At 50.8% G+C, this 56900-nt stretch carries 58 protein-coding genes and 8 pseudogenes (1 of these 66 running past the window's edge); 16 read left to right on the forward strand and 50 right to left on the reverse strand.

All coding sequences use genetic code 11. The features are described from left to right. Positions 1–772, reverse strand: a pseudogene (locus tag FFT88_RS21515) (IS66-like element ISCro1 family transposase); the annotation flags it as partial. A 181-nt stretch (positions 773–953) separates the two neighbouring features. Here FFT88_RS21515 and istA (FFT88_RS21520) point away from each other — a divergent pair. Next, positions 954–2126 carry an IS21-like element IS21 family transposase gene (gene istA, locus FFT88_RS21520; RefSeq protein WP_135403535.1) on the forward strand — a complete coding sequence of 391 codons (1173 nt, stop codon included), beginning with the start codon at positions 954–956 and terminating at the stop codon, positions 2124–2126. After that, the gene (gene istB, locus FFT88_RS21525) at positions 2126–2923 is read left to right on the forward strand and encodes an IS21-like element IS21 family helper ATPase IstB (protein ID WP_000544830.1); all 798 of its coding nucleotides are present in this window, start codon (positions 2126–2128) and stop codon (positions 2921–2923) included. The genes istA (FFT88_RS21520) and istB (FFT88_RS21525) overlap by 1 nt, the downstream gene beginning before the upstream one ends. A gap of 44 nt (positions 2924–2967) precedes the next feature. On the opposite strand, the pseudogene istB (FFT88_RS21530) reads toward istB (FFT88_RS21525), so the two are convergent. Next, positions 2968–3555: pseudogene (gene istB, locus FFT88_RS21530) on the reverse strand (IS21-like element helper ATPase IstB); the annotation flags it as partial. Next, positions 3552–4553: an IS21-like element IS100 family transposase gene (istA, locus tag FFT88_RS21535; protein ID WP_021570412.1), complete on the reverse strand. Its 1002-nt coding sequence runs from the start codon at positions 4551–4553 to the stop codon at positions 3552–3554. The gene istA (FFT88_RS21535) and the pseudogene istB (FFT88_RS21530), both read right to left, overlap by 4 nt. 69 nt (positions 4554–4622) lie before the next feature. Between istA (FFT88_RS21535) and tnpA the strand changes: the two genes are divergently transcribed. The 3 genes and pseudogenes from tnpA to FFT88_RS21550 all read left to right on the forward strand — a co-directional run. Next, positions 4623–5300: an IS66-like element accessory protein TnpA gene (gene tnpA / locus FFT88_RS21540; RefSeq protein WP_135403536.1), complete on the forward strand. Its 678-nt coding sequence runs from the start codon at positions 4623–4625 to the stop codon at positions 5298–5300. Beyond that, on the forward strand, positions 5300–5647 hold the full coding sequence (gene tnpB / locus FFT88_RS21545) for an IS66 family insertion sequence element accessory protein TnpB (protein WP_000624622.1): 348 nt from the start codon (positions 5300–5302) through the stop codon (positions 5645–5647). Before tnpA ends, tnpB begins: the two co-directional genes overlap by 1 nt. A 19-nt stretch (positions 5648–5666) precedes the next feature. Then, positions 5667–7055 (forward strand): annotated as a pseudogene (locus FFT88_RS21550) (IS66-like element ISCro1 family transposase); the annotation flags it as partial. Positions 7056–7413: 358 nt separating this feature from the next. Here the strand turns inward: FFT88_RS21550 and FFT88_RS25685 are convergent. Next, a pseudogene (locus FFT88_RS25685) lies at positions 7414–7751 on the reverse strand (hypothetical protein). On the opposite strand from FFT88_RS25685, the pseudogene ltrA reads away from it, so the two are divergent. From ltrA to FFT88_RS21570, 3 pseudogenes are all read left to right on the forward strand, one after another. After that, positions 7658–8800, forward strand: a pseudogene (gene ltrA / locus FFT88_RS21560) (group II intron reverse transcriptase/maturase); the annotation flags it as partial. The pseudogenes FFT88_RS25685 and ltrA sit on opposite strands and share 94 nt — an antisense overlap. 82 nt (positions 8801–8882) lie before the next feature. Further along, positions 8883–9062, forward strand: a pseudogene (locus FFT88_RS21565) (IS66 family transposase); the annotation flags it as partial. A gap of 129 nt (positions 9063–9191) precedes the next feature. Beyond that, positions 9192–9584 (forward strand): annotated as a pseudogene (locus tag FFT88_RS21570) (recombinase family protein); the annotation flags it as partial. A gap of 1341 nt (positions 9585–10925) precedes the next feature. Here the strand turns inward: FFT88_RS21570 and FFT88_RS21575 are convergent. Further along, on the reverse strand, positions 10926–11936 hold the full coding sequence (locus FFT88_RS21575; protein ID WP_135403539.1) for a reverse transcriptase domain-containing protein: 1011 nt from the start codon (positions 11934–11936) through the stop codon (positions 10926–10928). A gap of 702 nt (positions 11937–12638) precedes the next feature. On the opposite strand from FFT88_RS21575, the gene FFT88_RS21585 reads away from it, so the two are divergent. Together FFT88_RS21585 and FFT88_RS21590 are read left to right on the forward strand one after the other, a co-directional pair. Next, positions 12639–12881 carry a hypothetical protein gene (locus FFT88_RS21585; RefSeq protein ID WP_138352547.1) on the forward strand — a complete coding sequence of 81 codons (243 nt, stop codon included), beginning with the start codon at positions 12639–12641 and terminating at the stop codon, positions 12879–12881. After that, a pseudogene (locus FFT88_RS21590) lies at positions 12881–12994 on the forward strand (IS91 family transposase); the annotation flags it as partial. The gene FFT88_RS21585 and the pseudogene FFT88_RS21590, both read left to right, overlap by 1 nt. Here the strand turns inward: FFT88_RS21590 and FFT88_RS21595 are convergent. The 8 genes from FFT88_RS21595 to FFT88_RS21650 all read right to left on the reverse strand — a co-directional run bounded on the left by FFT88_RS21595 (position 12993) and on the right by FFT88_RS21650 (position 17507). Beyond that, complete coding sequence (locus tag FFT88_RS21595) at positions 12993–13280, reverse strand: helix-turn-helix transcriptional regulator (protein WP_024195838.1); 288 nt, start codon at positions 13278–13280, stop codon at positions 12993–12995. The pseudogene FFT88_RS21590 and the gene FFT88_RS21595 sit on opposite strands and share 2 nt — an antisense overlap. Then, entirely contained in the window at positions 13280–13591 is a 312-nt protein-coding gene (locus FFT88_RS21600; protein ID WP_135403540.1) for a type II toxin-antitoxin system RelE/ParE family toxin, read from the reverse strand. The genes FFT88_RS21595 and FFT88_RS21600 overlap by 1 nt, the downstream gene beginning before the upstream one ends. A 973-nt stretch (positions 13592–14564) precedes the next feature. Further along, positions 14565–15422, reverse strand: a complete 858-nt coding sequence (repA, locus tag FFT88_RS21620; RefSeq protein WP_135403543.1) for an incFII family plasmid replication initiator RepA — start codon at positions 15420–15422, stop codon at positions 14565–14567. Then, positions 15415–15489: a RepA leader peptide Tap gene (gene tap / locus FFT88_RS21625; protein ID WP_001365705.1), complete on the reverse strand. Its 75-nt coding sequence runs from the start codon at positions 15487–15489 to the stop codon at positions 15415–15417. Before tap ends, repA begins: the two co-directional genes overlap by 8 nt. A 231-nt stretch (positions 15490–15720) precedes the next feature. Then, positions 15721–15978: a replication regulatory protein RepA gene (locus tag FFT88_RS21635; RefSeq protein ID WP_135403544.1), complete on the reverse strand. Its 258-nt coding sequence runs from the start codon at positions 15976–15978 to the stop codon at positions 15721–15723. 284 nt (positions 15979–16262) lie between these two features. Further along, complete coding sequence (locus FFT88_RS21640; protein ID WP_001558270.1) at positions 16263–16745, reverse strand: GNAT family N-acetyltransferase; 483 nt, start codon at positions 16743–16745, stop codon at positions 16263–16265. Beyond that, complete coding sequence (locus tag FFT88_RS21645) at positions 16736–17026, reverse strand: DUF1778 domain-containing protein (RefSeq protein ID WP_135403545.1); 291 nt, start codon at positions 17024–17026, stop codon at positions 16736–16738. Before FFT88_RS21645 ends, FFT88_RS21640 begins: the two co-directional genes overlap by 10 nt. Before the next feature lie 331 nt (positions 17027–17357). Further along, on the reverse strand, positions 17358–17507 hold the full coding sequence (locus tag FFT88_RS21650) for a Hok/Gef family protein (RefSeq protein WP_001312851.1): 150 nt from the start codon (positions 17505–17507) through the stop codon (positions 17358–17360). A gap of 337 nt (positions 17508–17844) precedes the next feature. On the opposite strand from FFT88_RS21650, the gene FFT88_RS21655 reads away from it, so the two are divergent. Continuing rightward, positions 17845–18051, forward strand: a complete 207-nt coding sequence (locus FFT88_RS21655) for a hypothetical protein (protein ID WP_033549320.1) — start codon at positions 17845–17847, stop codon at positions 18049–18051. A gap of 490 nt (positions 18052–18541) precedes the next feature. Here the strand turns inward: FFT88_RS21655 and FFT88_RS21665 are convergent, their stop codons facing one another. From FFT88_RS21665 to traD, 6 genes are all read right to left on the reverse strand, one after another. Next, a complete protein-coding gene (locus tag FFT88_RS21665; RefSeq protein WP_135403546.1) occupies positions 18542–19141 on the reverse strand; it encodes a PIN domain-containing protein in 600 nt (199 codons plus the stop codon). A 369-nt stretch (positions 19142–19510) separates the two neighbouring features. Continuing rightward, positions 19511–19735 carry an ANR family transcriptional regulator gene (locus FFT88_RS21670; RefSeq protein ID WP_135403547.1) on the reverse strand — a complete coding sequence of 75 codons (225 nt, stop codon included), beginning with the start codon at positions 19733–19735 and terminating at the stop codon, positions 19511–19513. A 131-nt stretch (positions 19736–19866) separates the two neighbouring features. Continuing rightward, positions 19867–20427: a fertility inhibition protein FinO gene (locus tag FFT88_RS21675; protein ID WP_135403548.1), complete on the reverse strand. Its 561-nt coding sequence runs from the start codon at positions 20425–20427 to the stop codon at positions 19867–19869. Positions 20428–20503: 76 nt separating this feature from the next. Further along, positions 20504–21262 carry a type-F conjugative transfer system pilin acetylase TraX gene (gene traX, locus FFT88_RS21680; RefSeq protein ID WP_135403549.1) on the reverse strand — a complete coding sequence of 253 codons (759 nt, stop codon included), beginning with the start codon at positions 21260–21262 and terminating at the stop codon, positions 20504–20506. Next, the gene (traI, locus tag FFT88_RS21685) at positions 21262–26478 is read right to left on the reverse strand and encodes a conjugative transfer relaxase/helicase TraI (RefSeq protein ID WP_135403550.1); all 5217 of its coding nucleotides are present in this window, start codon (positions 26476–26478) and stop codon (positions 21262–21264) included. Before traI ends, traX begins: the two co-directional genes overlap by 1 nt. Beyond that, positions 26478–28664, reverse strand: coding sequence for a type IV conjugative transfer system coupling protein TraD (gene traD / locus FFT88_RS21690; protein WP_135403551.1), 2187 nt, complete (start codon positions 28662–28664; stop codon positions 26478–26480). Before traD ends, traI begins: the two co-directional genes overlap by 1 nt. A gap of 132 nt (positions 28665–28796) precedes the next feature. Between traD and vapB the strand changes: the two genes are divergently transcribed. Further along, a complete protein-coding gene (gene vapB / locus FFT88_RS21695) occupies positions 28797–29024 on the forward strand; it encodes a toxin-antitoxin system antitoxin VapB (protein WP_135403552.1) in 228 nt (75 codons plus the stop codon). Continuing rightward, positions 29024–29422: a type II toxin-antitoxin system VapC family toxin gene (locus tag FFT88_RS21700; RefSeq protein ID WP_000911308.1), complete on the forward strand. Its 399-nt coding sequence runs from the start codon at positions 29024–29026 to the stop codon at positions 29420–29422. Before vapB ends, FFT88_RS21700 begins: the two co-directional genes overlap by 1 nt. A gap of 14 nt (positions 29423–29436) precedes the next feature. Here FFT88_RS21700 and FFT88_RS21705 read toward each other — a convergent pair whose 3' ends face one another. The 7 genes from FFT88_RS21705 to traH all read right to left on the reverse strand — a co-directional run bounded on the left by FFT88_RS21705 (position 29437) and on the right by traH (position 36588). Continuing rightward, positions 29437–29805: a DUF2726 domain-containing protein gene (locus tag FFT88_RS21705; protein WP_240731079.1), complete on the reverse strand. Its 369-nt coding sequence runs from the start codon at positions 29803–29805 to the stop codon at positions 29437–29439. Positions 29806–29946: 141 nt separating this feature from the next. Continuing rightward, positions 29947–30471: a hypothetical protein gene (locus FFT88_RS21710; protein ID WP_240731080.1), complete on the reverse strand. Its 525-nt coding sequence runs from the start codon at positions 30469–30471 to the stop codon at positions 29947–29949. Beyond that, the gene (locus FFT88_RS21715) at positions 30437–30640 is read right to left on the reverse strand and encodes a hypothetical protein (protein WP_135403554.1); all 204 of its coding nucleotides are present in this window, start codon (positions 30638–30640) and stop codon (positions 30437–30439) included. Before FFT88_RS21715 ends, FFT88_RS21710 begins: the two co-directional genes overlap by 35 nt. 128 nt (positions 30641–30768) lie before the next feature. Beyond that, positions 30769–31506 (reverse strand): conjugal transfer complement resistance protein TraT, encoded by a 738-nt coding sequence (gene traT, locus FFT88_RS21720; protein ID WP_135403555.1) that lies wholly within the window; start codon positions 31504–31506, stop codon positions 30769–30771. Positions 31507–31577: 71 nt separating this feature from the next. Continuing rightward, positions 31578–32228 (reverse strand): hypothetical protein, encoded by a 651-nt coding sequence (locus FFT88_RS21725; protein ID WP_135403587.1) that lies wholly within the window; start codon positions 32226–32228, stop codon positions 31578–31580. A gap of 14 nt (positions 32229–32242) precedes the next feature. Beyond that, positions 32243–35152 carry a conjugal transfer mating-pair stabilization protein TraG gene (gene traG, locus FFT88_RS21730; RefSeq protein WP_135403556.1) on the reverse strand — a complete coding sequence of 970 codons (2910 nt, stop codon included), beginning with the start codon at positions 35150–35152 and terminating at the stop codon, positions 32243–32245. Further along, complete coding sequence (gene traH / locus FFT88_RS21735; protein ID WP_240731081.1) at positions 35152–36588, reverse strand: conjugal transfer pilus assembly protein TraH; 1437 nt, start codon at positions 36586–36588, stop codon at positions 35152–35154. Before traH ends, traG begins: the two co-directional genes overlap by 1 nt. Before the next feature lie 49 nt (positions 36589–36637). Between traH and FFT88_RS21740 the strand changes: the two genes are divergently transcribed. Further along, the gene (locus FFT88_RS21740; protein WP_135403557.1) at positions 36638–36988 is read left to right on the forward strand and encodes a hypothetical protein; all 351 of its coding nucleotides are present in this window, start codon (positions 36638–36640) and stop codon (positions 36986–36988) included. On the opposite strand, the gene FFT88_RS21745 is transcribed toward FFT88_RS21740, so the two are convergent. From FFT88_RS21745 to trbC, 7 genes are all read right to left on the reverse strand, one after another. Next, the gene (locus FFT88_RS21745) at positions 36982–37479 is read right to left on the reverse strand and encodes a hypothetical protein (RefSeq protein WP_171026934.1); all 498 of its coding nucleotides are present in this window, start codon (positions 37477–37479) and stop codon (positions 36982–36984) included. The two genes, FFT88_RS21740 and FFT88_RS21745, sit on opposite strands and share 7 nt — an antisense overlap. A 227-nt stretch (positions 37480–37706) precedes the next feature. Further along, entirely contained in the window at positions 37707–38087 is a 381-nt protein-coding gene (locus FFT88_RS21755) for a hypothetical protein (protein ID WP_240731082.1), read from the reverse strand. Between the two features lie 5 nt (positions 38088–38092). Further along, on the reverse strand, positions 38093–38668 hold the full coding sequence (trbB, locus tag FFT88_RS21760; RefSeq protein WP_135403560.1) for a type-F conjugative transfer system pilin assembly thiol-disulfide isomerase TrbB: 576 nt from the start codon (positions 38666–38668) through the stop codon (positions 38093–38095). 1 nt (position 38669) lies between these two features. Beyond that, positions 38670–38942 carry a hypothetical protein gene (locus tag FFT88_RS21765; RefSeq protein WP_135403561.1) on the reverse strand — a complete coding sequence of 91 codons (273 nt, stop codon included), beginning with the start codon at positions 38940–38942 and terminating at the stop codon, positions 38670–38672. A 17-nt stretch (positions 38943–38959) separates the two neighbouring features. Beyond that, complete coding sequence (gene traF, locus FFT88_RS21770) at positions 38960–39745, reverse strand: type-F conjugative transfer system pilin assembly protein TraF (RefSeq protein WP_135403562.1); 786 nt, start codon at positions 39743–39745, stop codon at positions 38960–38962. Position 39746: 1 nt separating this feature from the next. Then, positions 39747–41579: a type-F conjugative transfer system mating-pair stabilization protein TraN gene (gene traN / locus FFT88_RS21775; RefSeq protein WP_135403589.1), complete on the reverse strand. Its 1833-nt coding sequence runs from the start codon at positions 41577–41579 to the stop codon at positions 39747–39749. Beyond that, entirely contained in the window at positions 41579–42181 is a 603-nt protein-coding gene (trbC, locus tag FFT88_RS21780; RefSeq protein ID WP_240731083.1) for a type-F conjugative transfer system pilin assembly protein TrbC, read from the reverse strand. The genes traN and trbC overlap by 1 nt, the downstream gene beginning before the upstream one ends. 81 nt (positions 42182–42262) lie before the next feature. On the opposite strand from trbC, the gene FFT88_RS25325 reads away from it, so the two are divergent. Further along, on the forward strand, positions 42263–43378 hold the full coding sequence (locus FFT88_RS25325) for a hypothetical protein (RefSeq protein WP_167851585.1): 1116 nt from the start codon (positions 42263–42265) through the stop codon (positions 43376–43378). Between the two features lie 365 nt (positions 43379–43743). Here FFT88_RS25325 and traU read toward each other — a convergent pair whose 3' ends face one another. The 14 genes from traU to traM all read right to left on the reverse strand — a co-directional run bounded on the left by traU (position 43744) and on the right by traM (position 54383). After that, entirely contained in the window at positions 43744–44739 is a 996-nt protein-coding gene (traU, locus tag FFT88_RS21790) for a conjugal transfer pilus assembly protein TraU (RefSeq protein ID WP_205714163.1), read from the reverse strand. Beyond that, complete coding sequence (traW, locus tag FFT88_RS21795; protein ID WP_135403565.1) at positions 44739–45356, reverse strand: type-F conjugative transfer system protein TraW; 618 nt, start codon at positions 45354–45356, stop codon at positions 44739–44741. Before traW ends, traU begins: the two co-directional genes overlap by 1 nt. Further along, complete coding sequence (locus tag FFT88_RS21800; protein ID WP_000752802.1) at positions 45353–45577, reverse strand: TraR/DksA C4-type zinc finger protein; 225 nt, start codon at positions 45575–45577, stop codon at positions 45353–45355. The genes traW and FFT88_RS21800 overlap by 4 nt, the downstream gene beginning before the upstream one ends. A 2-nt stretch (positions 45578–45579) precedes the next feature. Beyond that, positions 45580–45996: a type-F conjugative transfer system protein TrbI gene (gene trbI / locus FFT88_RS21805; RefSeq protein WP_135403566.1), complete on the reverse strand. Its 417-nt coding sequence runs from the start codon at positions 45994–45996 to the stop codon at positions 45580–45582. Continuing rightward, complete coding sequence (gene traC / locus FFT88_RS21810; protein WP_135403567.1) at positions 45975–48614, reverse strand: type IV secretion system protein TraC; 2640 nt, start codon at positions 48612–48614, stop codon at positions 45975–45977. The genes trbI and traC overlap by 22 nt, the downstream gene beginning before the upstream one ends. Beyond that, positions 48611–49123, reverse strand: coding sequence for a type IV conjugative transfer system lipoprotein TraV (traV, locus tag FFT88_RS21815; protein ID WP_135403568.1), 513 nt, complete (start codon positions 49121–49123; stop codon positions 48611–48613). The genes traC and traV overlap by 4 nt, the downstream gene beginning before the upstream one ends. Before the next feature lie 11 nt (positions 49124–49134). Next, the gene (gene traB / locus FFT88_RS21820; protein WP_135403569.1) at positions 49135–50469 is read right to left on the reverse strand and encodes an F-type conjugal transfer pilus assembly protein TraB; all 1335 of its coding nucleotides are present in this window, start codon (positions 50467–50469) and stop codon (positions 49135–49137) included. Then, positions 50462–51241, reverse strand: a complete 780-nt coding sequence (gene traK, locus FFT88_RS21825) for a type-F conjugative transfer system secretin TraK (RefSeq protein ID WP_135403570.1) — start codon at positions 51239–51241, stop codon at positions 50462–50464. Before traK ends, traB begins: the two co-directional genes overlap by 8 nt. Continuing rightward, the gene (gene traE / locus FFT88_RS21830; RefSeq protein ID WP_135403571.1) at positions 51216–51794 is read right to left on the reverse strand and encodes a type IV conjugative transfer system protein TraE; all 579 of its coding nucleotides are present in this window, start codon (positions 51792–51794) and stop codon (positions 51216–51218) included. Before traE ends, traK begins: the two co-directional genes overlap by 26 nt. Before the next feature lie 10 nt (positions 51795–51804). Beyond that, positions 51805–52104, reverse strand: coding sequence for a type IV conjugative transfer system protein TraL (gene traL, locus FFT88_RS21835; RefSeq protein ID WP_001204091.1), 300 nt, complete (start codon positions 52102–52104; stop codon positions 51805–51807). Positions 52105–52133: 29 nt separating this feature from the next. Then, the gene (locus FFT88_RS21840; RefSeq protein WP_000829553.1) at positions 52134–52505 is read right to left on the reverse strand and encodes a type IV conjugative transfer system pilin TraA; all 372 of its coding nucleotides are present in this window, start codon (positions 52503–52505) and stop codon (positions 52134–52136) included. A 301-nt stretch (positions 52506–52806) separates the two neighbouring features. After that, positions 52807–53013, reverse strand: coding sequence for a TraY domain-containing protein (locus FFT88_RS21845; RefSeq protein WP_135403572.1), 207 nt, complete (start codon positions 53011–53013; stop codon positions 52807–52809). 84 nt (positions 53014–53097) lie between these two features. Then, positions 53098–53826, reverse strand: a complete 729-nt coding sequence (locus tag FFT88_RS21850) for a hypothetical protein (RefSeq protein ID WP_135403573.1) — start codon at positions 53824–53826, stop codon at positions 53098–53100. A gap of 161 nt (positions 53827–53987) precedes the next feature. Then, positions 53988–54383 (reverse strand): conjugal transfer relaxosome DNA-binding protein TraM, encoded by a 396-nt coding sequence (gene traM, locus FFT88_RS21855; protein WP_001137965.1) that lies wholly within the window; start codon positions 54381–54383, stop codon positions 53988–53990. A 513-nt stretch (positions 54384–54896) separates the two neighbouring features. Between traM and FFT88_RS21865 the strand changes: the two genes are divergently transcribed. Further along, positions 54897–55349 carry a transglycosylase SLT domain-containing protein gene (locus FFT88_RS21865; RefSeq protein WP_001469955.1) on the forward strand — a complete coding sequence of 151 codons (453 nt, stop codon included), beginning with the start codon at positions 54897–54899 and terminating at the stop codon, positions 55347–55349. A gap of 278 nt (positions 55350–55627) precedes the next feature. Here the strand turns inward: FFT88_RS21865 and FFT88_RS21870 are convergent, their stop codons facing one another. From FFT88_RS21870 to FFT88_RS21880, 3 genes are all read right to left on the reverse strand, one after another. Further along, positions 55628–56449, reverse strand: a complete 822-nt coding sequence (locus FFT88_RS21870) for a DUF932 domain-containing protein (protein ID WP_138352549.1) — start codon at positions 56447–56449, stop codon at positions 55628–55630. Positions 56450–56553: 104 nt separating this feature from the next. Beyond that, complete coding sequence (locus tag FFT88_RS21875) at positions 56554–56850, reverse strand: hypothetical protein (protein ID WP_001272240.1); 297 nt, start codon at positions 56848–56850, stop codon at positions 56554–56556. 23 nt (positions 56851–56873) lie between these two features. Then, positions 56874–56900: the 3' end of a single-stranded DNA-binding protein gene (locus FFT88_RS21880; protein ID WP_089644635.1), read on the reverse strand. It continues 180 nt past the right edge of the window; 27 of the gene's 207 nt are visible here — the last part of the coding sequence; the start codon falls outside the window, past its right edge; its stop codon occupies positions 56874–56876.

The following is a 56900-nucleotide window of genomic DNA, read 5'->3' on the forward strand; positions in this document are numbered from 1 at the left end:
CGGCATGGACTTTACCGGGCATCAGCACATACTGGCGCAGGACGTCATACAGCGGCTCCAGCAGTTCAGCAACGGCACCGGTCCAGCGACCCAGAGTGGCGCGGCTCAGCTCCACACCCTGACGACGGTATATCTCTGACTGGCGGTATAACGGCAGATGGTCTGCATACTTCCCGGTGACAACATGGGCCAGAAGCCCAGGTCCGGCATAACTGCGTGCAATGGGTTTTGAAGGCACCGGCGCCTGCACGATATGGTCACAACGGCAACAGGCCAGTTTCGGACGTTGTGTTTCGATAACCTTAAAGGCGCTGCTGATAAGCTCCAGTTGCTCTGACACATCACATCCCAGAGAACTGAGTTCACCACCACAGGCAGGACAGCATTCCTCTTCCGGCCGGATAACCCGGGTTTCACGGGGAAGTGAGGCCGGTAACGGTTTACGGGCTGAAGACTGGCGCAGGGCGGATGGCAGTACCGGGTCATATTGCTCACCCAGCGTTTCCGCCATTTCTTCCTGAAGTGCGCTGATTCGCTCCTGTGCTTCCTGTATCTGCCGTTCGGTTTTTGCACGAAGTTTTTCTGAGCTTTTACCGAACTGCATACGTTGCAGTTTCGCAACCAGCGCCTTCAGCCGGTTGATTTCGGAAGCATAAGCCGCCACCCGCTGTGAGAGCAGGCGGTTGTATTCAGCCATCTGGCGGATGGTGTCCTGTTGCGTCTGCAACAGTGCCCGCAGGCGGGCGTTCTCATGAGCAAGTGAGGTGTCCATATCCTCACTTTACAACGGGTTATATGCGGATTCCAGCGCGTTCCGTTCGTTTCGGGTGCTTCCAGTTGATACCTTCAAGATGTCAGCGCCAGTGATATAAGACGGTAATTCACCATTTGGATTGTCCGCTCCACCCAACATGTTGTTTCCTTAAGGTTCTCACACCAGAAAGGACATCAACATGCTGAGCAGAGAGGACTTTTACATGATAAAGCAAATGCGCCAGCAGGGCGCGTACATTGTCGATATTGCGACTCAGATTGGTTGCTCTGAACGGACGGTCAGACGCTACCTCAAATACCCTGAACCGCCAGCCAGAAAGACCCGCCACAAAATGGTTAAGCTGAAACCGTTTATGGATTACATCGACATGCGCCTGGCAGAGAATGTCTGGAATAGCGAGGTTATCTTCGCGGAGATTAAGGCAATGGGCTATACGGGCGGACGTTCCATGCTGCATTACTACATCCAGCCCAAACGTAAAATGCGTCCGTCAAAAAGAACAGTTCGCTTCGAAACTCAGCCTGGATACCAGCTCCAGCACGACTGGGGCGAAGTTGAGGTGGAGGTTGCCGGGCAACGGTGCAAAGTTAACTTTGCGGTTAATACGCTGGGGTTCTCCCGCCGCTTCCATGTCTTCGCCGCACCAAAACAGGATGCTGAGCATACCTACGAATCACTGGTTCGCGCCTTCCGCTACTTCGGTGGTTGTGTGAAAACGGTGCTGGTTGATAACCAGAAGGCTGCGGTGCTGAAGAATAACAACGGGAAAGTCGTGTTCAACTCCGGATTCCTGTTGCTGGCCGACCACTATAACTTCCTGCCACGGGCATGCCGTCCACGCAGGGCCAGAACAAAAGGTAAGGTTGAGCGGATGGTGAAATACCTCAAGGAGAACTTCTTCGTCCGGTACCGCAGGTTCGACAGCTTCACTCATGTTAATCAACAACTGGAGCAATGGATAGCCGATGTGGCTGACAAACGGGAACTTCGCCAATTCAAAGAAACGCCGGAACAGCGCTTCGCGCTGGAGCAGGAACATCTGCAGCCGTTACCGGATACGGACTTCGATACCAGTTACTTCGACATCCGCCATGTATCCTGGGACAGCTATATCGAGGTTGGTGGTAATCGTTACAGCGTTCCCGAAGCGCTGTGTGGTCAGCCGGTATCGATACGAATATCACTGGATGACGAGTTGCGGATCTACAGTAATGAGAAACTGGTGGCCTCACATCGCCTCTGTTCGGCATCGTCTGGCTGGCAGACTGTGCCGGAGCATCACGCCCCGCTCTGGCAGCAGGTCAGTCAGGTGGAACATCGACCACTGAGTGCCTATGAGGAGCTGTTGTGATGCATGAGCTGGAAGTCCTGCTGAGTCGCCTGAAAATGGAGCATCTGAGTTATCACGTTGAAAGCCTGCTGGAACAGGCAGCTAAAAAAGAGCTGAACTACCGGGAGTTCCTGTGCATGGCGCTACAGCAGGAATGGAACGGCAGGCATCAGCGCGGTATGGAGTCCAGGCTGAAGCAGGCTCGTCTGCCGTGGGTCAAAACGCTGGAGCAGTTCGACTTTACCTTCCAGCCGGGCATCGACCGTAAGGTTGTTCGGGAACTGGCTGGTCTGGCGTTCGTGGAGCGCAGCGAAAACGTGATCCTGCTGGGACCTCCTGGTGTCGGAAAAACTCATCTGGCCATAGCTCTTGGCGTGAAAGCGGTGGATGCGGGACATCGGGTACTGTTTATGCCACTGGACAGACTGATCGCGACACTGATGAAAGCGAAACAGGAAAACCGGCTGGAGCGTCAGCTACAGCAACTGAGTTATGCCCGGGTGTTGATCCTGGATGAAATAGGCTATCTGCCGATGAACAGAGAGGAAGCCAGCCTGTTCTTCCGGCTACTGAACCGTCGATATGAAAAAGCGAGCATCATACTGACGTCAAACAAAGGGTTCGCAGACTGGGGAGAAATGTTCGGAGATCACGTGCTGGCAACAGCGATACTGGATCGGTTGCTACATCACTCAACCACGCTGAATATCAAAGGAGAGAGTTACCGGTTAAAAGAGAAACGTAAAGCTGGAGTGCTGACCAAAAACACAACGCCAATCAGTGATGATGAAATGGTGAAAAGCGGACAGCATCAGTAACGAAAGTATTTAGCGGGCATGAAAATGGCAAATAACGGTCAAACATCGTGGCGTTGACAGATGACCTGGAAGAACAGTTTTGCTTCTTCCTGACTGAACGGCAGATAGCCTATTTCATCAATGATGAGCAGGCGGGGGGCCATTACTCCACGCTGAAGCGTCGTTTTATAACGGCCCTGACGTTGTGCCGTAGATAACTGAAGTAACAGATCTGCTGCTGTTGTGAAGCGAACCTTGATACCTGCACGGACTGCTTCATAGCCCATCGCTATTGCCAGATGGGTTTTCCCCACACCTGATGGCCCCAGTAATACGATATTTTCATTACGTTCTATGAAGCTGAGTGAGCGTAACGACTGGAGTTGCTTCTGCGGTGCTCCGGTGGCGAATGTGAAGTCATACTCTTCGAACGTTTTCACCGCCGGGAAGGCTGCCATTCGGGTATACATCGCCTGTTTACGTTGATGACGTGCCAGTTTTTCTTCATGAAGCAGATGCTCCAGGAAGTCCATATAACTCCATTCCTGGTCTACTGCCTGTTGTGACAGCGCAGGCGCTGCGCTTATAAGGCTTTCCAGTTGCAACTGCCCGGCGAGCGCCATCAGTCGTTGATGTTGCAGTTCCATCATCACGCCACTCCTCTGCAGAATGAGTCGTAGATGGAGAGTGGATGATGCAGGGGGTGTTTATCGAAGTTCACCAGATTTTCACCAGGATGCACGTCATACTCTTTTTTCTCCGGAGGCAGTGCCAGCATGGACTGCTGCTCTTCGAGCCAGCGATCGCAGGGACGGGCCTGGATTGTTTCATGCTTTCGTTGGTTAGCGACATCGTGCAGCCAGCGCAGACCGTGGCGGTTGGCTGTTTCAACATCGACAGTGATCCCCATCGGGCGCAGGCGAGTCATTAGTGGGATGTAAAAACTGTTACGGGTGTACTGCACCATCCGTTCCACCTTACCTTTAGTCTGTGCCCTGAAGGGGCGACACAGTCGGGGAGAGAAGCCCATCTCCTTGCCGAACTGCCACAGCGAAGGATGGAACCGGTGCTGACCGGTCTGATATGCGTCACGTTGCAGAACCACAGTTTTCATATTGTCATACAACACTTCGCGCGGCACACCACCAAAGAAGCGGAACGCATTACGATGGCAGGTCTCCAGCGTGTCATAACGCATATTGTCAGTGAATTCGATGTACAACATTCGGCTGTATCCGAGAACAGCAACGAACACGTGAAGCGGTGAGCGACCATTACGCATAGTGCCCCAGTCAACCTGCATCTGTCGTCCGGGTTCAGTTTCGAACCGAACGGCAGGCTCCTGCTCCTGAGGAACCGAGAGAGAACGAATGAACGCCCTGAGAATGGTCATTCCGCCACGATATCCCTGGTCTCTGATCTCGCGAGCGATTACCGTTGCCGGGATTTTGTAAGGATGAGCATCGGCGATGCGTTGACGAATATAATCCCGGTATTCATCCAGGAGTGAAGCAACAGCAGGTCGCGGTGTATATTTTGGCGGCTCAGATTTTGCCTGCAAATAACGTTTAACGGTATTGCGGGAGATCCCCAGTTCTCTGGCAATCGCCCGGCTACTCATTCCCTGCTTGTGCAGGATTTTAATTTCCATAACTGTCTCAAAAGTGGTAAGCGCCTCATCTGAACCGTCTGGTCTGTTTCCTCCGGCTCCACAAAAATAATGTCCATCATTTTTAATGGACACTATCGTATGGAATACCGGACCTGGATCACTGAAGCTTTACGTCTTCACTTTGAAGAACATTTACCACGGATTGTGGCCGGACGTCGCCTGGGCGTACCAAAATCAACTGTTTGTGGTATGTTCGTGCGCTTCCGCAAAGCTGGCCTTTCATGGCCTCTGCCCGCAGGTATGTCGGAGCGGGAACTTGATGCCCGTCTTTACGGGAATGCCTCCACAGTACCTGTCGTACTTACTGAAAGCACCGTTATGTCCGAAGTCCCGGTGGTAAAAAAACGTCCCCGGCGGCCTAATTTTCCTTATGAGTTTAAAATCGCCTTAGTGGAGCAGTCACTGCAGCCCGGAGCCTGTGTGGCGCAGATCGCCCGTGAAAACGGAATCAACGATAACCTGCTCTTCAACTGGCGCCATCAATACCGGAAAGGTGGCCTGCAGCCTTCCGGAAAAAATATGCCGGCACTGATTCCCGTGACGTTAACGCCGGAGCCGGATAATAAAATCCCGGCCCCCGCACAGGAACCAGAGCAGATAAATACACCGTCCGACAGTCTGTGCTGTGAGCTGGTTCTGCCGGCAGGAACCCTCAGGCTGAAAGGTAAACTGACGCCGGCGTTATTACAGACACTTATCCGCGAAATGAAAGGGAGCAGCCACTGATGATATCTCTCCCTGCAGGTTCGCGTATCTGGCTGGTTGCCGGTATCACCGATATGCGAAATGGCTTTAACGGCCTGGCCTCAAAAGTTCAGAACGTCCTGAAGGATGACCCGTTCTCCGGGCATCTGTTCATCTTCCGCGGACGCCGGGGTGACCAGATAAAAGTGTTGTGGGCTGACAGCGACGGACTGTGCCTCTTCACCAAACGCCTGGAGCGGGGCCGCTTCGTCTGGCCGGTCACCCGCGATGGAAAGGTTCACCTTACTCCGGCTCAGTTGTCCATGCTTCTTGAGGGCATCAACTGGAAGCACCCGAAACGAACGGAACGCGCTGGAATCCGTATATAACCCGTTGTAAAGTGAGGATATGGAGACCTCACTTGCTCATGAGAACGCCCGCCTGCGGGCACTGTTGCAGACGCAACAGGACACCATCCGCCAGATGGCCGAATACAACCGCCTGCTCTCACAGCGGGTGGCGGCTTATGCTTCTGAAATCAACCGGCTGAAGGCGCTGGTTGCGAAACTGCAACGTATGCAGTTCGGTAAAAGCTCAGAAAAACTTCGAGCAAAAACCGAACGACAGATACAGGAAGCACAGGAGAGAATCAGCGCACTTCAGGAAGAAATGGCGGAAACGCTGGGTGAGCAATATGACCCGACACTGCCATCCGCTCTGCGCCAGTCTTCAGCCCGTAAACCGTTACCGGCCTCACTTCCCCGTGAACCCCGGGTCATCCGGCCGGAAGAGGAATGCTGCCCGGCCTGTGGTGGCGAACTCAGTTCTCTGGGATGTGATGTGTCAGAGCAACTGGAGCTTATCAGCAGCGCCTTTAAGGTTATCGAAACACAACGTCCGAAACTGGCCTGTTGCCGTTGTGACCATATCGTGCAGGCGCCGGTGCCTTCAAAACCCATTGCACGCAGTTATGCCGGACCTGGGCTTCTGGCCCATGTTGTCACCGGGAAGTATGCAGACCATCTGCCGTTATACCGCCAGTCAGAGATATACCGTCGTCAGGGTGTGGAGCTGAGCCGCGCCACTCTGGGTCGCTGGACCGGTGCCGTTGCTGAACTGCTGGAGCCGCTGTATGACGTCCTGCGCCAGTATGTGCTGATGCCCGGTAAAGTCCATGCCGATGATATCCCTGTCCCGGTCCAGGAGCCGGGCAGTGGTAAAACCCGAACCGCCCGGCTGTGGGTCTACGTCCGTGATGACCGTAACGCCGGTTCACAGATGCCCCCGGCGGTCTGGTTCGCGTACAGTCCGGACCGGAAAGGTATCCATCCACAGAATCACCTGGCCGGTTACAGCGGTGTGCTTCAGGCCGATGCTTACGGTGGCTACCGGGCGTTATACGAATCCGGCAGAATAACGGAAGCCGCATGTATGGCTCATGCCCGGAGAAAAATCCACGATGTGCATGCAAGAGTGCCAACCGACATCACCACGGAAGCCCTGCAGCGTATCGGTGAACTGTATGCCATCGAGGCAGAAGTCCGGGGATGTACAGCAGAACAGCGTCTGGCGGCAAGAAAAGCCAGAGCTGCGCCACTGATGCAGTCACTATATGACTGGATACAGACCCAGATGAAAACACTGTCGCGTCACTCGGATACGGCAAAAGCGTTCGCATACCTGCTGAAACAGTGGGATAGCCTGAACGTGTACTGCAGTAATGGCTGGGTGGAAATCGACAACAACATCGCAGAGAACGCCTTACGGGGAGTGGCCGTAGGCCGGAAAAACTGGCTGTGTGTGTCACGAAGGAGTACTTATGGCAACAATGTGAAAATTGCAGCATAAGTTATCCATGCTCTGAGATGGGTGGAGGTGGGCCCTCCGGTCAGGGTTTACAGGAGCACTGACCAAACGACCCGGTGCTGCTTCATTCTAAGGAATGAGGTGGTGAGCGACTCGGGAAAAGGCAGAGATCTACTGTCACGTGGGGTTCGGGAAGCTGAACGAAAGTAAACTGTCCGATGAAGCATCGAAATCTTAGATGATGTCAAAATGGGGCCGTACAGCCGTCCCCTGATAAGCGCAGAAGACACCTGCTTACTGACTGCGCGGCATCCGGTGTGAAGGCAGCAGGATCCCGGGCCAGACCATCTCAGGGAACGTGAGAACCTGTTTCCGGCACGTATCGGGAAACAGGGGCGGACCCATTCGTAGTAGTGATGAAAGATCTGTAATGGGTCTGGAGCGAAGGGATGGGGATCACATTCATTGCAGAAGACACAACCCAAAAGGGGATGACGTAACTGATGCAACGAAAATCATTTGAAATACCAAAAGCACTGGTCTGGGCATCATATCTGGATGTGCGTCGCAACAAGGGAGCCCCCGGATGCGACGGGCAGACTTTGAAAATGTTCGACCAGCAACGTGATGGCAATCTATACAAGATCTGGAACCGGCTATGTTCGGGAACATGGTTTCCGCCACCAGTGCTGGAAAAACGGATCCCGAAGTCGAATGGCAAGGAACGCATTCTGGGGATCCCAACAGTATCCGATCGAATTGCTCAGGGAGCGATAAAACTTTTCATGGAAGAAAAGCTTGACCAGATTTTCCATGCTGATTCATATGGTTACCGACCAGGCAAATCAGCTCATGACGCTCTGAAACAATGTGCCATCCGGTGCTGGCGTTATAGCTGGATACTGGAAGTGGACATCAGTGCGTTTTTCGACCATGTGAAACATGATCTGGTGCTCAAAGCACTGGAACACCACGGGATGCCTAAATGGGTCATCCTGTACTGTCGACGCTGGATGGAAGCGCCAATGCAGAGTTGTGAAAATGGAGAATTAATAACCCGAACACGAGGCACTCCGCAGGGCGGGGTCATTAGTCCGCTACTTGCTAACTTGTTCCTTCACTATGCATTTGATTTGTGGATGGAAAGAGAATATCGGGGGGTACCGTTTGAGAGGTACGCTGATGATATTGTAGTACATTGTTCACGAATGAGTGATGCAACAAGGCTGAAGAACAGGTTATCGGAGCGCTTCTCGGAAGTCGGGCTGGTCCTGAATGCAGGGAAAACGAATATCGCCTACATTGACACGTTTAAAAGGAGAAACGTCGCAACGAGTTTCACCTTTCTCGGATATGACTTCAAAGTGCGTACGCTGAAGAATTTCAAAGGCGAACTGTACCGAAAATGCATGCCGGGTGCGTCAAATGCAGCAATGCGCAAAATAACAGAAACAATCAAGAAGTGGCGTATACATCGCTCAACAGCTGAGAGTTTGCTGGATTTTGCGAGGCGCTACAATGCGATAGTGAGAGGCTGGATCGAGTACTACGGAAAGTTCTGGTCCAGAAATTTCAACTATCGACTGTGGAGTGCAATGCAGTCACGTCTGCTCAAGTGGATGCAGTCTAAATACAGACTTTCGAACCGGAAGGCTCAGCGAAAGCTGACGCTGGTAAGGAAGGAGTATCCGAAGCTATTTGTCCACTGGTATTTACTACGTGCATCAAATGAGTGATCAAGAGCCGTATGACGCGAGAGTGTCACGTACGGTTCCGTGAGCAGCCGGGGAGTGAAATTCTCTCCGGCTGACTCGACTCGCGGGTTCTGACAGCGGTGGCGAACATGCGGCGGTGTTGTACTCGCTGATCGGCACATGCCGTCTGAACAATGTGGAACCAGAAAAATGGCTGCGTTACGTCATTGAGCATATCCAGGACTGGCCGGCAAACCGGGTACGCGATCTGTTGCCCTGGAAAGTTGATCTGAGCTCTCAGTAAATATCAATACGGTTCTGACGAGCCGCTTACCAAAAGTGACCATAAGCTCTCCTGAATCAGGAGAGCAGATTACCCCCTGGATCTGATTTCAGGCGTTGGGTGTGGATCACTATTGCACCGTTCGTGACAATAGTCACAAAACTGGATCGCCTCGGTCGTAATACAATGGATATCAGGAAAACAGTGGAGCAACTGACTGAATCTGGTATCAGGGTGCATTGCCTAGCATTAGGTGGTGTTGATCTGACCAGTCCGGCAGGAAAAATGACAATGCAGGTGATTTCAGCGGTCGCTGAATTTGAACGAGACCTTTTACTTGAACGAACTTATTCAGGGATAGCAAGAGCACGGGATGCAGGAAAACGTTTTGGTCGCCCACCGGTATTAAATGAAGAACAAACACAGAAGGTACTCGAACGCATTAAGTCTGGGGCAAGTATAAGTGCTATTGCCAGGGAATTCCGAACCACACGGCAAACAATTCTGAGAGTTAGAGCGAAACAGCAAACTGTTACTGTATAAAAAATAGTCTTAGCGTGGGATATTTTCCGTTTTCCAAGCGGACCCCATGTACCACAGGTACGATACAACCAGCAGCTAATAGCAAAGAGCATGTGCACCCATGCATGGTGATTGACTAATCATCATCGTGCACAAAAAGCTAAAAAAAATCCAAGGCGTCATTAAGTAGCGTGACATAGGACAGCTTGTATTTGTATCTGGACATATATTACGGAGAGCCAGGGAAACATTAAAACACACATCTTTGATTATGTACAAGTTCATCTGATGTAACTGAACACGGAAGCTATATTGTACTCGTGCAACGGGTTGTCAAGACGACAGTGTGGCAGTCGACAATGCCGGGGGCCCACAGGCCGCCCCCCTGCGGCTCGTGTTAAATTTGTTGTTATCCTGATTATACAATGAACACTCTAGCCCAGGTGACATCGAGTATCTGGATAAGTCAATAGGCCCGACAACACCTTATCTGGAGCTCGGGCCCATTTAAAGAAATGACCGGTTCGACGATCACGGGGTTTTGCGATCAGGTTAATTCGGCAGTGATAGGTACAGATACGATCCTCGTGCCAGCGGTAGTACTACGAACGATTGCAGAGACAACGATCGGATGGGCACTAACAGGTGAAGTAGTCTCATACGTTCCGAGATACTCGTCAGATATTATACCAGTCGATAGTAGGTATCGTACATTGTCATGCGCTCCGAACCTGATGCTGATGTGACCGGGTGTAGAGCTAACAAGAACAGTTAGGTTTGTTTTACAATCTGTATTCACAGGACACACAAGTGTAGTTGGGAGCGGGTTGATCGTGATCTCACCTTTTGGCGCGGTGATAGCCGTAAAGCGAAATGTTGTCGTGTTGATCGGGGAGACACCATAGGCTCGACCGAATCTTAACGAACACTCATAGGTGAATGGCGGATTACCGGTGACAGTTGCCCCCTTGCGTAACCAGACGGACCACATAAATGCCTGCAGGTCGGTATACTCTTGATGTATGTAATCTAATTTGGACCCGTTTAGTGGAAGCCAATAATAGTCAGTTGTCTCCGCAGTAACCATTAACCGGGCCTCGAGACTAGAGGAGGACCACCCATTTGTTGCGCAGTTAGGATCAGTGCTGAAGTAGTCGAAATACCGATCAGCCACAGGGAAGTGAGTTTTGGAAATTAGGTGTCCGTCACGATATCCATCTTCAGAGAGAGTATAAGTCCTTGTTCGTTGGTCCGAGTACGGCCCGGTAGAGGTCTCTGACATCTCGATCCCGGTTACTACATACGTTTGATCGTTCGCCCAGCTGTGCGGCACCGTTATCATTAGTAGCAGGTATGCCCATTTCATATATGATTACCAAGTAGATCATGATTTATCGAGGCTGAAGCCACCTGACGTCCAGCCCATAATGTCCATCGTGCCTCATACTGTTGCACCCGCTGACGGACAGCCTCTTCAGACAATCCTTTTCTGCGGGCCTGCTCCTCAAGCCGCAACCGACGTGCACGATGGTTCTCTTTTGCACGGGGAGCTATTCCGGTGGGCCCCGTTGCATCAAACCAGACACCCAGCCAGTCAAAACCGCGTTCAGTCCGACCGACCTGTGTTTTGTCCGGATGGCATTCAAAGCCGGTGTCCTCAAAGTAATCATGCAGCCGTCTGACAGCGCGCCGTAACGGCCAGCGCCGCGTGGACAGAAAAAGAAAATCGTCCATATACCGGACATAATAAATATCCTCCTGACGGCTGAAGGCCGAATCTACATACCACAGGAATGATGCCCCCAGGAGAGGGCTCAGGGCGCTGCCGCGACACATACCGCCCTGTGGTGTAAAAAACTCACCGCCGTGTTCGACGGTGTACCAGATGTACTGTTTAATAATGTTCTGCAGCACCGGCGAACGGACAAAACGGCATACGTGGTGCCAGAGCTGCTCTTTCCGGATATGCCGGTAATACCCCCGGATATCTGTCCGCCAGACAAAGCGTGCCCCCTGTGCCAGCGTTTGCGTTATTTCTGCCAGCGAGTCCCGACCGCCCCGGTGTCCTGCGGTATGGACACACCGGCTCTGCAGGGGCAACAGGTCCTTTATTTCCAGGGCCACCCACTTCATCACCATGGCATCAGCGGCCGACCACAGAACGATATCGTCCTGTTTTCCGGTCCGGATAAGCTGTGGTGGTAACAGACGATATTCACCATTATCCACCTGTTGCCATATACGCTCCGGATACATGCCCCGGTGAAAACGCAGGTGCCATATATCGGCGTTATGCGATGCCCGACGTCGCTGGCGATATATCCAGTCAATGGCGGCCACTCTCCGCTCAGCTGTGGTATGGGAAATGACCATTGCGTATTCCGGTGTTGTTCAGTTGCGATGTGTTAACTGAGTGAACAGAAAAAAAAAACGGGTATGACGGAGACCGGATACACCCCAGAGAAGAAACCGGAATACCGGTTGCCCGAACAGACGGGGATAAAGGGAGTATTTTTCTTATTGCAGGACGGAGCGGCGGAAAAGCAGAGTGCCGGGCACAGATTATCGGCCCTGGCTTGGCTTGGCTTGGCTTGGCTTGGCTTGGCAACATTGTAATGTTGGGGTTAATTAAAAGAAATAATATCCACAAAAAAATTTAGTTAATAATAAATAACTTTATAAGTTACAGGCAACAAAAATCAATAAGGTAAATGAAGATTTACATATTTTATATATTTTATATATTTTATATATTTTATATCATATTCCGAAGATTATCTGCGCCAGAGGAGTTTTCTGAATTCGTATAGTATGTATGGCCTCTGCCCATCGATATTTTGGCACAGAAACTTACAGGATATATCGAGTAGGCAGCCTGGCGGCTGCGGCTTGTCATGGCCTGAAATTACCGTTATAAAAACAGACAATGTCACTGTCTTTCAGGTGGTTATACGACCCGTTCAGCTAAACCCCGTAAACGAAAACCCGTACCACAAAGAAGCAAACTTCCCCGCTATGTTGTGAAACTTCATCCAGATGATTTTTTTGACGAAGAAGACGCAGAAGTTCTGCGCTTTGATAGTTTTGACGATGCTGTTGAGTGCTGCGCAGACCTTAATATTCCCTTCTTTGTGGATGCCGGAAACAAAAAGCTGGTCTTCTGGTTTGGTTCGTGTTGATGACGAAGGGTATCCGGAAATTGCCCGCTGCACGGAGCGGGAGTTTGCGACCATTCTTGCCAGTATCAGCGCCGGCGGCCTGTACTGCCCGGAGTGCGGCACGGTTCACTGGCCGGACGGAGTCACCCCACCCTTCTGATGCTTCCTCGTTTTGCCGATATCTTTCAGCAGGGAAACCGCTGGCTTAACTGGCTGGAGAAACAGCCGGAAGGTTCAGTGCGTCCGGTGGTGATTGAATCAGTGACAAAACTCAATAGACAGCGTGAATATCGATGGTTGCGCCACAGGCCTGAGCATATTTTGTCAAAGTTTTCATACTGGCCCCTAAAGGATTACTTTCCAGGCGACTGATGGCTGACGGGCGTAACCCCATTCGTTCGGCCAGCGCTGACTTTGTTAATCCCGCTTTTTCTCTCATTTCGTATAACATTTCTACCATCTCCAGTTCTTTATCGGCATCTTCATACCCTTTGACAGCTTCTGGAGTATTAAGCAGTTTTTGCTTTACCAGGCTGAACGGAACACCTTTTACTTTCATCATTTCATCTCCTTCAGGCGCATCCTGGCGATTTCAATAGCTTTCGCTGGTGTCTTTTGCGTCTTTTTCACAAATGCATGCAACAGATAGATTTCATTACCCGTTGCATAAGCGTACAGTGTTCTTGCGATATTTTTATCCCCGACTCTCAGTTCAAAAAGCCCTCCGCCAATTACACGGCTGTGAGGCATTTTCATTTTGTTACCTTCCTGTTCCAGCCGTTCAATCAGTCTGGTCATACGACCACGCAGATTGTCTGGTAATTCCAGCAGTTCATCCAGTGCGGCTGGGTGAGTAATCACATTAAACATATTATAGCCTCCAGAATGACAAAATACACCAAAACAGGAAAATTGCGCAAACAGCAAATTTCATCAATAAATGAAAATACACTCTGGGTTCGGAGGGGGCACTGGAGAAGAGGGATTTTTTGATGCCGCGCCAGCGGCATGTAAGGCGGCACGCTGTGGTTACATGTGATACCGGAGTAAAACCGCCGAAGCCCGGCGTAAGCCGGTACTGATTGATAGATTTCACCTTACCCACCCCCGGCCCTGCCAGACCATACCCGCTTTCAGCCATGAGAGAGCTTTTGTGCGCGGTCGGAGTGGTCCCGACGAGGGTTTACCCGAAGTCGGGGCGTATCTCCGCGTTAGCGGGCCGTCAGGGCCGCTTACGAGCGTGTACTGAGGACTTTCAGCCAGAATACTAACAGTCATGATGGAGTATAGTTACAACATTCATAATTAAAAGCGACTCTGTTCCGGCCCTTTGGGCCGGGGCGGGGCCGCTTTTCAGTTATGAGGGAGGGGCTTTGTGGTTTCAGTTCTGCGCTGGACCGGGGTTTTTCCGGGGTCTGTTTTTGCATGTTGTAACTAAATTGGCTCCGGTCGGGGCCCGCCGCTTGCGGTGGGAGGTGCATATCTGTCTGTCCACAGGACAGACACTGAATAGGTTTTCTTTTTAAATGAATGTAATTAGGTAGTTTAAAGGAGATATAAACTGGTGTTTAAAAGATACATTGCACCCTGTAAGGCTGTCGGCTGGCGCTTTATGACATGAACGGTTGTAACCTTATGGGGAAGTCCCTTGCAGTTAAATGTGGATAAGCAAAATTCCCCGTCTGTGGGAGGTGTTTTGCATCAAAAACAGGGGGAACCGGATGCACCTGAAGGTGGATGATGAGATTGTTTTTTGTATGCAGTGCTGCTTTTTTGTTCGCTGACAGGCTTCAGGCGTGCGAATGCCTCCGGCGCGGGCCGGATTATTCAGAAGAAGTCACTTTCAGGGGGAGGCTGTGGCCAGCCGGCTGTAATTACGGTTACGTGACAGAATCATGCGCTCCTTCACACGACGTTCCACTTCGCGTTTTACCGCCTCACGATTAGCTGTAAAGCGCCCTTCCGAGATTTCACGCGTCAGCTGTCGTTTCACCAGGGTGACGATATCCTGACGTTCCCTGTTCGCATCACGACGCGCCCGGGCACGTTTTATTCCCCGGGACTTAAGCTCTGTCTGGTAACTGCGGAAACGCTCACGGACAAAACGCCAGGCTTTCGCTATCAGTTCATCCATACCCAGGGTATCCAGTCCCTGCTTTTTACGCTGTCTGTTTTCCCATTCCACACGGCTTCGGCGTGCGGAAGCCACCGCATCCTCAGACACATCGAGGGCGGCAAACAGCGCCGGTGTGAACGTGATATCAGTCGGAACGTAGCACCCGATAAGCGGATCATATTCCGTCTGGTAGGTAATCAGCCCCAGCTCTGCCAGGAACGTCAGGGCACGGGTGGCACGGGTGATGGAAAGTGTACCAGCATCAGACTCCGTCGCCAGTCCGCACTCAATGGCCAGTGTGGTGATGGAGCACTGGACACGATTGGCCAGCGGATCATAGTGAAAACAGAGCCCCTGCAGCAGCGCATCAATGGCCCGGCGACGCAGTACCGGTGGCATGCGCCGACGCAGGCCCTTCGAACGGGCATGTGCCACATGAATGGCGAAATCAAAACGGGAAGTGAAGCCTACCGCCTTTTCCATCAGCTTCTCGCAGAACGGCAACGTCCGGGCGCCTTCACGGGGTGTGAACTCCGGATTAGGGTTCTTTACCTGGCGGTAATAAGTTTGTTGAAGATCAGTCACACCATCCTGCACTTACAATGCGCAGAAGGAGTGAGCACAGAAAGAAGTCTTGAACTTTTCCGGGCATATTACTATACTCCCCGCATAGCTGAATTGATGGCTATGCGGTTTTATGGGGCCCCGGTAATCTTCTTCGTCGCCAAACATAGAAAGATTATCGGGGTTTTCGCTTTTCTGGCTCCTGTAAATCCACATCAGAACCAGTTCCCTGCCACCTTACGGCGTGGCCAGCCACAAAATTCCTTAGACGATCAGTAATCTAGCACTGACAGAAAAAACTAGCACGAATGTGATCCCATCACATCATATTCCGGTGACAGGCCTCTTTCTCGATAAGCCTTTCTATCAACTCTGCCTGAGTTACACCTTCCGCTGCACACAGACTGGTAAGGTAGTTTTTCAGTTCTGGTCTGACGAAAACTTTAATCTCTTTACATACAGATCGTTTGCGCGCAGAAGCTGCTCTCTGCCGCTCTGCTTCACTCAAAGGTTTACCCTTTCGGTATGCTCGTTTTGCGCCAGATGAGGAAGTCACTGCATTTTCTGTCTGCGACATCTCGCCTCCTCAATTCTCAAACAGGGATCGTTTCGCAGAGGATACTACAGTTTTTTGAGATCAGCGACTTGAAAGTTGTGACAATGCTCTGTGTTGGCGCACAAATCATGTCTGATTACGACCGTTTAATGTGATTTTGATAATGAAATGACGAAAAAACAGAAAATAACTAAATATGTGTGCCGGCCCCGGGCGGGATCGGCGATTTCTGAAATGTGAAAGCTAGTCCGAGGGACTATCGATTTACATCATTATAAAGCTACGCCCAATAAAATTGCGTAACATCAAATTTTATAAAACAAGGTATCAGGTGCCACAACTGACTGAACAAAACCAAAATGCTCATAAAAAACTCTGGCGTCATCATCAATTGCATGAACCATAACAGCCTTAATGCCAACCTGTTCAGCCAGATTGGCAACCCGATGAATGGCATCACTCAGCAGCCATTTACCGAAACCATGTCCCTGAGTACAAACATCGACAGCCAGACGCCCTAAAAGAACAACAGGTACAGGATTGGGCATATTATGGCGCAAACTGCGCCCAAGCTCGGCATGTGTGACAGAACCAGTAGCTAATGAGTAATACCCCACAACACGTAAAGTATCCTCCAGACAAATGACGAACGTGCGGGAAGCATTGAGCATCTGGTTTTTCATAGCCCGACCACGCAACCAGTTACTTAACACCTCATTCCCACAGTCAAATGGCTGAAGTATATGCTCATCTGTCAGCAATGCCGGCGCGGTGACATTTATTTCCATTCAGGCTTTACCGCCATCAGACGTTCACGCCCTTCAGCATTCTGTACAGGAGCTTCCAGTTGCGTAATAAACGAATCATAACCTTCGTTATCCAATACAAATAAACGTTGATCCAGAATGATGTTTTTAGCTTCCTGGTAAGCCAGTTCAATGATGAAATCGGTACGATTCTTATTGACCAGGCTCGCAGCATAATCAATAACGGCTTTTTCCTCATCAGTTGCCCGGATGTTAATCTGATTTTCTCGCGGTATTTTACGGACGCTTGCTGCAGTGGACATAAAACCCCCATTGGTAACGATTTGCTATACAATGAATGTTATCGCAAATGGTAACAGATCGCTATACAAAATCACTTGCAGGAAAAATAATCCCTGATAAAAACAATGACAGAGACTTGAAAAGTGTGACAATGATCTGTGTTGGCGCACAAATCATGTCTGATTACGACCGTTTAATGTAATTTTGATAATGAAATGACTGAAAAGCAGGAAATGCCTTAACCAGGATGCCGGCCCCGGGCGGGACCGGCTGTTTCTGGCATTTCGGGTGTCTGCCCCTGAAATACCTCACACTTCCGGAAAGCGGGGACTTCCGTCCCCGCCCGGCAGCTTACTTCCGTGCTTCGTAGGCCAGAGTTACCTGCACCACTGTATTTCCCCTGTGAATATTCAGCTCACATAACCGTTCTCTGAATATCAGTGAAAAACACAACACCGTGGCGCACACGGCGAGCAACCCGATAAGGGCATATTTCGTCATAAACTTTGACCTCTCTGCAAGGAAGAGGCTACAATCAGTAGTGTTAAGGTACTTCATGCAGACCTCACTCGTTAATGGATTAACGAGTGGGGTCTTCGCATTTCTGGAACCTGCGTCTTGCCTGAACCAGAAAGGCTCAGACACCCGCAGCGATAGTACCACACTTCAGCCCGTCGGTTAATTATCTGATAACCTTAATAATCATCAGCATTTCCCGAATTGTTCCATATCTGTTTGTACGTAAAATCCCGTAATAAAAGATAATAACGATATTGCTCGTTATCTATCAGGTAGCTGTAACTTTCTGTTTTCACTTATTTTTACGAGAGTTGATAGTATGGTTAACGCAATTTACCTGGCCTATTTTCTTATCGCCATTCTTAATACATGGTTTCTGGTGCAACAAATTAAAACCAGAAAAACACTGGCTATATCTCATGAATCCTCAGCACTGCTAAAAGAAACCAATATTAATATCGGACTTTCCGTATTAATTTATCTTGTTGATATTATGTTTGTATATATGACAAATGCCATTCACTAAATAATACCGAAAACGCCGGGGGCGGGGGAAACTTGCTTTTTCCCGTTCCCGGGGTTGGACAACTGAGCAACGCGAAGGCGTCAGTGATGCATCAGTAACTTCCGTACCACCAGTCATCCTCACTTTTTTCCAGAAGAATGGTGATACTCCGGACGTCATCCGGCAGTATTTCCCTGCAGAATCTGGCCGGTAGCGTAAACGTGCCCGAAGACAGCCTTACCCCTTCTTCACAGGAGTCCGTCAGTTTCAGCCTGATTTTCCGGATTTCTGAATCAAGTTCAGCAATAATAAATTCCTGCTCCCCCCGAACGGCAACCGTCACATAACACCCGGCAGAGCCTGAGTCTGTTCGTCTTATCGATAACCGGGTCTTGCTTGCATATCTGTACGGCGCTTTCTGTCTTGTCATGGAAATAAATGCCATTATTGATTTTCGACCTTTCTGTTTTTATAAATAAAATAAATATCATTTTATTTTATTCTGGCAGTCTTACCAGATGATTTTATTCCCCTGAATTTTCACTACCCCGCGACGGACCAGTTCATCCCGGATACCTCTGGTCAGGGCATCACGCCATTCACCGCGCATCTGTGATTTTAAATAATTATTAAATGTCTCTTCTGTTACCGGCATATTACGAACCTCCCGCGCTGCCTGTTGAATTTTGTTTGCCCACCGGATAACGATATCCATGTCGGGTGCAGCCATCTTTACTGATGACGCCTTATCCGGGGAGACGCGACGGCAGCGAACCCCGCGCGCCTGCAGTGTCCGGACAATACCGTCATATCCCTTGTCAGCGGAAACAATATGGTATTCCTTCTCCGGCCCGTAGTGGCATACACACTGCCCCAGCTCCAGCACCAGATGAAAATCAACATTGTTCCTGGAGACTTCGCTGACATGCCGGAGTGTGACTTTTACTGCTTCAGGGAAAGCGTTTACTGGCAGTGCCACATTATTCTGTTTCGCGCCGGTAAATATAATTAACTCCGTATATATATCTAAGGGAACTTCTGTCAGATTACTGCAGTTCTCGTAATCGATAAAGGCAATCACCTGTTGCTTCTCTGATTTTCCGGTCGCCATTTTCTCTTCCTGATTAACAGACTTCACAACCAGATAAAAGAGTCATAAATAACACTTAACATCGCCTGATATTAACAGCCGGGCAACGTGATGTTATTATTTTGCTCTCCTTACTGAATGCATTTGTCCCTGACAGGACAACGTTGACCGTCACATGACGGTCTTTTTTTATCCATCTGACAGTTTATGGTCACAAAAACATTCTGACAGATATTAACCACGTAATGACTGTGTGTTATCTTTCTTCCCGCAATCTCCCGGTATTAACCGGTGGTAGCTTCACAGGGTAGATGTACAGGGCATTCATTCAATGCCAGTGATACGTCATGAATGATTTTTGACCTCCTCCGCTCTGGGGAGGTCTTTTTTTTACCATTTTTTCATTATCCTCGCCCCCCGGCGGCGCTGGCAGTGTTCAGCTCTCTGTCGGGCAAACTGCTGCCAGTCTGTACGGGGCGCCACACGGGCAGCCAGGAGCCATGCTTCAGCGGCATCCTTCCAGAATCCCCTGAGTTCCAGACTGACGGCACGGCTTCCGGTGCGCTGGTAACGCCAGACCTGAGCGTCCCGTGAATGGCTTCTGAATCCGTCCATTTGTATCTGTCCTCTCTTTCCCCTGTCAGTATTTCTGTGTTAAATAATTCACTGAACTGACTTCCTTCGGGTAGGAAGTTGTTTCCTTTTAAGCCTTATTGTTTGCCTCCCTGCTTCTGAGGGAGGCTTTTTTACTGTTTATCCAGCACGGCCTGAAGTTCGGCTTTTCTCCGGTTCTGGCGGCGAATTTTCTCCAGACGCTCTGCCGCATACGCTTCCTCCTCCTGAGAGATATGCTCCGTAACATACCCTTCCGTGTCATATCGGCAGGCTCCGGCTTTCATTGCGCCAAGATAGCATTCTGAGCGGGTAATGGCTTTCAGCGCCCGGCGCAGTTTTTTATGCGAGAGCGGGATATTCCGCTTTGATACGTCTTCCAGTAACACGTCCCGGATACCGCAGGCCAGAAGCCGGGGGGTGTCACCGTCAAATAATCCCGGCCACCAGGGCTTCAGGGTGTTCACGGCCTCATCCAGCGTGGGCAGGGTCAGATAAATGGACAGCGCCTGTCTGGCCTGCGCTTTTTTAGCCGCCAGCTCTGCTTCCCGGGCCGCTTTCTCCGCCAGCTTCTGCTTTTTCACCTTCCATTTTGGTGGCGTGGTGACATTGATGATGGTTTTCCGGCTGCGGACAGGTGTTGTTCCCTCTGTTTTCCGCTTCAGTGTCAGTACCGGCCGTTTCTGCTCTGTCATTTGCGAATACCTGTGTCGTTATATTCTGCTGCTGGCGTTGCTTCAGCCTTTTTATGCCATATTTCATCACGGTATGTTAAGCATGCACCTGCAGTCCGTTAACCATCCCGGCAATAATCAGCAGATGCAGGACATAACCTTCTGCAAACCACCGACTTATCTGCAGGCGCTTTGATGACGCAGGTACATACTCATGCACAAGACACAATACCATCAGTGTCATGCCCATACCGGCCAGCACGGGGACGGCACCGTTTGCACCGTTCAGCCATACAACAGAGCACAGCCACAGTAAAAATAACCGCCCCTGGTACTGCTCCGGCACCTGCCAGACGGATACGGCTGCCAGCAACATCACCAGCCCCTGCCAGCCATAACTGGCAGTACTGAACGGCAGATACAGTGCCAGCATGGTTCCGGTTATGGCACCTTTTATGGCATCAGGGCGTTGCCAGAAACAGACCGCCTGCATCACCACGGCAAAGCAAAACAGAATGTTCAGCTCCCACCACTGATTTCCTGTCCCCCGAAATGCCAGCCAGAATACCGGTTGCGCCAGCACTGCCATCAGCCACAGGCGATTTACGGCAGTCTGTCGTATCTGCCTCCCCGCCAGGTTACAGCCCGCCATCAGTGCAAAAAGCGGGAATGCGCACCGTCCGGTCAGGTTAAGCCAGGGACTCCCCACATGAAATGCGGTGGCAATGTGGTCACCTGCCATCGCCAGAAATGCCACGATTTTGATAACGTCACGTTGTAATGGTGCCAGAGACAACAAAGGCAAGGCACCGGGATTCCGTACATCATCCTTACAGGAACACTCTTTGTTTTCCATCAGAGCGTCTTCTCTCTGTCAATCACCAGTTCTTTCTCCATCTGCCGCAACTGCTCCTGTGCGTTTATGCGTTTCAGGGCAGCCACTTCATGCTGAAGTAATTGTGCGTTTTCTTTCTCTTCACGGGCTGCTGTCTGTCCGGCAGCCCTGATTTCCTGTTCTGCCACTGCATTTTCTGCAGCCTGCATGGCCTCATTCTCTGCCGGCAGTATGTTCCGCGTCTCATCCTGCTGCAGGGTTTCCCTGACCGCTTTTTCTGCCTCCTGGCGTGCCCGCTCTTCCGGCGTCTGCAGACTGAGCAGTTCTGCGTCGGTATTCTGTGCAGTCTGCACAGTTTTTATGGCTTCAGGTGTCGTTTCTCCCTGTCCCTGCGTTAACTTCTGAAGCAGCCAGCCGGGAAGCGGCGCGGTATCCTGTTGCAGCACAACACCACTCTCAGGGTGCTGGCGGGCCAGCACCAGTGCAGATGCCGGGTCTGATGCCGTCAGCGTTACGCCATTATGGCTCTGCTGCAAAACCACAACGCCGGCATCATCTCGCCCCAGCCATCTGCCCTGCTCATCCAGTCCCTGCATTCGTCCCTCTTCATCCATACGGATTTCCTGCAACCAGACACCCTGTTGCCTGCCATTCCGGTCATAAGCCGGCCAGGCCACATGCGGTGCAGGGTATTTGCGGCTGCCACCGATGAAGCGGGCTTCACTGTGGTCTGGCAGTCCGGTTTCCCGCAACAACGCCCGCCCCAGCGCATTCTGATTAAGCGCCCGGGCGCTGTCCCACAGATTCTGTGCCGTTGTGGCATGAACATCCTGTTGAACGTCCAGCACATCATGCGCTGTCTTCCGGCTTTCACTGGCCGCCACGGATGCCAGCCATTTCCCGATATCATCGGTATACACCTGCACATGCTGCTTCATCCTTGAGAGCGCCACATACGCATCACTGAGAGAGGCAAGCCGCTGGCGTGCGCCGGTTGCCCCGGCCAGGGCTATCACAAAGGCCTCGCTGGCCCCCTGTGCACGGTGTGCCGTACCGGCATAGCCGTAATCCAGATGCATATCCGACATATCACGCCCCGGCTGAATCAACCGGGTATTTTCACCGTTTTTCAGCGTGATATCACCGTTACCAGCTATCCGGGTGACTTCCCACAGTGTCTGGGTATCCCGTCCCTGCTCCCGGTCCTGGTGGGTGAAGCGCACCAGGTCACCTTCCGACAACCGGATTTCACGACGGGAAAATACCGCAATATCCCGCAGACTACTTTCAAAAGCGGAGAGCAGATGGTCCCGCCCCTCCGCATCACGCAGCATCACCACACCGTTTGCTGTATCAGGGCTGTGAATGGTGTAATACTGCTGATTTATCAGCGCCACACCGCCATTATGCTGTGCCAGTCCTGCAACGGATTTCAGGGCCTCAGTCTGTGTTTTTTCCCTGACCAGCACCGTTACCGGAAGTTCCTGCTCCCCGGTCTTTCCGGCCTCATGCAGACGGTCATGAATGCCGGCATTGATGGCCATTGCATCCGCGTTTGTTTGGGTGACAATCAGCGTCTGACGCCGGGCCTCTGCGGTACGCCCGGTGTAATCATCCACAATGGCAGATATTACCCTGTCTCCCTGTGTTTCTCTCTGTTCACGGGTCTGACGAATTTCAGTCTCCGATGATACCGGTACATATGCACCATTATCCCGGGGCACCTGTTCCGGTGAAACGCGGCGTATCGTGTCCAGAGCTTCACCGGTACGTCCTTCCAGCAGTGCATACACCGCCGGTCGCAGTTCCGGTGACTGACGCACAATATCTTTCATCACCGCCACATCGATGGCGCTGCGCTGCTGCATCAGGGTAAAGGGCGCACCGCTGGCCACCGGCTGTAACTGCAGACTGTCACCGGACAGAACAGCACGACCACCTGCGGCGGCAATACGGGCCAGTGTGTCAGCCATATCCCGGTTGCCCACCATGGAGCTTTCATCGATAAGAAACAGCGTTTTTGAGAAGTTAAGCTGTTCACCGCTCTGCTGACGCCGCTCCGTGTCCATCAGAAAAGAAGCGATGGTCTGCGCTTTCACCCCCACACCCTGCATTTCACTGACGGCCCGGTGTGTGGGCGCCAGCCCCACCACCTCCGGCCGCAAACCTTCCGGCAACGTGTCAAGCGCAGCCAGGACACTGCGAAACTGTGTGGTTTTCCCCACACCGGCATAGCCCTGAATGGCCACAAAACGGTCCGCGCTTTCAAGAATCAGCCGGCTGGCTGCCTGCTGGCCTGACGTCAGACCAGTCAGGAGAGCCGGGTCCACTGTTTCCATCAGCGGGCGTTGCGTGTTCTTTCCTTCTGCCATTGTCCGCAGAATGGCTTTTTCCTGCAGCCAGGTTTCAGCCGGCACATAACGACCGGCACTTCCGTCACCCGGCACGGACAGGATTTCTCCGCGCTGAACCAGTTCTGCAAATGTGTGGTGAATACCGTATGGTGTCACTGACGGATGCGCTTTCAGTGCCTCCAGTACCACATCCTGACGGGAAAAGACCACACTGCTGCCCTGTGCCAGCGTTATGGCCTGACGTACTGCTTTTTCAGTCACCGGCATCACACTGTCCCGGGCCTGCCGCATGGCTGTATCCAGCGGCTTACCCTCCGGACTGACCTGCTCCCGGGCCTGCCGGTAAAGTGGAGAACGGGCAAGACGCGCATGTGCGTCTTCTTCTGACAGTGACGTATAAATTTGCACCCGGTCACCACTGGTGGCCAGTGTGTTCAGCGTCTGTGCCTGCGTGTCACGGGCAGAGACGGCAGCCAGAACAACGCCCTGTTCGCTCACCGTTTTTCCGGGCGTGGTCACGTATCCCTGACTGATTTTCAGTCCGTCTGCAACCGGAAGGCGATGCCGGCGCTCCCCCTGCCGGACCGTCAGCGTCCGGTCTGTGATGCGTTCAACCGTGACACTGTCACCTGCACGCAGTTTTCCGTGACTGCCGAGCAGCATCAGCTTTTCACCTTCAGCCACCGGAAGCGTTCCGGGCTGATACAGTCGCCAGCTGCTGTCCATGTCCCGGACCTTTATCAGCTGACTTCTGCCTTTCTCATCCGTCAGCGTCAGTGTACGACTGCGGGCCGTCACCCGGTCAATGGTGTAACGCTCAGACTTCCGGCGCTCTGCATCATACCGTTCCAGTATCTGTCCTTCCCGGTAGCTGTCCGTCAGTCTGCGGTTTTTACTGTCAAGAAACACCGGCGTCAGCGTGGATATCGTTACCTCCCTGTCGCCCAGCGCTCCGGTCGCTTTCAGTGACTGACGGATGGCCTCTGTCAGCGCCCGCTGCTCGCGACCGGGAGCCTGTGCCACCACACTCTCACCCTGTGCATGCAGAACGGCATAATCCAGGGCCAGCTGTTCATAACGCTGCCGGCGGTCACCATGACTTATCACCGACACACTGACGCCCCTGTCCGTTCCCCCCTGAAACCGCACCACACCGGCATCTTCCAGCGTGGCCAGCGCATTTCCGGTGCCCTTACGACCACCACCGTCCATCAGCACCACCTGCACATTGTTACGCAACGCCTGGTCAAGCAGCGTGACAGTCTCCTTAACAGACAGTTTTTCCGCGCCGGCAATCACCAGCGTGCTGTCATGCTTCAGCCCTTCCCCGGTCAGCAAATCCTTCCCGCTCACTTTTCCGTTCAGCCCCTGCTGCTCTGCCAGAAAAGCGGTCATCTTCCTGTCCGGTGCCATCACCTGCACCTGCCGTCCCTGACCTTCTGCCATCGCCACAACAGCCTGTATCTGCTCCCGCTGTGTCGCCATTCCCCGCCCGGTGCTGATAATGGCCACCGCAGGCAGTGTGTCAGCCAGAATCGCCGCCGCGCCCTGCAGGGGCATTTCAGGTCGCATGGTCACCATTACCCGGGTTTCGCGCATCGTCTGCTGCGCCAGCTGCTGCACACTCAGCTCATCGAGCAGATGAATGGAGGAGGTGAAAAGCCCCTTTTCCTTATCAAGTGGTACCAGTTCACCACTGCGGATGGCCTGCTCAATGCCGGCACGGGCCAGGGCAATGCTGCCCGGTTCAGCCTCCACCAGTGCCAGCGTCCTGCTCAGGACATCGGAGTAAGTAAACTGCGCCCTGCGGTCGCTCAGCAGGGAAATGGCCTGTGACACAGCATCCCGCATCACTGACGGTACGGTTGCGCCTTCACGCTGGCCAGAAGTGGATGAAGACGATGTCTCCCGCTGAGAATACCCTCCGGCTTCTCCTGACAAAACGGCCTTTTCAGGTTCAGAAACAGAACGGGCAGACTGCTGCAGGGCTTCCCGTTCTGCCGCTTTCTCCCGCAATGCCCGGTAACTGAATCCTGTCCGGTCAATACGCTCATGCCACTCTGTCAGCAACTCTTCTCTGTCCGGCTCTTTCTGTTTGGCACGACGGGTATCCAGCGCAGCCACACTGCGGGATTTAGCCGATGCATCATCCCCGACCGCTTCCCGGATTTGCTGACTGCGGGTTGAGAAAATATCGACCGGAACACCTTTAATCTCCCACAGACCATTTTTCCCGGTATCCACCGTCTCATAGCCCATCGCCTCAACCTGACGGCGCAATAAATTCAGTTGTATCTGCCCCAGAGCTAACTGGTTCGCATAAACAGCTTCAATAAATCCGTCTTTCCTGACCGTACCGCTTGCCAGCGTTCGCCAGCCACTTTCCGTTGGTGTCATATTCAGGAACAATGCATGGGTATGAAGTTGCGGATCCAGATTCCGTGAAGTGTCATGATTAAATGTGGCAATAACCGCTTTCTGTGTCAGTTGTGTCTCTGTCTCTCCCTCTTTCATTACCCGACTGGAAACCAGCGATTCAACTTCTTTTAGCGTTTCACTTACTGCCCTGTTCCAGGCCTCCAGTAAACGATTCTCACCATACAGCGCAATCAGTACAGACACACTTTTGGGGGCAGAAAATGTCAGATCATAACCACTGCGATGCACATTAATGCCGCCTTCCATTCTCTCCAGACTGACGCCGTTGGGCAGACGTCCGGCAATCAGTTCATCCAGCCGGAAAGCATCCACCGGTCCTTCCAGTTGCAGCAATTTTGCCCCTTCCCCTAACCACCGGGACTGCATGCTGCCCAGAAAATAGTAGTTATCCTGCGATGTGTAATAGCCTGCGCCACCACCGGCAATGGGTGCAATACTCAGCATTACCAGGTTACCTCGCGGTCATCATCCTGTTCACGCGCTCCATGCGTCTGGTGACTCACCAGATTGCGTTCATCCTGTCGCATTGCTTCCTGTGCCTGGCCTGAATCTCTGCAGAGCTCTTCATACCGCTCATCGCCCGGATACAGGATTTCCCCGGTTTCTTTGTCCACAATTTCAGTCAGCTCTGCCACAGGCGCCTTTTCTTCCACAGGATTGCTCTCACCTGTTCCGTCCGTCGCCGCAGCCGCTGCCTCCTGAGTCACTGCCGTAGCCAGTACCGGATTGTTAAGTGATTCTGCCTGTCCGGCCTGAGACGCCGTTTTGTTCTGTTCATCATCTTTTCTGACCTCACCCTGCTCCAGCCGGGCCAACAGCGCCGTAATATCGCCATCTTCCTCTTCGCGACGGCTGATTTCAGATTCAATCTCCGGATCAAGGCTGTCGTTGATTTCCCGCATCTGCAGATCCTCTGCACAGTCCTTTATCTTTTCGTAACGCATACTCATACGAACAGCCGGATAATCACCGGGAAACGTGACATAGCAGCTGAGATTGGGCAGTTTCTGGATATCGGTGTAGTTCACCAGATAGCGGTCTTCTTCCACCTTGCTGAAGGAGACACCGTCACGCACGGTATCCGCACCATAGCTGTACTGCTCACTGAAAACTTTATCTCGACGCTGGCCAATCTCACGCTGCACCCATTCCGCTTCTGTGCTGGATGGTGAGCGGAAAAAGAAACGGGTATTCACCAGCCCCAGCATGGCGTCAGCCGTCTCTTTTCCGTAAGTGAAATCCATCTGGGCTTTGGCCTGAAACCCCAGCACAAAGCACCCACCAAACCGTCGTGCCTCCGCCAGCACGCCCGGTAGTTCCGGCAGTTTGTTCAGTGAAGGCAGCTCATCGTAGATAAACCAGACTCTGCGGTGCAGATTTTCTCCCATTCCCAGCAGACAGTTAGCCGCCTGCGCCAGCCACATGGAAATCAGTGGTTTCAGTGACTCATGCTGACGGGCATTACTGGTCACCCACAACCAGCCGTGTTGCTTAATCTGTGGATCGTTGACAGCACTCATCCACTCCCGGATGGTAAACGGACGACGTCCGGTGCGTTCAATGCCCTGCAGATAACGCAATGCCTTGACATAGTTGGTCAGCACACTGCGGATGGAGATGGCGGTCTTTTCCACCTTCTCTTCCACCAGGTTACTGGCCTCCGTACCGGCCAGATAGTCGCGCAGAGCCTTCAGATCAATGGCAAGCAGCGTGCGCAACAACGCGTTGTAGGAGTGGATACCTTTCTTTTTCTGACGATATGACACCGCAGAAAAAATGGTACGGGCGGAACTCTGCCAGAAGGGGTCTTCTTTTGTGCCCATCGGAATCAGCGTGCTTGCTGCACTGTCAAAATCCGGAATGGACTCAAACTCACGGAACATATCCCAGTACGCACAGCGGCGATCAAGCGCATTAAGCAGGGTGTCATCCCGTTCATTAAAGTGCTTTTTAATCAGGGAACAGCCTTTATCGTAAATAATGGCCATATCGCCGCGTGCCCGGATTTGCTTCAGCAGCTTGTTGATGGTGTTGGACTTACCCGATCCCGGCGTGCCGTACATCATCAGATACTGCACTTCGCCATTTAATATCAGCGGAAGCTGATCGATACAGATAGAGGAAGCCTGCCCACGGCGATGCATCTCCCGGGCCACAGCTTTCACATCATCAGTCAGCTCACGGCCCCCCATGCGCTCATCCTGTGCCTGTTTTTCCCCCAGACGACGCAGAAAACGGAAAATCAGAAAGGCCAGCACGCCAACAGCCACAGAGGCCCAGAACAGGGCCAGATACAGCTCCTGGAGGAACATATTGCCGGCCCAGACCATATAATCGTCTTTCAGAATCTGCTCCGACGTTGCGTGCAGCACCTGTCCGTTCCAGGGAATGTCATAAACCGGAGGAACCCGGTACAGCGCCTTTTCTCCACGGGCAGTAAGTGACAACCACCAGTACAGCCCGCCATTACGGATAGTTTCCCAGGGCAGACGCAACCAGAAAAATAACGGCAAAAAGATAACGAAAAACCAGATCAGCCAGAATGAAACACGTTTGTTTACCTGCATGAACATATTCAGCATATAGCTGAATACCTGCCCACCCTGCGTAATATGCTTGGTTGAACTCATAGGGACGCCCGATTGTTAAAGAACAAAAACGATGAAAAGCCTGTTAATTATTAAACGGGATATACCATTGACATATCCCATATCACACCTCACTATGGATATACATCACGTATATCCATAGCGAGGTGCCTCATGGAAACAACCGTATTTCTCAGTAACCGGAGTCAGGCTGTCAGGCTGCCGAAGGCTGTAGCCCTGCCTGAAGACGTAAAAAAAGTCGACGTTATTGCTGTTGGCCGTACCCGGATCATTACCCCGGCAGGAGAGTCCTGGGACAGCTGGTTCGATGGCGACAGTGTCAGCGCAGATTTCATGAATGACAGGGAACAACCCGCCGCACAGGAAAGGGACGTATTCTGATGCTGAAATTCATGCTGGATACCAATATCTGTATTTTCACCATCAAAAATAAACCAGCGCATATCCGGGAGCGTTTCAATCTGAATACAGGGCGAATGTGCATCAGCTCAGTGACCGTGATGGAACTGGTATACGGTGCTGAAAAAAGTCAGTTTCCGGAGCGGAATCTCGCGATTATCGAAGGATTTATTTCGCGTCTTGACGTACTGGATTATGACTGCGCTGCTGCCACACATACCGGTCAGATCCGTGCTGAGCTCGCCCGTCAGGGACGTCCGGTGGGACCATTTGACCAGATGATTGCCGGTCATGCCCGCAGCCGGGGACTCATTGTGGTCACAAACAATACCCGGGAGTTTGAACGTATCGCCGGCCTTCGTCTGGAAGACTGGTGTTAATCCTCACTTCCGGTTCAGACACACCTGAGAATACCGTCAGCCACTTCTCTGGCCTGTTTGACAGAACGAGGCCGGTGCAACGGAATACCGGCCTGAATGACAACCAGATTAAATAACGCATCCCGGCGCTGACGTTCCGGGCGCAGATGAGAGCGATCATCCAGTTCGATAATAGCCCTGACGGTAAAATCCCGCTGATCCACAACCACATAGTCACAGTGCCATTGCGAAATCTGCCGGAATAACCTTCTGTTCTCTGCCTCAGAAAACCCGGGGCAAACCTGAACCACATCAACCAGACGGACCTGCGCCATCACCAGCAAAGGGTATCCTGCGAGCGCACGGCAGAGTTCACGAAAAAATTCACGTTCGCGCGCAGTCATAAAATGCTTTGACTGATAACAACGATGTTTTTTTAAAAGCCGGTCAATGTATTTCTGATTTCCGGTATATTTTTTCGTTCTTCCGGGAAGGATCAGGATAAGCAGTATTACTGCCAGAAAAACAACATACTCCATTTATTATCAGTCTCCATTCATATTCCACGTATATCCCTCTCCCCGGAAAATATGCCCTCCGGCACGATAGCCGCAGTTCATCATGTGCAATGCTCTTTCAATTAAGCCAATGACAAACTGAATATCTTTTCCGCTTTTATACTGAATCTGCAGACACAGGTGCTGATGTGTTTCCGGGGCGCCAGATTCTTTTGGTCGAAAAAAATATCCGCCTTCCGGGCTGATTCTTCCTGAAAGTATTTTGCCGGATTTTTCATCCAGGCAGGCAGAATGCAATGCCCAGGTCACATTATCTTCCTGAATCCCGTCAATACGGCTTATTCCCGGCATCCAGACCAGCTGTTGCCCATGCTGACGAATGATATCCCCGATCTGCTGACAAAGCTGTAACAATGGTAACGTATCCGGAGCCACAACAACGAGAGTAAGAAGATGGTACTCTTTTCGCGTTGAAAGACACGCAGAATAGTCATAACACTCAACAGCGTGATTTTCTTTATTTCTCCGAAAAAAGAACCAGACAATCATCATTACCAGAATAAAAAAAACATAAAACAGCCATTACACCAATATTATCATTAATAAAATCGACAAGGTTATATGCGGGTTTATTGACATATTGTATGCGCGAGGCTTGCATTGGCACTTCATGAATATGTTCTGGCGGCGCAACAAATTTATCTTCTACCGGTGTAGCCATAGAAACTCCATTATGTGAACAGGTCAGACACTGCGAAAAGAGAAATTATTTTTTCGCTGTTGAATAAGATTTTTATGGAATGTCAGTAAAGGCATTCCCGCTGGCGGATTCAGCGGGAATCAGAAAAATTACAGAATATTGGCAATAGATTTTGCTAACTGATCTTCAAGAACCGGTTTGGCTTCTTCAAATTTCAGGTTAACTTTGTTGGCACTGGACACAATACGCGTCTGATATTTATGCTGGTTACCGGTTTCACTGCTGGTCTGCACTTTATAACCCGACGTTCCCTGCTTCAGCGCAGCCACATTGTCAGTCGTCACCTGCACGGAGGTGCGCTCTGCGATCTGCACATCAGTCACCATGGTGTAGTTGATATCTTCCACCATCGCATCAGCCGCCATTCCCACAAGGCCGGCAGCCAGTCCCACCCCCAGCGTGGCACCGGCAGAGTTGGAGTTATAGGCTGTAATGCCTGCTCCTAACGCCGCAGCCTGAACAGCGCCCTGGTATCCCTGACTCAGGAAGCCCTGTGCTTCCCGCAAATCCATTTTATCGGCTTTCAGCACATTCGCCTGAATCCAGTAATGCGCGTCGGCAGGATTATTCACGATACGATAGCCTTTAGCCTGTACCTGGCTGTTAATTTTTCCCTGAAGGCCACTCATATCCTTATCGGAGGTATTTTTGATTTGCAGATAAACAGTGCGTTCTGTGGAGGGTTCAAGCCAGATGGTTTCACTCATCTGGGTTTTGACTTCCAGATTACGCTTTTTAATTGCGGTGCTCATCGCACCACAGCCAGACAGGAGAAACGCCCCCAGAACAACCGCAGCGATAAAGTTATTTTTACGATTTAATAACATAGATTTATCCTTAAACGAAAAACAATTGCTGATAACACCTCTGGATTATCGCATTAATCGTACCTGTATTTTTACCAACGGTCATCCCAGCGATGATTATTCATTCCCCAGGCATTCCCACCCACATCAATTGTATCATCTAACATGAGAAGTCCAGTTGCCGGGTTAACTTCATTACTACTGGAACAACACACATCGTCTTTTGATCGGCTCTCTCCAGGCAGATTAACATAAACAAATCGGACAAAATCGTCAGGATATAGTTTTCTCACTTTATAAGAAAAAACACATGTAAAAATTGCCCCCAATAAAGCAAACACCGCCCCCGAGAAAAGGACAAATTGCTGTTCAAATCCAACAGCAACAGCGATAATGATCAGGGCCACTCTGCTGGCATACAATACACATCGTTTTTTCAGTTGTTCTGATTTTGAAATAATATCCGTTTCAGGTGCTATTTTCATAAGAACATACTGAGTGGAAGATATTTCCCACAGCACAACAATTGTAATAATTGCAGAGAAAAAGTGCACAACCAGAAAACATACTAATAGCCCCATAGCACTTTCACCGTAAACCAGAGCTGCACAGAACGTCATAAAAAATGATACTGAAATACAACATGCTGTTATCTGCACACCAGATTTACAACCAGGCCACATACGTAGCCTGTCATCTTTCCAGTTAAACGTTTTTAATTTTTCAGTTAATTGTCCTGGCATAACTCTCTCTTCTTTTATTTGTCCTTCCACTTTGCAGCATCCCTCAGACGTTGCATATTCTCTTCATCTTTATCTGAATTCCAGGCACCTGATGGCGACAACGGCCAGGGCTTCTGCTTTTCTTTCTCCTGCGCCAGAGCCTCACCGAAAGTCTTTTCACTCTCCTTATGCTGCCCCGCAAGCGTGTTCCGTTGTGTCTTCAGTTCCTGCTGAGATGATGCCATTTCCTGCTCATTTTTCAGCACCTGCGCTTCCACAGTCTGACGGGTATCACGTACCTGTTTCTGGATCTGCTCTGCACCCTGAACCGATGCGCCGGAAGCCCGTTGCTGCATGTCAGCAAAATTCTCTGCATACGCTCGCTTCAGGTCACTCTGCATATCCACGGTTGGCCCGACGCTGCCCATACCTTCTGAAGCCCGCAACCGGTTTTCCCTGAATTCCTGCTCCAGCTGGGGTTTCAGTTTCTCATCCACAAATGCCTGTGCCAGTTGTTCCCGCTCCGCCCGCAGTGACGGATTTCCGGCATCGGTCAGCACGGTCGTGGCACGTCCCGGAGCAGACTGATGCACATAGTTAACAAACTCCTGACTGTAGTTGCTGTTAATACTTGCACTGTTGTTTTCCGCATAACTGGCCATCTGAGCATATTCATGGCTGCGGTTAAGTGCATCATTATACTGCTTAATCTGGCTCTGCAAATCGCTCAGGTTGCTGGCCAGCTGCTCAGACAGGGACGAAGAGGCATTGTCAGTATGACTGCTGTTATCCGTCGTGCGATGGTTATTAATGACATCCATGGCATCACGCACATCTTTTGTTTCCTGCGCTGTCAGGCTACGGTCATGCCCTGTTTTTGAGCTGATATCTGAATTAATACCATGCGATGACCGATCCGAACCTTTATAGCTAATGTCGGTATACAGCTTTCCACTGGCACTGGCCCCGGTTGTTAACTCAACAGCTTTTCCGAGAATATTTTTCCTGGTATCAATACCGACTTCGCCATGCCCACCGGCAGTAAAATCACCACTCTGTGATTTATTCAGTACCTCCGTAACCGCTTCAGACGTACTGATACCGGCACGTTTTGCCAGTGAATCAGCCACGCTGTTCAGTTTGTTGATGGCCTGCGTCAGTGTGGTGGCCCGGCTGCTGTCCGCACCGCTTACCACCGTATCGCTGTTGCCCCGCTGCTGCGCCCACTGCGTCAGCTGGCTGCCGACCAACTGGCTGCCATGACTGATGCTGTTACTGAGACTCTGCACCTGGCTTTCCGCTTCACGTTGTTGCGCCTGATAGCTGCTGCTGAGCATGCGCCCAAACTGGATATCCGTCGCCAGACTGGAAATTGCCGATTTACCATCATGCAGAATGCCCCCGCCTGCTGTTTTTGTTGTTGTCGCACCGCTGGCATGCTGGGTCAGCATCTGACCGTCGCGCACAGACTGGTTGGTGTCCCATTTAAAACCGGAGACATTCTCCATCTGCATGTTGTTAAACGCCCACGTACCGTCTGCAGCCTGAGAGGCAGCAGACGAGGCTGTGCTGTTAATGGATGAGCCCAGATAGTTCCCCGCCTGTGAAACCACACGCCACAGACCAAACACTAGGCCGGCAGCAATAAACGGAATCGAATTTGACAGCCAGGCCGCCATCAGCCCGATATCACTGTGAGTCTGCTGGATGGTGTTCAAGTTCGACAGGGAGAAATTCATCCCCTTCGTTTCGCCTTTCAGATAAAACGCCATCGCGTAGTTCAGAATGGCATACAGTGGTGGCCAGCTCTGCAGATAAACAAGGGAGAACACATAGCCTTTCAGCACCGGCAATGTCAGACCGTGAATGGTGGCCAGCAGAATGATTATCGGAAACATCCCGACCAGCATGGCCATCAGGACAGTATGCATCACCGGCACAAATGTGGCCGCCAGCCCGCCGGATGCTGCCCAGCTGAGGCGCATTTTGCTGTTCGATGACTGGTCAGCCATATTCACCAGGCTGGCGACGTTGCCGCTGGCAGCCGTATGGGTGGTGATACCCTGTTTTATAGCATTCATCACCACATTCTGGCGCAGGATTTCACTGGCATCCCGTCCGCCCTGATAGTAGAAGCCATAGCTGTCCGCCATCATCATCCCGAACAGCGTATCGGCGCCGGGACGGGGGCCAATGAAGCGGTTAACATAATAATCCCAGGTCTTTCCGCCCTTTGTCGTATCCACTTTCAGTTCACGCTTCAGCACGTTGTTGGCCAGCGCCTCGCAGGTCTGGAATCCTGCCTGTGCCAGGCTGTTGCCGCGAGGAACAATCACGCCACGCAGCGGGCTGGGTTTGCGGAAGATGATTTCATAAGGGTCAGATGACTGCATCAATTCAGCCATGCTGTATTTGTGTGTCAGCATAATATCGCCGATAACACACTGCTGCACATACTCCTTCAGCAACGTCGCCAGGTCACTGTTCTGCGCCACCACATCCGTGGTGTTGGCCATCAGGGTGGCACCAAACAACATACCGGTTTTGCTGTATGCCACGGAATCCGGCGTATGGAACACGGAGTCATAAATTTTCGTCAGAGAGCCACCAATACTGGTGATAAACCGGAACGGCACCGACAGCCCGGTCGGCACATTATCCACCCGCAGCACCAGTGTGGGATTCGTCATATCAATGATATGCACGGTACGTTTCGGAATAACCAGCACACTGGTTATCAGAATGAACACTGCAATAAACTTCAGCACCTCCTTCGGGTCATGCCCCCGGATATAGACAAAGAAGAGCGCCATCGCGGAGAAGAATCCCACAATATGAAACAGGGAGTCCCATGTGGATGTGCCGATAAGCGTGGCCACGCCATTAAATGCCGCCTGAAAGAACTCACCGCCACTCATGACATAAACAGTATCCACCATGCTCATCAGTTGCCTCCTGTTGTCAGCTGGGCAGAAGAGACTGATGTATAGTTCAGGTTTTGCTCATAACGGCTCATCAGTTGCGTGGATACCTGCTGACGCAGATAGCCCATACGCTGCTCCAGCTCCATCAGCGTGTTCGCTTTCACATCCACCTGAGCCTGCAGCCCTTCCAGCTGACGGGAGGCTTCAGAGAAGTTTTCCCGTAACATCTTCATCTGCTCTTCCGGGAAGTTTTTACTGCCGGCCTGCACACGAGCCTGGCTGAGTAACTCGTTCAGGTACTGCAGCAGAATGTCATAGGCAATGTAATCGGAAAGTGACGGGTAGAAGGTGGAGATATTCAGCATCTGCGGGTCCACCAGGTAACGCAGAATGGGGACACTGGTACTTTCAATAAAGCCTTTTTCCTGACTGGTCAGCGGGTCATCACTGACCAGTTTGCCAGAAATATCCTTTATCATAGTCTGTACACGTTTATTCAGGCTGTTGTTCTCACTGACCGTCACATTACGGGTGTTTGTTCTGACACAATCTCCTGAAGATACACAACCAAAAATTGATGCCTGCCCGCCATACATCAATGCCTTTATCAGCCCCTGATGGTTAGCCTGTGGACCGATAAACTGAATTTCGCCTTTATCATCAAAAATCAGTGTCCCGGTGATGTTCATCACCAGTTCCATCAGCTCGGTGTTTCCCTTCATCATGTCGTTCTTCTGCAGGATATCCCACATCAGATTCCGGTTTTTCATCACCAGATCTTTCATGTTCTCCGGCGCTTTATCCAGCACCTTGTTCATCTGACCACCCACGGTGCAACCCTGTCGTGATGCTGCCCAGTCTGAGAACATGTTGGTTTCACCGGCAATGTCCTGGCAGATTTTCTGTGACTGTACGGTGTTCTTCGGCCACAGGCCGCCGATGATGCCCTGCGCGGCCTGACAGGAGGAGACATTCATGTTATTGAGGTCGCTGGCCAGCTTCTGCATAAAATCCTTAACCTGTTTCATCCCCGGTACGGCAGTCTGCAGAGCCAGGTCAAAAAAGTATCCCACAGCGTTCCCCATCAGCTGCTTCACAAAACGCTCAATCTGTTCGCTGTTGATAAAGGAAAAGGAGCCCAGATAAGCATCAATACCACCACAACCGGCGGTAATATGCGGCGGGGTGAAGGACGCTATCTGCAGGTTATTCACCTGATTGCGTAAGAACAGATTGCCGCCGGTGGCATAGCCTGCCGCCTGCCCCTGCCAGACAGCTGCGCGGGTGGCATTCCCCTCGAAGCCCAACTTGTTGAAGAATTTTTTCAGGTCGTTATTAACATCTGCAGATGCCATAAAAGAAATGCCTGTCAGCGTGGCCCCCATTAGTGCTGCCAGTAAATGCCGCCGAATACGATAACCTTTTCTGGCAGATATAAAATAATAAAAATGTTGCATATAATGCCCCTGTAAAGCTCACGATATTAATAACGAGATACAGCCGGTCATGAAATCATTTATTATAAAAATCACAGAACATCTTCAAAACGAAACCACTCAGGATGGTCTGCGAAATATATTCAGAGATATATTAACCGGCACAACATTAATGTCTATTCTGGCAGCATCCGCCGCATGGTTACTCAAGGAATTCAATATGCTGGCATGGCTGACATTGCCACTAACACTCCTTCTGTTATTTCTGATATTTTTTTGGGGACACTACTCTATTCAGACAACTGTCAATAAAACCATGCCATCAAAAAGTAAAATGAGTTCCCTGTGTGTTATGCTTTTTGTTTCAGCCTTTCAGCTCAGTATTCTTTTCAGTATCATCCGGATAATCAGCGGTCAGTAATATCCGCTCATAAAAAACCATCCAACTGCGGTCAGAGGAACCTGTATCCAGAACTGAGGAAACACGTAAAGAAATTTATCATCCAGTTTCTCGTCCTGAATATCTCTCTGTATCAGACCGGCCAGATAACAGGAAAGGTACTGGATAACGAACAGCGCTCCTGCCAGTGCCGGCAGAGACCACTGCCACGCCTGTACCAGTAACATACCCGCACACTGCAGAACGACTGAAACAACCACACAACACCAGAGCACCCGTCTGCTGATTTGATTGTGCGGTAAAATACTGCTGAAAAAAGCAACCCCCATACAGATAAATGCGCACAGAAAAAGAAAAATCATCATAAACAAATATCTGAATGGCAGTGCTGTAATACGCTCCCATAAAAACACAAAAGCCAGATAATCCCTGCATATAATGTAAATGCCACCAACAAGACTGATTGCTAACACCATATACGCCATACAATATTGTGGTTTTCTGAAACTCATGCGCCACTCCATTCAGAATAAAGTTTCACCGGTAACGGCAGGCAATGTTTAATTCAGGCAGTGAGATGTATTTTTATGCTCCTGCGGAATATTTATTTTTGTTTTTTTCATTATTGCAAATCCCAGTGCCTCATTAATGCGCTGCCTGAGAGTCTGCTCATCCACAATGCCACACAGCAACGGTAGGGTAATGGTAAGGAATTAATTAAAACTGCCACGCTGCGGTATTACCGGCTGGCGTGCTGTTTTGCCCTCAATTTTCTGAAGATACGACAAATCCCTTCATACGTAATATCCAGTAACTGTCCCGCGACACCTGTCACAATAGCACCGCAACCAAGTGCATAGAAAGTCCAGGGAATAAGGTACATCACCAGATTGATGAGAGGTTTCAGTGTTGCATATTCCCCGATAATAACAGGGTCAGTAGCCATGCCAGCAATCCCTGTATCGCCGGTATGCTGCCCATATATTGCCGCAAACATTCCCTGCCATAACCAGTTACTTATCCAGCCAGCGATCAGAAACATGGCTCCACATATTATCAACACGATACATAGCTTTTCCGTGAATATCCGGATCTGCATATCCTTCTTTTTTTCACTCATGGCTCTCATTTTTCACCTTCTGTTTTACTCTTTACTCCCGTTCCGGCAGCATTCGCAAATCCCAGCGCCTCATCAATACGCTGCCTGAGCGTCCGCTCATCCACAATGCCATACAGCAACGGCAGTGTTTTCAGGGTGTTCACTTCCACCAGGAACGCTGCCGGCGTCACCGGTCGCATATTGCTCCACATATCACGAATCACAGCTTCTGTTGCCGGAATGGCATCCGGAAAAGACGCATCGCCCATACCGTCCAGGGTATACGGGAAAACATCCAGCCCCATCTGTGCGGTCACGCGCTTCAGTAACGGGTCAAACTGCTGGCAGTAACCACAGCGTGACTGCATGAATAACACCAGTTTGTAGTTTTTCAGATTGACCACCTGGCCGTCCGGCAGACGGTAATCCCGGCGTTCAGGGACTGCAGGAGCCACAGGTGATGAAGAAGTGGCTGCCGTCTGCATCTGGCAGGCCTTACCCGGCGTTGTCTTGTGCGCTTCAAGCTGGCGCAACTCTTCCAGCGTGGACGCCTGTGCACCGGCAGCAATCAGCAACACGCCCGTCAGAACCTGCTTCCACATATCACTGTTCCCCTGTCGGTTCTGCGTGCCATTTCTTCCAGGCATGAACAGCAGCCAGCCCCAGACCGGATAATCCCAGCGTCGCCCCGATAACAAATATCGCCAGTGCATCACGAACCAGCGTCATCTGGTACAGGGCGTATGCCAGTTCATCGCTGACAGTCTCTGCAGGCAGGGACAGAAGACCGGCCAGATAAAACCAGATAACGGAGGCAACCATCAGCGCCATTCCCGGGTACATCAGCAGATTTTCAGTAAAACGTTCGCGTGTCATACATCTCTCCGTTTCGTTCACGACCGTGGCGCAAAATCTGTCGCCACGCTTAAAAAGCGTTTCATCAGGTCATCCTGCGTCATAAAGCCATAAGCCAGCGGCTGGTAACGCTCTGCCCCCGGTTCAACCAGGAAAAGTGCCGGCAGATGCGTCACGCCCAGCCGCTGAGCCTGCCCGCTGTCAGGACGCGTCTGCGGCAGCGCCTCGCTCCGGGCACCATCCATACTGACCGGAATCAGTGCAACGTTGTATTCATCAGAGAAACGCTGCACGACCTTTGCAAGCTCACCATCCAGCGCATCATTCCCCCGGTAAAAGAAGAACAGCCCGTACTGACTGGCCAGCTGACGAATGGCAGCCACCTGACGGTTCTGGTCAGCCTGCAGCTGCAGCGGAACTGTGCTGTTGTAGTGACTGTACTGCAGGTTGTAATCCAGCTCCGGATGCATCAGCAGGGATTTTGTGGCCACGGCACTGAAGCGACTGGCCTGACTGGTCCAGAAGTTCTGCATCTTCATGTAGGCCGTAAAATTCTCCACTGTCGGGTAGAGAATGGCGGTATTCAGCCGCTCCTCCGTCATTCGCTGAAGGACCTTCATCTGTGCTGTCGGGGGGAGAGAGGTCAGGGGAACAGTGGCCGGTGGCGGCGTTTCCTCCTCATCCTGTTTCTGAGGTTCGTTGTACCAGTGCCAGCCCACTATCGGTTCGTCCACATAGGTACGGACAGGTTCACGTTGCGCACCTGTCTGGCCGGATATCAGCAGCCCCGGCAAGGCAATAAGTAATAAAACGAGCGGTTTCATCTTACTGCCCCTTTCCTGCGGACTGCTGCAGCGCCGAAGCAACCTGTTCTTTCACGCGTTCGGCCAGTTCACTGTCTGACGGAATGGTGGTGCCGGCATTCAGGTCACTGTAGAAATTGCTGAAATCCATCCGGTCAAACCGCAGCGACTGCAGCTCTTCCACCGTGATGCCCCGGCAGTCAGGATGCTTTCCACTGCCAAAACCGATACCAAGCTGCCCTTTACGCCCCTGAGCCTGAACAATCTGCGCCAGCTTCGAATCAAACTGACAGTAGGCTTTCTTCTTCTGCAGGCACACACCCAGCGCCTTCTTCGAGCAGTATGTGCCAACATAAACGGTGAGCAGTTTCTCTTTGGCTTTCCCCAGCGCCTTTTCTTCACTGTCACAGTGCGCCAGGCCAATGCCCTGTCCCCAGCCGGAGTCCTTGCAGCAGTTATTAAATCCGGCAATGGCCATCCGGCACTCAACCGGTTTGCCGGTGAAGGCCCGGACGTTCACATCATTCATGGCAGCCACATCCTTTGCGGCCGCAGTCACCGCTGCCAGTGCAGAAACTGCCTTACCAAAACCATCAGACGTATTGTTTTCAATGGCATCACATTCACCGTTTGCACAAACCAGCTGACCACTGCATAGTTGAGCTTCACCGGTCACCTTTTTCTCGCAGGAGAAGGTCACTTCTTCCTGAAGACAGGCGCTGCCACTCTTTTCCTGGCAGTTCACGCGCGATACCGTACAGGCCGGATTCTTCATATACACATCACAGCTGCCGTTATCCGCCTCCTGCTTCAGATACGTGTCTTTCCAGGCCCAGCAGTCGCTGTATACTGTGTACTCTTTTCCCCCCATGTTGATAACACGATTTCCTCCTGCCTCCGTACACTGGCTTCCCTGCAGGACTTCTTCAGCCTTGTTAAACGGGCAGCTTTCCGTCCACTCCACGACAGGTTTCCAGGTTTCTGTTTTCACTTTCACCTGCAGGCGCAGTTTCATTGATGTATGTCTGCTGAATTTCAGGGAGCCAGAACCACTGCTGAGTTTCCGTGGATGCTGTGATGTGAATGGAACACCCGCAGTCAGTTTCGCCGGAACAAGCGTAAATGAGCCGGAGCCTGCACTCTTTGAAGACCAGTTCAGGCGATTTCCCAGCACTGAAATCGTCATGGAATACCCCCGACCGGGAAAACCGCTTTTTGGCCAGCTGTAAGTGGCACTGACAATCTCGCCACTGATGTGAGGTGTGATTGTGGCAACAATATTGCCATTAATCACCTGAGAGGGCTGGTTGTTCATCTCATATTCCACCCACTCCGTTCGCCAGCTTTCCTCATATTTTCCGCCAATATGAGCCTTACGGATGCAGGTCAGTTCCGCCGCCGGCGTTCGCTCACAGACATGCGACGTGATTTCGGTTTTACTGACATTCACGGTTTCACATTTGTCATACGCGCCATTCGTGACGATATCGGCTTTATCCTGGACATCAAAACCGCCGTTGATAAATGGCGCATCCATGGAAATGGGGTCTTTCGGGCGATTCATGATGACTTCTGACGTCAGTTTTCCCACTTCCGAATTATTCAGGGCGCTGGCACCTGCACTCTCGAGGCTGGCGGAGTTTGATGATGTCACTCCGCCGTAATGCGCCGATTCCGGCGGATTTTCGGTATAGCCGGGAATAACCTCTCCCGGATTAAAGTTATTCAGGACACCAGAACCACTGCCCTTCAGACTGTCGGCAAACTGTTTCCCTGAACCGTATTTATCACTGGCCTGCAATCCCGTTCCGAAGGTGGTCAGAACAGCCAGCACCATCACGATAACGCGCTTCATCATTCACTCTCCCTGAGAATCGCTTCAGCCACCGGAGCACATTCCCCTTCCTTCGCCACCCGCTCCAGCGCCGCTTTCAGGCGGATATTGCCGCGAATCAGGTCATACCGTTCACCACAGGTCACCACCAGTGCAGGCACGGATGTGATGCCGTATTTTGCAAACTGCATCGGGTCTATCTGAACACCGCCGGTATTTTTCTCCCGGGTAATACGGAATACGGCCTCTGCTGTTTTCCGGAAATCATTGTCGATGAGTCCGTTAACCAGTGCGGGGATACCCAGCGCCCTGGCCTCCGGCAGCATGCGAATCAGACCTTCTTCCGGTATGGAAAACGATAAAAAATACAGCGCACGTGGTGTTTTCTTACTGCGGGCGGATGCCTGCTGTGATTTTCGGGTCAGACGCTGTATCCACGCATCGTTATGTTTTCCGGGTGCTGGCTGCTGCAGAAACTCCGGTACAGTGGCCTGCCGGCGCAACATATCGCTCTGGTCACGCAGGGATTCAATAAAAGCCGCACTGTCCTGCGAAGCACAGACAATGCCGGGTGACAGCATGCAGGTCATCGCTATGCTGCAGACAGAGACAATCTTCCACACAGTAATACTCCTGATTAAAATTTACGGAAAAACAGTCAAACGCAGAGGGATATGATGTTATTCAGAAAGAAGTGCCTTTTTATGGCGCTGATATTCATTGCTGGCAGCGCCGGCGCCGGCTTTATTGCATTCAGAAATGCCGGAACAACAGAGCATCCTGTTCAGATAATGTCATCCGGGCCAGTTAAGCCTGACAACTCACTGCTGACACACCGGATAATCATGACAGACCAGCATTATGGTCTGACTTCCGATGCAGAAGTTCAGGCTGCTTTATCAAACTCTCAGTTTGTGCTTTCGGAAATAAAGAAACAGTGTTCATCAACCAGAAATACAGGGCAGTTTTTGCAGTGCGCCAACAACATTCTGGGCGAGCATTTTTCTTACCAGGAAACCGCCCTCGCCTCAGCGGGTTATTCGCGAAAGATTTCAGACTGTGACCTGAATGTTTATTTGTTACTTGATGCAGCAAAGTTACTGAACCGGCAAATAAATATTATTTATGCACCCGGACATGCGTTTATTGCTTACACCGACGAGAATGGTCTGCCGCAGTTCTGGGAAACCATTGAACCAGATAATCATGGACAGCCAGCAGAACTATGGACATCTGCGTATGCCAAAACGCTTCATCCTTTTTTCTACACAACACAACCTGAAAACAAGGTTGAGGATATATACCGTTTATTTATATTAAATAAACTACCTGAGAATGAGCGAACACGTCTGCTTTCCGTTCTGGATGAAACATTGCATGATAATCCACTCTATCTCAGTGCATATTATGGCAATAAGAAAGATATCAATCGGGAGGATGTAAATCACTTACTCTACCTGCTGCAAAAAGATACGTACTCCTTTGATAAAAAAATCATTGCAGCACGCTACTTTAATGCTAACAAGGACTATCAACGCGCAGAGTATCTGCTTAATGCAATTCCAAAACATCAGTGCACAGTGAAATGCCTTGAGGAAAAGGCAAAATATTCTATTAAACATAAAATATTTTACCACATTGCTAATAATAGCAATTACAAATCAGAACACGTTATTGAAGATGCAGCAGAATCAATCTGGGGTAATATCCTCATGTTGTTGGTTTCTGTTTCTATACTGATAATATCTCTCTGCAGAAAAGAAATAGCAGAAAAATACAATAACTATCACCGAAGAAGAATTCATCATTTTAAGAGATAATGACGCATTAACGAGTTCTTCTGCATTATCGAACAGGACATACGCTGAGTAATAACTAAAAAGCGTCGGCGCAAGGAGACGAGTGTGCATCCAGATAAGCATTCTCCAGCATATTCGCTCTCCCGGCCAGCCACTAAGCTGCCCCAGAGATGTAAGAGAAATGATTACACATGTTATGTAAGGCATCATAATAAACTGCACCCCCGTAAAATCCCCCATAATCTCCCCCTGCCCAAAAACACGAAACCGGGCAGGAGACTGGACCATAAAGAGATCGTATGCCCAGCAGGCTAATCCGACCACAAATCCCCAGGCTGTCAGCATATCCAGCCATTTCAGTATCGTTTTTACTGTCATTTTTCTACTCACAAAAACACGCAGTTACGTTTACGCCAGATCAGGTAGCCGTAGTTCTTTTTGGTATTGGGGGACGCATGACCGGCCTCCCAGGCCATCACCGTTCGCCCGAACGGGTGACAGGCTTTTGTATCCGGGTGCATATTAACCATCTGATAGCGAAAACGGTCTTTCGGCATAATCGGCGAGTAATATTCCTTGCAGACCTTCTGGTCCTCACCGATGCTGTTCAGGATCATCCCCTGACGGTGCAGTTTGAACGCCATACGCTCCGATAACAGCACCGACGACTGTTGTGGACTGAATTCATCAGAAATATTTCCGGTAAACGGGTACAGACTGCCGTGTGAACCGGCACACCAGAACAACGTATTGATGGGTTTCCCCTTCACCGTTTTAATCGCATCTGCGGCACAGGCGCCCTGTGCAATCGGGTTAGCCACCACCAGAGCTTCCGGTGAGAGAATTAACGACAGCGCATCATCATCCCAGGTTGGATCAAGTTCAGACAGATATCCAATATCCAGATCACCACGCTGCAGACAGGCAATCGACATGATGATATTCAGCCAGTATGTCAGCGGGTACTTGTACCAGTGCACATGATAAAAACCACCTGCCACAGGTCTGTCTTCTTGCCCTGCATTACCAGCACCGACTTTTCCGACCGGAATATTGAAGCCGCCCAGATTAACCATGCAGTACGGCGAACGGGTCACGTCCGTCAGCGCAAAAGGCTCCCAGTATCCGATCGCCATGCCGATGCGGTAACCAATCGGCACCAGAGGACAAATCTGCAGGGGCATGGACGGGTTATCCGTATCCGGTGCATCACCGTCAAAGACCGACACATCTCCGATGCTCATCGGAAAAATGCACTCCCAGCAGATATCGCTGATCGGGTTAACAAAATTCCCGTCACACATTTTATCCTTGTCTTCTGCCAGCACATTTCCGGCGCACAGCCCCAGCGCAATCAGAACGGCTGTCAGCGTCTTTCTTATCACGATTTTCCCTCCGGCATAGCTGCCGATGTGACAACCAGTGAACTCCCGTCCTGACGCACCACTGCCGGTATCCAGGTCAGCCCGAAGCGACGGCTCAGGGTGCCATCCTGATCAAAATAAATTCGCGTGTTCAGCGCCTTTGTGGCATCACGGATATTTCCCCCGACCAGTATCACCTTACGGTTCAGTTCTGCCGGTTGTTGCTTAAACCATGTCACCTGCCGTTCATCATCCGCATCCAGAAAATACAACGGACCGGCTAATGACACGGTATCCAGCGGGTTAATACGCTGTCCTTTACGGGCAAAAATGCGCCCGTTCTGATCTGCCATATCGGCTGTCACGCTCACTGTCGGATCAACACGGTGTGTGTGCGACCGGGTGTCTGTCTGTAGCCCCGCCACCGGCTTCGGACGCAGCGTGTTCTGCACCACCCGTTCCTTAAACTGCGTCTGCATCTCTGCCAGTTGCCCGCTGGCCTCCATGCTCTCCAGCCGTTGATGGATCAGGGAAAGCATGCTCTGCTCCTGCACCGGCCAGAGGTCACCCTGCACGCCCAGATCCTTCGCCGCCAGCGGCAGGCTTATCAGCAGCCCGCACCACATCCACTTCACTGCCACCTCCTGTAATGGCGGGCCTGAATCTCCTGTACCTCCTGGCACCCCACACATTTCCGCACACCCGGTATCAGCCGGCGACGTTCTGCCGGGACCGGCGCACCACAGTCATCGCAGAACAGGGCACTGATACCCGTTAGCTGCTGACGGATACGTTGTATGCGATCGGCTTCCAGCATCGCCTGATGAGACTGAAAACGTTCGATTTCATCTGCCATACTCACTTCCCTTCTGCCATACGTGCAGCCACTGACTGCTGAATCTCTGCCGTAATATCTTCTGCTCCACCCACAACGGCCGGCGCCACAATAATGACGGCCCGGTGATCGCGCTGATATGCCGTCAGACTGTCAGAGAGTGCGCGGTTAAAACGTGCAGTCAGTGCCTTTATCCGGGCTTCATCCAGTGCCTGCGCCGCAGCCTGTGACATAAAACTGTTCACGGTTCCGGCCATATCAAAACTGACCGTTTTTGGCTGGCACCACTCTGTCAGTAACAGGGAGACCGCCGCATTCAGCACCATCATGCCTGCCACCACACCAGCGACAGACTTCAGATAACGACGGCGGCGGGAGCATTTAGCGGGGGATTTTTCCGGTGTACCGGCAGAGGGAATCAGTGATTGTGTTTTATCCATTCCGTCAGTGTCTCCATTTCCTGCGGGAACTTACGCCAGGCCAGTTCTCCGATGATGTCGTGGATATCTTTACCGGCACGAAGCCCGGCTTCACGGTAGTCAAAATCCTCACCATCGGATGAGAACATGACGCGACTGATAGGGTCGAGCAGCAGACGGTGGAATGATGTCTGCCCCCCGTAACGCAACATAAAGGCACTGAAATGCGCCTCACGTGCCGCCGGAAAGCCCTCGATAACCTCCCGCTCAAAGCGGTTAAAGGCCTCCGGGTTATCCAGGCAGTATTTACGGAACGCATCACGGTTCTGGCGCAGGATGATTTTGAAGGAGGAGTTCGCCCAGGCGGCTTTGGCTGCACCACTGGCTTTCTGCCCGTCGAAGTCTTCAATCCCCTGTGTGATGGTGATGTAGGCACCGTTATATTTACGTGCCGTGCGGTAACCATTCTCAATAAAGTCCTCGGCCCGCTTGTTATCTTTCGACAGCAGTTTCCAGGCTTCATCAATCAGACAGACTTTTGGCTGCTGACGGTCAGAGAGATACATCCGTTGCTCGACATAAATCATCATCGAGAACATCACCGCAGCCAGCAGGTCAGGCTTGTCCTTCAGCTCCCCCATCTCCAGCACGGAGAACCGCACATTGTCATCCAGTGATGGTTTCTTACTGTTGAAGTACGCACCGTAAATTCCCCAGGAGCAGTACTTGTCCAGACCAACAATGATTTCTTCCATGCGCGCACGTACGGTGGTGGTATCACGGTATTCCGGTTGCTGAATAGCCTCCTGCATGAACTGCACAATATCGTCGATCAGCGCCTCATTCTCTTTACGCTCCCAGACCTCCTGCACCGCCTTCAGCAACAGCGACATAAAGGTGTCATCGCAGTCACCGGACGGGTTGGCCAGCACAACCAGCAGGTTACGGATACTCTCTGCGGACTCCGTAATATCAACAATGTTGGCAAAAGGGTTAAAACGCAGGTCAAGGGCATTCAGATACACCCCGCCCACATTACGGCAGAGCCCCTTGTAGGAGTCCCCCATATCAAACACCCATGCCCGGCCACCACTGTCCAGCACCTGCCGAATGATGCCCTGCATCAGGAATGACTTACCGCCCCCGGATGTACCGGAAACTGAGAGGTTGTTGTTATCCGTATCCAGCCCGGCATTACGGTCGAACAGATTCAGAAAGGAGAGCTGATTACGGTAAGACGGTATGGGCAGGCCCTGCCGGCAGACCTGGTTATCCGCCACCACCGGCAGAATATTGGCCACATTGCTGGCCCGCGCCCGCTGGATGGCATTGGAACGGCAGATATCACTCCACAGCCCTTCCGGCATCATGAACGGAAAGACAGAGAGATAATTGCGCAGCTGCATAAACTCCGGCATGTACATTGACAGCCCGTTACGCCGGAAGGTGTTCAGCACCGTCATCTCCGTTTCCAGCGCCACTTCATCCCTGTCTTCACAGAACAGCGTGACGTTGAAGTAAAAACGCGCCAGTGAATCCTGGTTGGTGCTGAGGGATTCACGCAGCCCGCCCCACTCTGCAGCCTGCTTTTTCACCGACGGCACAAACTTCGCAAAGGGGGAGTTGGCCTTTTTGTCCAGCTGGATAAATTTGCGGTTGGCCTCCCGCTGGGTACCGGCCTGCTCCTCCACTTCCAGCGCCAGCGTCATTACAAACGGGCAGGAAATGGTGCACAGCGGGTCCGTGACGTTGCTGATATTGTCTCCCATCTGCCACAGGGCATACGGTTTCTCGGGATTCTTTTCCAGCATGAAATTAAGAATGCGTGTACGCTCACGTTCGCCACCACGTTGTGACTGCAGGCTCTGTTCAATGCGATCCGGATGCAGCATCAGCCGCAGGGAACGGTCAATACATTCTGTATTCAGCGGCTCAAACTCCGCCACATCCCCGCCCGGGGGTTCAATATTGCCATGCCGGAAATTGGCCAGTTCACGCACCAGAGAAACCAGCCCGTGTTTATCCACCCGCGTCGACCACAGGCCGGCAGAAGCCAGACCAGCCACAACACGGTTGGCCACCTGGTTCAGCTCAGTTTTCTTCTGTTCCGTCAGGCTACTGACCTCTTCTGCATACGAAACAAACAGGCGGTAATGGCGCAGCGTCAGTGGATAACCTTTTTTATTGGCAAATTTTGTCAGGGCGGCCTGTTCATAATAGGCGCGGGTAATGGCATTGAATTCATCCGCCCGCTTCCCCTGCCAGCGAAAATCAGCCAGCCCACGCTCCAGCATCGGGCGCACACAGGGAGAACCAACCAGCATGAATGTCAGTGGGACTTTACGGGGGATCTTATCCCGTAAAAAATAATCCAGTGATTTACTGATGGCCTCATTAGCACCAGATAACGGTGCACACTCGAGGATAAACCCTGCCGTTCTGGCATTAACAAACAGCTCACTGTCCGGATCATACCGGCGGTACGGCAGCAGACTGGCGAAAGACGGATAATCCATTTCATCCAGGATTTGCTGCGCCTGCTGGCTGCCATCCGGCGTTTTCCAGCCACCCAGCAGCTGCGACAGTAATACCTGCCAGCCTTTTACCTCCCGCTGTTCAGGTTGTCTTTCCCTGCTCACCCTTTATCCCCCTGCTGATGTAACCAGCGCGACGGCGTGACCTCAAAAGCCACCAGTGACGGCTGATGCCATACATCCTGTTCATCGGTCCAGGCGGCAATCCACATCCGGGCCGTTGTTGCCTGTAACCGGACAGGCTCCTGCGCCGCACGCCGGGATTTCTGGCGCGTGCTGTCACCGTCAGGAATAATACGGCTCCCCGTCGCTGTGTTTCCTGATGCCCGGGATGATGCCGGTGAAACCACTGAATCCGGAACTCCCGCAGGTGTCTTTACGGCAAACGGGACGGTTCTGGTTAAGGGTTGTGAACCGGAAGCGGCAAGGCGGGGAAGTGAGGGCTGTTTTGTTGCTTCAGAACGTTCAGTGGCTGAGCGGGCTTTATTGTTCGCCTCATCCATTGTCATACAGCTGTTACTGGCTGTGGCATTGCAGTCAAATTCACTCTTCATTCCCGCACAACCACTCAGCAATAAAGCCAGTGCCACGGGTGTCAGATACAGAATCTTCATTTCTTTCTCCGTTACTTGGGCGTCTGTATGGCAGGCACCGTATCCCCGAGATTAAGTTCCTGCAGCATCTGCTGTGATACCTGAATACCGTTATCCACCACCGCTTTCGCCTGGCGTGCCGGCGTGGATGCCTTGTCCTCGTCCGTGTACTTCAGCTGAAAACCTTCCTGAAATACCACCGTCACTTCCGTTCCTGCCCCTACAGGGATGACCGGGTGATACTGCTCCGCCCGCTTGATGTAATAATCACTCAGCGTTTTACCGACCTGCGATGCCCCGCCACCCAGCGCACTGTTCATCACTGAACTGCCGGACACCGAGGCCACAGCCCCCGCTCCCGGTGTTTCCTGACCAATTTTGGCCACACCGCTGCCAATACCATCCACGGCACCGGCTGCAAATGCCCAGCCAATAATTTTGCCGTTACGCATGACCGGCTCACCTTTGATGCCGTTCTTCCCTTGAAAAGAAACATGGCCTTTAAAAGGCATATCAATCACATGCCCGTTTTTATGGCAGGAAAGACGATCGGTACGGATCAGCGCCCGCTCACTGGAGATATCGCCATAGGCCCCGGCAGTGACCATACAGCCTGTCAGATCATACGTTTTATCGTTGGGCATCCTGACCAGGCCGGTCAGGCGGAACTGCATCGGGGACGGGTCGCTGTTACCGGTGACGGAGGCATTGGCATCGGCCCCTTCAATAACAACCGCCGGCGCAAAGCTGGCTGACGGGATATAAGGCAGAGGTGGTTTATTGCTGACAGCAGATTTTTCACCATAATCCACGGTCATTGAGGACAGGCCTTTCTCAGGCTTTGGTGTCACCTGATACTGCGTGACCGGTGCCAGATTTACGTTCTCATTACCACTGCCCGGCGGGTAAAATGTGGTTGGAGGTGGAACAGCCGCGCCCGGGCCAAAAGAAGGTGCAGGTTGCCCGGCGGGTAATTCCGGTGCGCTGTTTTCTTTCATCGCCTCCTGTTCGGCCCGCAGGATAGCCAGCTCATTCTCCTGCTCTTCAATTTTGGCCCGGTAGTCCTGCTCCCGCTGCTCCATTTTCGCCAGACGGGACTCAAACGCTTTCAGCTTTTTTTCCGCCTCACTGGCAGTATGCTGGATATCTGCAACCGCCGCATCTGACACCTTTTTATCGAAGGTCTGTGAGACCACACCGGTCATATTGGGCGGCGGCGCTTTTTGCTGCTGTGTCTGCGCTGCTTTTCCTGCATGCTGCGCGGAAGACAGATACCAGGCGGCCCCACCCACTGCACTGATCCCCAGACCAATAAGCGCCATTCTGAGGTTTTGTTTACGACGAACCAGCTGATTGATATTAGCCATCCCGCGCCTCCGTCTGTCCGACCATCACCCAGACATCGGTGGTCGCTCCGGGTAACAGGGTTTCTGCACGGGGATAAATCACCACACTGCGCACACCCGGCGCACTGAACTGAGATTCAGATAACACTGCCGCATGTTGTTGCCTGTTACTTATCCGGTAGCGATATACCCGCAGAAGATCACCACTCCACATGCCGTCGGCCCGGGCAATCAGTCCGGCAGGCAGTGAGAACACCGGCGCGGCCACGACCGGAGAAAAGACGTATCCCGGGGGAATATCGCCTTTCATCAGCGTCCTCTGTACATCAACCAGCAACGCCACATAATCATGGCTGCGCTCCCAGGCGACAGCAGCCTGGTGGCGAACCGGCCGCTCACTTATCAGATGTACCACCCGCCCGTCCCGGGCCTGAGGCTGTCCTATAACGGAGACCACCAGGCCACCTTCGGTACGGATATAAAACGTGAAGGGCGCGGTTTTCTCCGTCATCAGGATCACCCCTCCATTTGCAAGACCTGTCTGCCCGTACTCTCCGGTATTCGTGAAGGTTCCCTGCGCACTGTCCACGCCCACAATACGATCGCCGGGAACAACCAGCAGGTTAGGCTGTGTGTTGCTCAGTGCAATACGGGCCTGTGCATCAGGCGAAACCGGAACCTGTACGGGTTTCTGTGCCACTGGTGCGGCCTGTACGTTACCAGCCAGACCGCACAGCAATGCAACCATACCCGGAAGTGTCCGCCATTTATTTCGTTGGTTTTTCTTTCTCATTCACCAGTTCCTTAAATGACCGGATAGTTGTCATCCCGTCCCTGTAACCCAGTTCCAGCCGGTATGCCTTTTCTTCCGGCAATGCTTCACGCCGTCCAATCCACGTCTTCAGCGTCCCCCTGAAATCCACCACCCCGGCATTCGGATACACATCAATCCCGGTCATATAAAACGCAGAGCTGGCATTGTTGGTAATGATCTGACTGGCTTCACCATCCAGAATCTCTTTCATCTGAGGGCGGGCTGTTGTATCGAAATAACGCAGCAGGGCCTGATGCTGGGCTTTTACCGATTCTGGCGTGACATTAAGTCGCAAGAACATCAACGACTCCGCCACCTGCTGCAGATAGCTGGCATCAGCCACATTACGGGACAGCGAAAACGGTTGATTAAAGAACATGGGGATATAGGTTTCTTTCTGCCCCCGCTCCAGATCTTCAATTCGTAACCAGGCAAGGACATTAGCGGCCAGACTCAGACCAAGAAAAAACAACAGGATGACAAATGTCAGGGATGTGAACTTCAGGGCTGAGCGATGTGCGCTCAGATCCATAAATCTCTCCTTATTTTAACCACAGTCGCCGGCATGACTCCGGCAGCACCTTAAACTGACTGTTCAGTCCTGGCAGATGCCAGTAACACATATTAAAAAGCCAGGATGTCCCCTTTCCCTTTTTGAAGTGGGTTAACGCAAACCAGAACAGAAGCCCGACAATCAAACCGGCCAGACTCTGGTTGAAGTAAATCCCGATACACGGAGGAGTCAGTCCAACGGTAGCCTCATCGAGAGGTATCCCGATGAGGCGTTTCTGTTCGGTCAGCGTCTGAGGGAAGATGTAACGTTCTTCCACATCATCACGCATACCTTCATCTCCCTGTGTGATGTCCGAAATCAGCCACCAACGATGGAGAAAATGACTTTGGTCACCACGATGAATACCGGGATCAACACAAAGGTTGCCGGGTTGTGGTTACGCAGATAGAGCATAAAGACCAGGAACACTTCGGCGATCATGAAGTAATAAATCATCGTGGAGTCCTGACCAAAAGTCGCTTCCACGTCTGCTTTACCGGCTGAGGCCAGGTCCGTTGCCTGTGCCATTCCCTGTGCAGCCAGCCAGAGTGCCAGGGGCGCAGCCACATATTTCACCAGGGCTTTGGCAGTTGATTTATTAACAACAGCCAAACAACGTGACAACAAACCCGGCTTACGTTTTTTCGCAGACGTTGCCATGACATTATTTAAAACTGTCATTTCAGCCATATAAATTCCTCTTTAACGGACAATAAAAAGTTATATGGGCGGAATTGCCCTCTGAATACCCGGGTGTGGATATTCAGAATGAAACTCCGGACTATTTTGGGCACGCTACCGCCCTCGGGTGCAAATCCGATCGTGACCGGGAAATACGGTCTGCAGGGCGCAAAAGTCCCTGCCCACAAATAACAGGGCATGACAAATGCAAAAGAAGCTCTTTCTCCGCAAAAGGCAAAAGAGTATTGCTGATATTTAAACTCCCGCTACGGAGAAAATGTGTAAATACAGTTTTAGAGAAAACAGAAAATCACTTGCCTTCTGGTAAAAGGATCTCCCAGTAACTGTTCTCTCCAAGAACAGGAACAGAATTCAAATGTTGAGTCAGACGTAATGTCGCTTCCAGGCTCTTTGAGCGTCCTGCTGCTTTTGCAGCAGCAACAAGTTTTTCATTAGTTTCTTTACGAAGAAGGAGCGTCAATGAGACAACACATCCATTTCTTTTTCTTTCTATCATAAAAAACCTCTCAGAATTCCTGAGAGGGATAATTCCATAATGTTTTTCAAATATCTAGTTACCCACGCGGTGCACAAAATTGACCTACATCAAATAAAGTTCAATTAAATACCCCCGTGTTAATAAAGATGGAGGAACAAATTTACTCCACTGATATTTCTTAGAAAGGGCCATATAATTATCATATCCACCAACAATCAAACTGGTATAAATAGAATTCATCGTATTAACAACATATCTCTCACTTCTTGAAAGATATTTCGCCATTTCTCTTTTCGACATACCTACGGACATTAACCATGCAACAACCTGCTCATGTTCAAATAATTCACAAAATGGATTTTTTTTGTGAAACCTGAACTCATCTATTTCTGGTGAAATTTCATTATTATCAATAGAACAAATAGAATGAATAATTTTTCTTTCAAACCCTATAAAAAAGAGATCATCTATTTTTACATATACACCACTTAAAAACGGTTTTAATGTTAATATAAATGGTTTAGCCACTCCATTTATATCCATTACAGAAAATAAGATTATTGTTTTTAAATCAGAGCAAACAGCCCTCTCGTAACGTTCAAGTCGTGAACCAAAGCAACTAACAGGTGTATTATTTTTGTTATATATTTCATTTAAATGAAGATTATTTTCAGCACCACAAAGGGATAAAAAACCCTCACTGCAATCTAAAAACTGACCATTGTGATTCTTAATGTACCAAATCCCACCAAACTGACGATGATAGTGGTAAAAATGTGAGGAAAGATCTTGAGATCCAGCAGGTAGATCAATAGAGTTGTGCTTAGCCATAACTAGTTCCTCCAAAGATGGCTAGATTGTGGTTAGCACTGGCAGTGGGATCGATACTCCCCTGTCAGTGCGACTCAGTTAAATTTTAAAAATAGTTAGACATTGCCAACTATTTTTTCAATGCAAATTTTATCAAACACTTTTTCCTGATTCAATATCCATCATTCTTTTTCAGGAAAAAACTCCTGCAACGATTCCTTTATTTCCTGCTTAAACTTCGAAATCATCTCATGATAGTTATGACGCGAATCCGACTTTATTTCTGTTAAATCAAACATACAATTAAGAATAGCCTGAGTGGTAAGGCGACTCTTCATACATTCTTCCAGAAGTCGCTTACGAAACAATTCCTCATCAGTTAACCCGCCATTTTTTTCCTCTTCCTGTTCACGCTTTTTTAATTGCTGTACAACGCGTAATCCTGTCTCCAGCAATTCGGAACAGACACTTGACATATTAACATCAGCCGGAGTGGCTCCTTCAGCCAGTCTTTCATCAACAAGCTGACGAATACCATCAAGTGTTTTTTGTTTCATATAAACGTTTTGTCTCGGCATTAAATATTTCCTGCTACAAAATTACAGTGCCTGATGCAGCACCGTTTAAAAAACAAGCAACAGTGCCTGATCCAGCACCGCAGCACCATAACAGGCACTATAGCATCAATATCAGGCACTGTAAGCAGCACTGCACAGGCAAAATCCAGCCACAATCCAGCACCGTAACAGGCACCGTTACAGTGCCTATCTTTCAGTAACATTATGATTAATAATAATTAGCACTGTAACAGTGCTGCTTATGGTGCCTGATCCAGCCACAATCCAGCACTGTTACGGTGCTGCGTATAGCTGAAAAGTGCAAAATTTGCTACATAAAATAATTTTAATATACTGATTCTAAAGACAAATCATGCAAAACGCATGTTTTGCGTGATGTGTGAGGAAAATACTTTCAGAGGAGAGATGAGGCAAAAAGCATCCCGGGGCTGATTCGGAATTTCGGGGCATTGCCTGTAAAGCACAAAAATGGCATGCTCACGCCATAGTATTGACACTATAAATAGTAAATGCATGCATAAGATTATCGCCATTATCCTCATAATGTTTGCAGGAAATACATATTCCTCTGACTGTTTTGAACTTGCTGGCAGAGATTACAAAATAGATCCCGATTTACTGAGAGCAATTTCATGGCATGAATCCCGTAACAGGGTTAATGCTATCGGCATTAACCCTGTTACGGGATATGGCTCCGGCCTGATGCAAATCGACTCCCAGCATTTTAAGGAGTTGTCACGTTACGGAATAAAACCAGAACACCTGGTTACAGACCCGTGCATGAATATTTATACCGGTGCGTATTACCTGGCAATAGCGTTCAAAAAGTGGGGCGTAACGTGGCGGGCTGTCGGTGCTTACAATGCCGGTTTTCGCAACACAGAGGAACAGGAACGACGCAGAAAAATTTATGCTACAAAAATACAGAACATTTATCGCAATATAAAGAACAAACGAGGGTACTGAAAGATGTTATGCCGCGACAGCGGCATGGAAGGCCACACACAAAAATATCATATGAGTGATAATGCTGACTGGCCGAAGCCCCGCGAAGCGGGAACCCATCTTATATATACCCGGTAACTGCGCAGCCTCCTGCCAGACCATTTTTCGCGGGCACAATATTTACAGACGACCGGAAAGCCAGTTGATGAAATTGAGACATATCAGACGACACAACAATGCCGCAGAATGATAATATAAGTAAAGCCCCGAAAAATTTTTTCGGGGCTTTACTTATATTATCATGACTTCCACTCCCTGAACTGTTCGGCAATCATCCATAATGCTTTGTTGATTCGGATATCACCATCAATGCCTGTAATGGCTCTTGTCCTTGTATTTTTACCGGAGGCACTTTTTCCCGGTAATCCACCTTTTATCATATTCTCCTGAACCCGCTGCCAGGTCGTCCAGAGATCGTTCTGTTTATCCTCCCGACGACGGGGAGTAATTATTTGTTCAGGCGTCACTGGCGTTTTATTTTCATCCTCATACCTGACCATCAGTGCAGCCCTGCCAAATAAATGTTGCTCGTCACTGTTAAGATGAATTTCTTTCATCGCCTCCATATTATCAGTGACCTTATCAAAGACATCGAGCACTTCATATGCTCCCTCGATAACCTGCCCGACAATATCGCCTTTATGCGGAATGCGGATTTCACCAAAATTATTCCCGCACACCAGGCCATTTGTACAGACAAAACGAAAAATTCCGGGGATCATCTGATAACTGGATGAACCATCATGTGAATTAAGCAGGATAATTTCAGGAACTTCCTGCCCGTTAATATGCCCTTCCCTGCGAAGACGTAACATATGTTTACTGTATTCGCGACGCCCCAAATCACGAACCCGACTCTGACAGGCAAAGAACGGCTGGAAACCTTCATCACGTAACTTATTGATGATATTGATGGTTGGGATATATGTATAACGCTCACTCCGAGATTCATGTTTGTCACCAGAAAAAACAGACGGCACAAACTGTATTAATTCGTCATCCGTTAACGGGCGCTCACGGCGAATGGAATTATATCGGCCAAAACGGGAAGCCAGTCGCATAATATTCACTCCTCGCTGAAAGAAAAAATAAGTCAAAAATTTTTTCGCTTAATTTCCTGCCCCTGATTGCTATTAACAAATCGACAACAATCAGGAAAAAATCATCACACCGGACTGGTCATGGGCTGACCGGCCTGTTGGCTGAAAAGCATCATCAGTGCACTCAAATCACTGGCTTTTTTTCTGATAACTGGCGTGTGATTTTCCACGCTGTCCAACAACGCCCCCAGTTCATCATTGATTTGCCCTAACTGTTTCATCAGCGTTTCCGCATCCAGGCTGCTCTGGTATGCAAGATTTGCCTGAACAGCACGATTCTGCATGATGTCGATTTGTGCGATTGCGTCCTTCTGCTGATCGCCGGTTGGCTGATAAGTGGTGTTAAAAGAAAATGCGCTCATAATTCCTCCTGCATCTGATGTTTTCAGCCCCCATCACCCGTTGAGTTTCG

The organism is Escherichia sp. E4930, assembly GCF_005845405.1.
Taxonomy (GTDB): domain Bacteria; phylum Pseudomonadota; class Gammaproteobacteria; order Enterobacterales; family Enterobacteriaceae; genus Escherichia.

Coding starts and splice junctions, on each gene's coding strand:
- istA (WP_135403535.1), top strand. CDS start 954: ATGCTGAGCAGAGAGGACTTTTACATGATAAAGCAAATGCGCCAGCAG.
- istB (WP_000544830.1), top strand. CDS start 2,126: ATGCATGAGCTGGAAGTCCTGCTGAGTCGCCTGAAAATGGAGCATCTG.
- istA (WP_021570412.1), bottom strand. CDS start 4,553: ATGGAAATTAAAATCCTGCACAAGCAGGGAATGAGTAGCCGGGCGATT.
- tnpA (WP_135403536.1), top strand. CDS start 4,623: ATGTCCATCATTTTTAATGGACACTATCGTATGGAATACCGGACCTGG.
- tnpB (WP_000624622.1), top strand. CDS start 5,300: ATGATATCTCTCCCTGCAGGTTCGCGTATCTGGCTGGTTGCCGGTATC.
- FFT88_RS21575 (WP_135403539.1), bottom strand. CDS start 11,936: ATGGTCATTTCCCATACCACAGCTGAGCGGAGAGTGGCCGCCATTGAC.
- FFT88_RS21595 (WP_024195838.1), bottom strand. CDS start 13,280: ATGAAAGTAAAAGGTGTTCCGTTCAGCCTGGTAAAGCAAAAACTGCTT.
- FFT88_RS21600 (WP_135403540.1), bottom strand. CDS start 13,591: ATGTTTAATGTGATTACTCACCCAGCCGCACTGGATGAACTGCTGGAA.
- FFT88_RS21635 (WP_135403544.1), bottom strand. CDS start 15,978: ATGTCGCAGACAGAAAATGCAGTGACTTCCTCATCTGGCGCAAAACGA.
- FFT88_RS21640 (WP_001558270.1), bottom strand. CDS start 16,745: ATGGAAATAAATGTCACCGCGCCGGCATTGCTGACAGATGAGCATATA.
- FFT88_RS21645 (WP_135403545.1), bottom strand. CDS start 17,026: ATGTCCACTGCAGCAAGCGTCCGTAAAATACCGCGAGAAAATCAGATT.
- FFT88_RS21650 (WP_001312851.1), bottom strand. CDS start 17,507: ATGACGAAATATGCCCTTATCGGGTTGCTCGCCGTGTGCGCCACGGTG.
- FFT88_RS21655 (WP_033549320.1), top strand. CDS start 17,845: ATGGTTAACGCAATTTACCTGGCCTATTTTCTTATCGCCATTCTTAAT.
- FFT88_RS21665 (WP_135403546.1), bottom strand. CDS start 19,141: ATGGCGACCGGAAAATCAGAGAAGCAACAGGTGATTGCCTTTATCGAT.
- FFT88_RS21670 (WP_135403547.1), bottom strand. CDS start 19,735: ATGGACGGATTCAGAAGCCATTCACGGGACGCTCAGGTCTGGCGTTAC.
- FFT88_RS21675 (WP_135403548.1), bottom strand. CDS start 20,427: ATGACAGAGCAGAAACGGCCGGTACTGACACTGAAGCGGAAAACAGAG.
- traX (WP_135403549.1), bottom strand. CDS start 21,262: ATGGAAAACAAAGAGTGTTCCTGTAAGGATGATGTACGGAATCCCGGT.
- traI (WP_135403550.1), bottom strand. CDS start 26,478: ATGCTGAGTATTGCACCCATTGCCGGTGGTGGCGCAGGCTATTACACA.
- traD (WP_135403551.1), bottom strand. CDS start 28,664: ATGAGTTCAACCAAGCATATTACGCAGGGTGGGCAGGTATTCAGCTAT.
- vapB (WP_135403552.1), top strand. CDS start 28,797: ATGGAAACAACCGTATTTCTCAGTAACCGGAGTCAGGCTGTCAGGCTG.
- FFT88_RS21700 (WP_000911308.1), top strand. CDS start 29,024: ATGCTGAAATTCATGCTGGATACCAATATCTGTATTTTCACCATCAAA.
- FFT88_RS21705 (WP_240731079.1), bottom strand. CDS start 29,805: ATGACTGCGCGCGAACGTGAATTTTTTCGTGAACTCTGCCGTGCGCTC.
- FFT88_RS21710 (WP_240731080.1), bottom strand. CDS start 30,471: ATGATGATTGTCTGGTTCTTTTTTCGGAGAAATAAAGAAAATCACGCT.
- FFT88_RS21715 (WP_135403554.1), bottom strand. CDS start 30,640: ATGGCTACACCGGTAGAAGATAAATTTGTTGCGCCGCCAGAACATATT.
- traT (WP_135403555.1), bottom strand. CDS start 31,506: ATGTTATTAAATCGTAAAAATAACTTTATCGCTGCGGTTGTTCTGGGG.
- FFT88_RS21725 (WP_135403587.1), bottom strand. CDS start 32,228: ATGCCAGGACAATTAACTGAAAAATTAAAAACGTTTAACTGGAAAGAT.
- traG (WP_135403556.1), bottom strand. CDS start 35,152: ATGAGCATGGTGGATACTGTTTATGTCATGAGTGGCGGTGAGTTCTTT.
- traH (WP_240731081.1), bottom strand. CDS start 36,588: ATGCAACATTTTTATTATTTTATATCTGCCAGAAAAGGTTATCGTATT.
- FFT88_RS21740 (WP_135403557.1), top strand. CDS start 36,638: ATGAAATCATTTATTATAAAAATCACAGAACATCTTCAAAACGAAACC.
- FFT88_RS21745 (WP_171026934.1), bottom strand. CDS start 37,479: ATGAGTTTCAGAAAACCACAATATTGTATGGCGTATATGGTGTTAGCA.
- FFT88_RS21755 (WP_240731082.1), bottom strand. CDS start 38,087: ATGAGTGAAAAAAAGAAGGATATGCAGATCCGGATATTCACGGAAAAG.
- trbB (WP_135403560.1), bottom strand. CDS start 38,668: ATGTGGAAGCAGGTTCTGACGGGCGTGTTGCTGATTGCTGCCGGTGCA.
- FFT88_RS21765 (WP_135403561.1), bottom strand. CDS start 38,942: ATGACACGCGAACGTTTTACTGAAAATCTGCTGATGTACCCGGGAATG.
- traF (WP_135403562.1), bottom strand. CDS start 39,745: ATGAAACCGCTCGTTTTATTACTTATTGCCTTGCCGGGGCTGCTGATA.
- traN (WP_135403589.1), bottom strand. CDS start 41,579: ATGAAGCGCGTTATCGTGATGGTGCTGGCTGTTCTGACCACCTTCGGA.
- FFT88_RS25325 (WP_167851585.1), top strand. CDS start 42,263: ATGGCGCTGATATTCATTGCTGGCAGCGCCGGCGCCGGCTTTATTGCA.
- FFT88_RS21800 (WP_000752802.1), bottom strand. CDS start 45,577: ATGGCAGATGAAATCGAACGTTTTCAGTCTCATCAGGCGATGCTGGAA.
- trbI (WP_135403566.1), bottom strand. CDS start 45,996: ATGGATAAAACACAATCACTGATTCCCTCTGCCGGTACACCGGAAAAA.
- traV (WP_135403568.1), bottom strand. CDS start 49,123: ATGAAGATTCTGTATCTGACACCCGTGGCACTGGCTTTATTGCTGAGT.
- traB (WP_135403569.1), bottom strand. CDS start 50,469: ATGGCTAATATCAATCAGCTGGTTCGTCGTAAACAAAACCTCAGAATG.
- traK (WP_135403570.1), bottom strand. CDS start 51,241: ATGAGAAAGAAAAACCAACGAAATAAATGGCGGACACTTCCGGGTATG.
- traE (WP_135403571.1), bottom strand. CDS start 51,794: ATGGATCTGAGCGCACATCGCTCAGCCCTGAAGTTCACATCCCTGACA.
- traL (WP_001204091.1), bottom strand. CDS start 52,104: ATGCGTGATGATGTGGAAGAACGTTACATCTTCCCTCAGACGCTGACC.
- FFT88_RS21840 (WP_000829553.1), bottom strand. CDS start 52,505: ATGGCTGAAATGACAGTTTTAAATAATGTCATGGCAACGTCTGCGAAA.
- FFT88_RS21845 (WP_135403572.1), bottom strand. CDS start 53,013: ATGATAGAAAGAAAAAGAAATGGATGTGTTGTCTCATTGACGCTCCTT.
- FFT88_RS21850 (WP_135403573.1), bottom strand. CDS start 53,826: ATGGCTAAGCACAACTCTATTGATCTACCTGCTGGATCTCAAGATCTT.
- traM (WP_001137965.1), bottom strand. CDS start 54,383: ATGCCGAGACAAAACGTTTATATGAAACAAAAAACACTTGATGGTATT.
- FFT88_RS21865 (WP_001469955.1), top strand. CDS start 54,897: ATGCATAAGATTATCGCCATTATCCTCATAATGTTTGCAGGAAATACA.
- FFT88_RS21870 (WP_138352549.1), bottom strand. CDS start 56,449: ATGCGACTGGCTTCCCGTTTTGGCCGATATAATTCCATTCGCCGTGAG.
- FFT88_RS21875 (WP_001272240.1), bottom strand. CDS start 56,850: ATGAGCGCATTTTCTTTTAACACCACTTATCAGCCAACCGGCGATCAG.